At 55.8% G+C, this 54,934-nt stretch carries 46 protein-coding genes; 23 read left to right on the top strand and 23 right to left on the bottom strand.

What is annotated here, in order from left to right; translation table 11 throughout:
• From ACW8F6_RS17335 to ACW8F6_RS17325, 3 genes are all read right to left on the bottom strand, one after another.
• A partial coding sequence (locus ACW8F6_RS17335; RefSeq protein ID WP_491577146.1) for a glycoside hydrolase family 3 protein occupies positions 1–990 on the bottom strand: 990 nt, incomplete at its 3' end.
• A gap of 117 nt (positions 991–1,107) precedes the next feature.
• On the bottom strand, positions 1,108–3,672 hold the full coding sequence (locus tag ACW8F6_RS17330; protein WP_491577145.1) for a cellulase family glycosylhydrolase: 2,565 nt from the start codon (positions 3,670–3,672) through the stop codon (positions 1,108–1,110).
• Positions 3,673–3,757: 85 nt separating this feature from the next.
• A complete protein-coding gene (locus ACW8F6_RS17325) occupies positions 3,758–6,187 on the bottom strand; it encodes a TonB-dependent receptor (protein WP_491577144.1) in 2,430 nt (809 codons plus the stop codon).
• Positions 6,188–6,638: 451 nt separating this feature from the next.
• Here ACW8F6_RS17325 and ACW8F6_RS17320 point away from each other — a divergent pair, with 451 nt between their 5' ends.
• Positions 6,639–7,829, top strand: coding sequence for an AraC family transcriptional regulator (locus tag ACW8F6_RS17320; RefSeq protein WP_491577143.1), 1,191 nt, complete (start codon positions 6,639–6,641; stop codon positions 7,827–7,829).
• 183 nt (positions 7,830–8,012) lie between these two features.
• Here ACW8F6_RS17320 and ACW8F6_RS17315 read toward each other — a convergent pair whose 3' ends face one another.
• The 5 genes from ACW8F6_RS17315 to ACW8F6_RS17295 all read right to left on the bottom strand — a co-directional run bounded on the left by ACW8F6_RS17315 (position 8,013) and on the right by ACW8F6_RS17295 (position 17,369).
• Entirely contained in the window at positions 8,013–10,979 is a 2,967-nt protein-coding gene (locus ACW8F6_RS17315; protein WP_491577142.1) for a TonB-dependent receptor, read from the bottom strand.
• Positions 10,980–11,356: 377 nt separating this feature from the next.
• Positions 11,357–13,729 (bottom strand): glycoside hydrolase family 2 protein, encoded by a 2,373-nt coding sequence (locus tag ACW8F6_RS17310; protein WP_491577141.1) that lies wholly within the window; start codon positions 13,727–13,729, stop codon positions 11,357–11,359.
• Between the two features lie 259 nt (positions 13,730–13,988).
• Positions 13,989–15,299, bottom strand: coding sequence for an alginate lyase family protein (locus ACW8F6_RS17305; RefSeq protein ID WP_491577140.1), 1,311 nt, complete (start codon positions 15,297–15,299; stop codon positions 13,989–13,991).
• Entirely contained in the window at positions 15,299–16,072 is a 774-nt protein-coding gene (locus ACW8F6_RS17300) for a glucose 1-dehydrogenase (RefSeq protein WP_491577139.1), read from the bottom strand. The genes ACW8F6_RS17305 and ACW8F6_RS17300 overlap by 1 nt, the downstream gene beginning before the upstream one ends.
• A 13-nt stretch (positions 16,073–16,085) precedes the next feature.
• Entirely contained in the window at positions 16,086–17,369 is a 1,284-nt protein-coding gene (locus ACW8F6_RS17295; protein WP_491577138.1) for a glycoside hydrolase family 88/105 protein, read from the bottom strand.
• 152 nt (positions 17,370–17,521) lie between these two features.
• Between ACW8F6_RS17295 and ACW8F6_RS17290 the strand changes: the two genes are divergently transcribed.
• Positions 17,522–18,766, top strand: a complete 1,245-nt coding sequence (locus ACW8F6_RS17290; protein WP_491577137.1) for a DUF4861 family protein — start codon at positions 17,522–17,524, stop codon at positions 18,764–18,766.
• Positions 18,767–18,779: 13 nt separating this feature from the next.
• Positions 18,780–19,610, top strand: a complete 831-nt coding sequence (gene kduI / locus ACW8F6_RS17285) for a 5-dehydro-4-deoxy-D-glucuronate isomerase (RefSeq protein ID WP_491577136.1) — start codon at positions 18,780–18,782, stop codon at positions 19,608–19,610.
• Between the two features lie 232 nt (positions 19,611–19,842).
• Here the strand turns inward: kduI and ACW8F6_RS17280 are convergent, their stop codons facing one another.
• Entirely contained in the window at positions 19,843–21,870 is a 2,028-nt protein-coding gene (locus tag ACW8F6_RS17280; RefSeq protein ID WP_491577135.1) for a hypothetical protein, read from the bottom strand.
• A 341-nt stretch (positions 21,871–22,211) separates the two neighbouring features.
• On the opposite strand from ACW8F6_RS17280, the gene uxuA reads away from it, so the two are divergent.
• The 3 genes from uxuA to ACW8F6_RS17265 all read left to right on the top strand — a co-directional run bounded on the left by uxuA (position 22,212) and on the right by ACW8F6_RS17265 (position 26,380).
• Positions 22,212–23,399 (top strand): mannonate dehydratase, encoded by a 1,188-nt coding sequence (gene uxuA / locus ACW8F6_RS17275; protein ID WP_491577134.1) that lies wholly within the window; start codon positions 22,212–22,214, stop codon positions 23,397–23,399.
• A 95-nt stretch (positions 23,400–23,494) separates the two neighbouring features.
• Positions 23,495–24,889 (top strand): glucuronate isomerase, encoded by a 1,395-nt coding sequence (gene uxaC, locus ACW8F6_RS17270; RefSeq protein ID WP_491577133.1) that lies wholly within the window; start codon positions 23,495–23,497, stop codon positions 24,887–24,889.
• Positions 24,890–24,895: 6 nt separating this feature from the next.
• Complete coding sequence (locus ACW8F6_RS17265) at positions 24,896–26,380, top strand: mannitol dehydrogenase family protein (protein WP_491577132.1); 1,485 nt, start codon at positions 24,896–24,898, stop codon at positions 26,378–26,380.
• 158 nt (positions 26,381–26,538) lie between these two features.
• On the opposite strand, the gene ACW8F6_RS17260 is transcribed toward ACW8F6_RS17265, so the two are convergent.
• Positions 26,539–27,246: a FadR/GntR family transcriptional regulator gene (locus ACW8F6_RS17260; protein ID WP_491577131.1), complete on the bottom strand. Its 708-nt coding sequence runs from the start codon at positions 27,244–27,246 to the stop codon at positions 26,539–26,541.
• A 292-nt stretch (positions 27,247–27,538) separates the two neighbouring features.
• Here ACW8F6_RS17260 and ACW8F6_RS17255 point away from each other — a divergent pair, with 292 nt between their 5' ends.
• From ACW8F6_RS17255 to ACW8F6_RS17240, 4 genes are all read left to right on the top strand, one after another.
• Positions 27,539–28,456, top strand: coding sequence for a sugar kinase (locus ACW8F6_RS17255; protein WP_491577130.1), 918 nt, complete (start codon positions 27,539–27,541; stop codon positions 28,454–28,456).
• An 85-nt stretch (positions 28,457–28,541) separates the two neighbouring features.
• Positions 28,542–29,516, top strand: a complete 975-nt coding sequence (locus ACW8F6_RS17250; protein ID WP_491577129.1) for a TRAP transporter substrate-binding protein — start codon at positions 28,542–28,544, stop codon at positions 29,514–29,516.
• On the top strand, positions 29,509–30,000 hold the full coding sequence (locus tag ACW8F6_RS17245; protein WP_491577128.1) for a TRAP transporter small permease: 492 nt from the start codon (positions 29,509–29,511) through the stop codon (positions 29,998–30,000). The genes ACW8F6_RS17250 and ACW8F6_RS17245 overlap by 8 nt, the downstream gene beginning before the upstream one ends.
• A 1-nt stretch (position 30,001) precedes the next feature.
• The gene (locus ACW8F6_RS17240) at positions 30,002–31,300 is read left to right on the top strand and encodes a TRAP transporter large permease (RefSeq protein ID WP_491577127.1); all 1,299 of its coding nucleotides are present in this window, start codon (positions 30,002–30,004) and stop codon (positions 31,298–31,300) included.
• Between the two features lie 118 nt (positions 31,301–31,418).
• On the opposite strand, the gene ACW8F6_RS17235 is transcribed toward ACW8F6_RS17240, so the two are convergent.
• The 8 genes from ACW8F6_RS17235 to ACW8F6_RS17200 all read right to left on the bottom strand — a co-directional run bounded on the left by ACW8F6_RS17235 (position 31,419) and on the right by ACW8F6_RS17200 (position 37,865).
• The gene (locus ACW8F6_RS17235) at positions 31,419–31,751 is read right to left on the bottom strand and encodes an AzlD domain-containing protein (protein ID WP_491577126.1); all 333 of its coding nucleotides are present in this window, start codon (positions 31,749–31,751) and stop codon (positions 31,419–31,421) included.
• Entirely contained in the window at positions 31,738–32,451 is a 714-nt protein-coding gene (locus tag ACW8F6_RS17230; RefSeq protein WP_491577125.1) for an AzlC family ABC transporter permease, read from the bottom strand. The genes ACW8F6_RS17235 and ACW8F6_RS17230 overlap by 14 nt, the downstream gene beginning before the upstream one ends.
• Before the next feature lie 99 nt (positions 32,452–32,550).
• Entirely contained in the window at positions 32,551–33,066 is a 516-nt protein-coding gene (locus tag ACW8F6_RS17225; protein WP_491577124.1) for a DUF2878 domain-containing protein, read from the bottom strand.
• The gene (locus tag ACW8F6_RS17220) at positions 33,056–34,384 is read right to left on the bottom strand and encodes a class I SAM-dependent methyltransferase (protein WP_491577123.1); all 1,329 of its coding nucleotides are present in this window, start codon (positions 34,382–34,384) and stop codon (positions 33,056–33,058) included. Before ACW8F6_RS17220 ends, ACW8F6_RS17225 begins: the two co-directional genes overlap by 11 nt.
• A complete protein-coding gene (locus tag ACW8F6_RS17215) occupies positions 34,385–35,317 on the bottom strand; it encodes a DUF1365 domain-containing protein (protein WP_491577122.1) in 933 nt (310 codons plus the stop codon).
• On the bottom strand, positions 35,311–36,573 hold the full coding sequence (locus ACW8F6_RS17210) for an NAD(P)/FAD-dependent oxidoreductase (protein WP_491577121.1): 1,263 nt from the start codon (positions 36,571–36,573) through the stop codon (positions 35,311–35,313). The genes ACW8F6_RS17215 and ACW8F6_RS17210 overlap by 7 nt, the downstream gene beginning before the upstream one ends.
• 60 nt (positions 36,574–36,633) lie before the next feature.
• Entirely contained in the window at positions 36,634–37,401 is a 768-nt protein-coding gene (locus ACW8F6_RS17205; protein ID WP_491577120.1) for an SDR family NAD(P)-dependent oxidoreductase, read from the bottom strand.
• The gene (locus ACW8F6_RS17200; protein ID WP_491577119.1) at positions 37,398–37,865 is read right to left on the bottom strand and encodes a nuclear transport factor 2 family protein; all 468 of its coding nucleotides are present in this window, start codon (positions 37,863–37,865) and stop codon (positions 37,398–37,400) included. The genes ACW8F6_RS17205 and ACW8F6_RS17200 overlap by 4 nt, the downstream gene beginning before the upstream one ends.
• Before the next feature lie 372 nt (positions 37,866–38,237).
• On the opposite strand from ACW8F6_RS17200, the gene ACW8F6_RS17195 reads away from it, so the two are divergent.
• A complete protein-coding gene (locus tag ACW8F6_RS17195; RefSeq protein WP_491577118.1) occupies positions 38,238–38,816 on the top strand; it encodes a sigma-70 family RNA polymerase sigma factor in 579 nt (192 codons plus the stop codon).
• Between the two features lie 28 nt (positions 38,817–38,844).
• Positions 38,845–39,498 carry a ChrR family anti-sigma-E factor gene (locus ACW8F6_RS17190; protein WP_491577117.1) on the top strand — a complete coding sequence of 218 codons (654 nt, stop codon included), beginning with the start codon at positions 38,845–38,847 and terminating at the stop codon, positions 39,496–39,498.
• Here the strand turns inward: ACW8F6_RS17190 and ACW8F6_RS17185 are convergent.
• Positions 39,485–39,934 (bottom strand): PaaI family thioesterase, encoded by a 450-nt coding sequence (locus tag ACW8F6_RS17185; protein WP_491577116.1) that lies wholly within the window; start codon positions 39,932–39,934, stop codon positions 39,485–39,487. The two genes, ACW8F6_RS17190 and ACW8F6_RS17185, sit on opposite strands and share 14 nt — an antisense overlap.
• Before the next feature lie 276 nt (positions 39,935–40,210).
• On the opposite strand from ACW8F6_RS17185, the gene ACW8F6_RS17180 reads away from it, so the two are divergent.
• Together ACW8F6_RS17180 and ACW8F6_RS17175 are read left to right on the top strand one after the other, a co-directional pair.
• Positions 40,211–41,179: a YHYH protein gene (locus ACW8F6_RS17180; RefSeq protein ID WP_491577115.1), complete on the top strand. Its 969-nt coding sequence runs from the start codon at positions 40,211–40,213 to the stop codon at positions 41,177–41,179.
• 40 nt (positions 41,180–41,219) lie between these two features.
• The gene (locus ACW8F6_RS17175; RefSeq protein ID WP_491577114.1) at positions 41,220–41,783 is read left to right on the top strand and encodes a hypothetical protein; all 564 of its coding nucleotides are present in this window, start codon (positions 41,220–41,222) and stop codon (positions 41,781–41,783) included.
• 92 nt (positions 41,784–41,875) lie between these two features.
• Here the strand turns inward: ACW8F6_RS17175 and ACW8F6_RS17170 are convergent, their stop codons facing one another.
• Entirely contained in the window at positions 41,876–42,418 is a 543-nt protein-coding gene (locus ACW8F6_RS17170) for a hypothetical protein (RefSeq protein ID WP_491577113.1), read from the bottom strand.
• Positions 42,419–42,433: 15 nt separating this feature from the next.
• A complete protein-coding gene (locus ACW8F6_RS17165) occupies positions 42,434–43,465 on the bottom strand; it encodes a LacI family DNA-binding transcriptional regulator (RefSeq protein ID WP_491577112.1) in 1,032 nt (343 codons plus the stop codon).
• Between the two features lie 210 nt (positions 43,466–43,675).
• Here ACW8F6_RS17165 and prmA point away from each other — a divergent pair, with 210 nt between their 5' ends.
• The 6 genes from prmA (at position 43,676) to purD (ending at position 50,827) form a co-directional block, all read left to right on the top strand.
• Positions 43,676–44,554, top strand: coding sequence for a 50S ribosomal protein L11 methyltransferase (gene prmA, locus ACW8F6_RS17160; RefSeq protein ID WP_491577111.1), 879 nt, complete (start codon positions 43,676–43,678; stop codon positions 44,552–44,554).
• A 212-nt stretch (positions 44,555–44,766) separates the two neighbouring features.
• Positions 44,767–46,236 carry a zinc-ribbon and DUF3426 domain-containing protein gene (locus ACW8F6_RS17155; RefSeq protein WP_491577110.1) on the top strand — a complete coding sequence of 490 codons (1,470 nt, stop codon included), beginning with the start codon at positions 44,767–44,769 and terminating at the stop codon, positions 46,234–46,236.
• A 178-nt stretch (positions 46,237–46,414) separates the two neighbouring features.
• Positions 46,415–47,404: a tRNA dihydrouridine synthase DusB gene (gene dusB, locus ACW8F6_RS17150; RefSeq protein ID WP_491577109.1), complete on the top strand. Its 990-nt coding sequence runs from the start codon at positions 46,415–46,417 to the stop codon at positions 47,402–47,404.
• A 17-nt stretch (positions 47,405–47,421) separates the two neighbouring features.
• A complete protein-coding gene (gene fis / locus ACW8F6_RS17145) occupies positions 47,422–47,706 on the top strand; it encodes a DNA-binding transcriptional regulator Fis (RefSeq protein WP_042455827.1) in 285 nt (94 codons plus the stop codon).
• A 77-nt stretch (positions 47,707–47,783) separates the two neighbouring features.
• On the top strand, positions 47,784–49,367 hold the full coding sequence (gene purH / locus ACW8F6_RS17140; RefSeq protein ID WP_491577108.1) for a bifunctional phosphoribosylaminoimidazolecarboxamide formyltransferase/IMP cyclohydrolase: 1,584 nt from the start codon (positions 47,784–47,786) through the stop codon (positions 49,365–49,367).
• Between the two features lie 170 nt (positions 49,368–49,537).
• On the top strand, positions 49,538–50,827 hold the full coding sequence (gene purD, locus ACW8F6_RS17135; RefSeq protein WP_491577107.1) for a phosphoribosylamine--glycine ligase: 1,290 nt from the start codon (positions 49,538–49,540) through the stop codon (positions 50,825–50,827).
• Between the two features lie 92 nt (positions 50,828–50,919).
• On the opposite strand, the gene ACW8F6_RS17130 is transcribed toward purD, so the two are convergent.
• Positions 50,920–52,437: an AAA family ATPase gene (locus tag ACW8F6_RS17130; RefSeq protein WP_491577106.1), complete on the bottom strand. Its 1,518-nt coding sequence runs from the start codon at positions 52,435–52,437 to the stop codon at positions 50,920–50,922.
• A gap of 159 nt (positions 52,438–52,596) precedes the next feature.
• Here ACW8F6_RS17130 and coq7 point away from each other — a divergent pair, with 159 nt between their 5' ends.
• On the top strand, positions 52,597–53,235 hold the full coding sequence (coq7, locus tag ACW8F6_RS17125) for a 2-polyprenyl-3-methyl-6-methoxy-1,4-benzoquinone monooxygenase (RefSeq protein WP_491577105.1): 639 nt from the start codon (positions 52,597–52,599) through the stop codon (positions 53,233–53,235).
• Positions 53,232–53,708 (top strand): GAF domain-containing protein, encoded by a 477-nt coding sequence (locus ACW8F6_RS17120; RefSeq protein WP_491577104.1) that lies wholly within the window; start codon positions 53,232–53,234, stop codon positions 53,706–53,708. The genes coq7 and ACW8F6_RS17120 overlap by 4 nt, the downstream gene beginning before the upstream one ends.
• Positions 53,709–53,727: 19 nt before the next feature.
• Here ACW8F6_RS17120 and ACW8F6_RS17115 read toward each other — a convergent pair whose 3' ends face one another.
• Positions 53,728–54,150 carry an OsmC family protein gene (locus tag ACW8F6_RS17115; RefSeq protein WP_491577103.1) on the bottom strand — a complete coding sequence of 141 codons (423 nt, stop codon included), beginning with the start codon at positions 54,148–54,150 and terminating at the stop codon, positions 53,728–53,730.
• 299 nt (positions 54,151–54,449) lie between these two features.
• Between ACW8F6_RS17115 and ACW8F6_RS17110 the strand changes: the two genes are divergently transcribed.
• Positions 54,450–54,934: cyclic nucleotide-binding domain-containing protein (locus ACW8F6_RS17110; RefSeq protein ID WP_491577102.1), on the top strand; the 485-nt coding region annotated here is incomplete at its 3' end.

The raw sequence follows: 54,934 nt of genomic DNA, 5'->3' as shown, positions 1-54,934 counted from the left end.
GTCGGTGTGCATTTCAAAATCGATACCTGCGTTAAAGGCCAGCTCGGCGGCCTGTTGCGCGTCTGCAGCCACACCATGGGGCACCATTTCCATCACCGCATTCCAGTCGCTAACCACAAAACCCTTAAAGTTCCATTCGTCGCGTAGGATATCTTTCATTAAAAAGCGGCTGGCAGTGGCGGGTGTGCCGTTAAGGGTGCTGTAAGAGCTCATAATACTCATCAGCCCCTTGTCGATCGCAGCCTTAAAGGGCGGTAGATATACGTCGCGTAATAGCCCTTCGGGAATATATGCGCTGTTGTAATCGCGGCCGGCCTCCGCTGCACCGTAACCGGCAAAATGTTTACCCGTAGCGGCCAGGGCATCTGAACGCGAGGGATCGTCAGTTTGAAAACCTTGCACCATGGCGGAACCCAACACGCCGGCCAGGTAAGGATCTTCGCCAAGCGTTTCCGCAATACGCCCCCAGCGCGGATCGCGGCTGATGTCAATCATTGGGGCAAAAGTCCAGCGAATACCGTCACTACTGGCTTCGCGGGCAGCAATCCGAGCGCCCTGTTCGATCAGCTCCGGATTCCAACTAGCTGCCTGGCCCAGGGGAATAGGGAAAATCGTTTTATAACCGTGAATAACATCCTGGCCAATGATCAGGGGAATTTTGTGACTACTTTGTTCAACGGCAACGCGTTGCAGGGTTGCAAACGCCTTTGGTGAGAGCTTGTTGAAGCTGATATTCAAAAAACCGCCAATACGGCCCGCACGCACATCCTCGTAGGCTTTTTCGAGGTCAGCCTCCGTTTCATACATGCCCCAATCGCGCAACGAAAGTTGGCCAATTTTTTGTTCAAGTGTCAGACGTGCAAGCAATGATTCTACCCGTGCGTCTACCTCTTGATCGGTCAAGGGTTTAGCATTTGCGCCCATCAATACCAGTGACAGACTAGTAAAAGTGGCTGCGCTAATCAGCCATTTTTGTATTGAAAATCTCATAATCTACTCCAACGAGATAAACGTTTAACGCATGCCCAGGTTGCACCCAACAGCAACCCGCACTCCCATTGCGCGATGCAATGGGAGGGGTACATCTACGTATTGCGTATATAAAAACTAAGGCTGCTTGAATTCCAACCAATTGAGATTCCACTGATTGTCTATCGACAATAGCCGTAGTGTTGCGTCGCCTTCAGGCAGCGTGAGAGTGCGTGTGAGGGTTTGGTAAGTTTGCCAGCCACCTGTATTTGGTACCGTTACCGTATCGAGTGTTACACCGTCTAGCTGAATGGCAAAGCGAACGTTGCCAACCAAACTCGCCAGTCGTAGATCGAGCTGATAGTCGCCTGCCGCCGGCACGCGAATCTCGTATTCCACCCAACGATCGGTTTCAAAGCTACCCACATTAAAACCACCGCCAATATCACCAGAGCCCTCTGTATTTACACCTGGGTGAGCCGCAGTGTAATTTTCCGCTTCAATTTTGGAGGGCAAAGTGTAGAAAGTATCACCACTGGCGACAATATCGCTGGCATAACCTTCGTCGATATCGTTATAGGCTGCCACGTAGTAATAGTAAGTGGTTTCGGGTGTTAACGCTTCATCCACGTATTGGGTGTCTGTTACAGCATCGATCAACTCGAACCCGGAACGCGGAGCAGTTGAGCGGTATACGCGGTAGCCGTCCACATCGCCTTCGGCATCCGACCATGAGAGATTGTTTGCCGACTCACTGACGGTGATGATTAAATCGCTAGCTTTGCCTGGGATGTTGGTAAAAATTTCCGCCCCGGCTGCCGACTGCAGCGAGGTCATCACGGCGTCATTAACCACATAGTCCATGGCTGCAAATGCGCCGAAGAACGCCTCAATAGTTTCAATGCTGTCACTATTGATATCCACTTTTGGCAGCGCACGTCCATCCACATCTTGCCACCATTGAGGCTCCTCGGGCACCAGGTAAACTTCGGCCCACATGTCGTTGCCACCATTTCCGTTGTCGATAAATTTCCCCGACAAGGTGTAAGACTGCCCGCCCTCAACCTCTACCGGCTGATAAATCACCGTGTTGTGGCCGGCCGGTGCTGTTACTCGCAAACTAGGTGAACTATCGGTGCCGGCGAATTCGCCCGCGCTGTAGTTGTAGTCGTAGGTATGTGGATCACCCCACACTTGCACCTTGGTCCAGTTAGCATCGGTTCCAAACTCGCCGTTGGCGACAATGTTTTCGCCCGTGGCATCGTTTATCAGCTGAATGCTATCGTAAGTTACGTCAGTGCCATTAAAGGAGCCGGTTTTAATGGCCAGATATAGGGTCTTGGTGCCTTCACCCGCGTAAGGTGTGGTGCTGCGCGCCGGTACCGCGCAGGCGTTGGCAAAGCTACTTTCCCAATTGTTGCAGCTCCAGGTTTCCGCCTTTGCCAGCAGCTGATCGCCGTTATTGGTTTTCAGGCCCCACTGGCCGTTACCCAGGCCACCGGACTTGGACGTGGTTTTTAGAGACCAAGCCGTGGCGGCCCAATTGAGTTCGTTATACTTGTCGAAGCTCGCCCGGGTAATTTCGCCCCCCATCTCGCCCAAGCCTGTCCAGGGTTGCATTTCCCCCACTAATACCGGCGTGTAAACCGCGCGCGCCAAGCGCGCCCAATCACACACGCCACTCTTGCCATCTTCGCCACACGTTAGCCAATCGCGATGCACGCTGTAGCCAATGTTATCCCAGCCAAACAGGCCCGGGTAGAAGTGCAAATCAAAGGCCACATTTTCCATGCCCAGGTCGAGCGGATCACCGTAGGCGCTGATGCCGTCGGCATTGTGTCCGGGTAAAATGACAATGTGGTCCCGATCAATTTCACGAATAGCTTCGTAGAGCTCCACGGAAAAGTCGCGCAGCGTTTCCGAATCGGTACCCCAGGGTTCATTCAATAAACCGTAGCCGGCTACGGTTGCGTCCTCTTTATAGCGCGTGGCAATTTGCTGCCAGAGCCAGACGGTGCGGTCGCGGTTTTCAAAGCTATCCCACAGCGCGTTCTGGCCCTCACAGCCTGTGTGTTGCTCTGGCCCCTGACGGCCTGCCGCGCCATGTAGGTCCAGTACCACATACATTTCGCGAGCTCGCGCTTTGGCGATAGCGTCATCCAGGTAGTGCCAGGCGTCTGCCTTTAATGTTTTTGGATTAGCGTCATCCTCCAATAAATCGTAGGGGAAAGGTACGCGCACCAGATTAAAGCCGGCGTCGGCCATTAGGTCCCAATCCGCTTCAGTGATCCAGCTATCGCGGTGCAATTTGATAATGCGATCTTTTTCTTCGGCGCCAAAACGCTCGGCTAATTTGGCCTCTAGTGTGCATTGATCGGGAATGCCCGCACCCAGAGGGTCGTCGCTGGCATCAAACATCCACAATTCCATAGACAGCCAGTTACCGAGGTTGATACCCCGCAGCGAAACTTTTTGACCCTCGGCGTTTTGCCACTGTGTACCGTGGGCTTTCAGGAGGCTGTAAGATTCGGCTCCGGGGGCCGGCTCCTCGAAGGCCGGAGGCACCGGCACGATGGGATCGGGCGCCGAGCTGTTACCACAGCCATTGAGAGCCAAGGCAGCCACGGCGATGGTGGATAATCTGAGAGCACTTTGCGGGCTCGCAATAATGTCACTGAGTGTTTTAGCGATTATTTTTTGCATGATGTTCAACCTATTATTTGATCAAATGCGCAATACTGCGCAGGAAACAGGGGCCGGCGCTGACCGGCCACCACTGTTTCGCCCTCTAGAAACTGGCGCCAAATCGAATGCCGGCGGTGCGCGGTGCTGCGTAGCGCCCCGGAAATCCTGCGCGGGTATTGTTGTCGACGGAAGCACTGGACTTGGTCATTTCATCGGTGGCGTTATTCACAAACACGTCCACCTGCCAGTTGTCACCTGAGTCATAGGTCACACCCAAGTTGACCTTGGTATAGGCATCCTGCCCAGCTGGGTTACCATAGAAGACACCGGTTTGCTGCACATCGTTAATGACGTTGTTGATGGGCGCACTGTTTTCATTTTGATCGCGAAAGTACACGGTATCCACGTAGCGCACATTGATGCGCGGCGTCAACGTGCCCTTCGACAAAGCGAAATCCCAGCGGAAGTTCAGGTTAAAATTGAATTCAGGTGACTGAGGCAAACGGTTACCGGCTAAATCGTACAGGCCGGTGGGCTCACCGTTTTCGTCCAGTTGGGGCAGATTGTTGGTGCCGTAGCCAGGATTGTCTGCCAGGTAATCGGTGTACTTCGCATCGAGGTAACCACCGGAGATATCCAAGGTGCCTGCCTCTCCCACCAGCCAGGTGAGCTCGGCCTCTAGACCGGAAATTTCGGCGCCTGCCACGTTAGAGTTCACCACCTGATGCTCTTCTTCATCGTAACCGGAGCGAATTAGATCTTCGTACTCCATGAAAAAGGCCGCGGCATTCAGGCGCACTTTGTCAAAGTCCACTTTATAGCCAAGCTCATAGCTGGTGCTATGCTCGGGCGCCGTGCTTTGGCCCGCATCCTGAATAACGCCGGCTCGGTATCCGCTACCCACACTGGCATAAAGCATTTGCTCGTCCCACTCGTAACTTGCGCGCACGAGGTAAGTCAGCTGATCATCCTGGGCTTCCACATCGTTGCGCTTGTCGGCGACACAACTACCGCGTGTGCGCTCGAGCCCGGTGAGGTCGTCCAAGCCATCCGGACCCTCTTCACCTGTGCGGTTGTTCAGAAAGTCTTCGAAGGTCACCAGATTCGAACCGCCCAGCGTCGGACGGATGTAACCGTCACAGTCGTCGCCGTAGTTGCGTCCGCCGCGGTCGTATTTTAGATCGTCGGTGTAGCGCAGCCCGCCGGTGAGCGAAAGCTCATCGGTCAAGCGATAGGTCAGTTGGCCATACACAGCCTGCGATTCAGCACCACGGGCCGGCTGAATAAAGGTTGCACCGCGACGGTTTAACCAGGGGCCATCGCCATCAAAGTCAAAACGAATGGCGGTTTCTTCTTCGAAATAATACCAACCCAGGGTCCAATCCAGGCGCTCACCCCCCAAGCTCTGCAGTTTGAGCTCGTGGCTTTGCGAGCTGGAATTTTGGTACTCGGTTCGTGCTTCGCGGAACATCGACAGTACGCCGGCATCCTGATCCACAACCTGATGGCGATCGAGCTTACTCTGGCCGTAAATGTACTCGAGGTTGATGGCGTCGGTGATGTCATAGCTTACGGTTGATCGCAGCACATCGCTGGTCATGTCCAAGGACACGGGCGAATCGATAAACGCTTGAAAATTGCCTCGCTCAACTTCCACTGGGTTCAACAGAACGCCGCCGTTGCCGCGGTCGCTAAAGGTCTCGTAGGAAACCAGCCATTCGATACTATCGCTCACGCTCCACAGCCCCGTTGCACGGGCAGAACGCACATCGGTATTGTTGAGTTTTAGGCCCACATTGTTGGCCGTGCGCAAGGTGGTGGGGCCAGAGAATTCGCCTTCAAGGCCGCGCGGGTCTGCGTCGATGGCATCGACCCAACCGTCGTCTTGATCGGAATAGGCCGCCACGCGCACAGAGAAGCGCTCGGACAGCGGCAGGGTAATACCGCCAGAAACCTGCTGGCGGTTGTAGCTGCCAAGTGTCATTTGCACATCGCCCTCTAGCTCCTGGCCGGGACGACGGGTTTGCAACAGTACAGCACCACCGGTGTTGTTGCGGCCAAAGAGAGTGCCTTGTGGCCCGCGCAGCACCTGGACATTTTCCAGGTCGTACATGAGTGCTAAAGCGCCCTGTGCGCGTGCGGCAAATACGCCGTCGACGTACACACCCACACCTTGATCACCTGTTTCTGTGGGGTTGTTGGTGCCTACCCCGCGAATGTATATTTTGATATCCGATTGATCTTCTTGGCCGGAAACGAGCAAGTTGGGCACAAAGCCATTGAGGCCTGTGACATCCAGAATGTCATTTTCAATCAGCGATTGTTGCGTTAATGCCGAGACGGCAATGGGTGTATTCTGCAGCGATGCCTCGCGGCGTTCAGCGGTAACGACGATTTCTTCCAGCTCGCGCGCACTCGTCGACTGTGCAAAGTTGGGTGCACTAACACCCAGCGCCATCAAACCACCGACGGCAACCGCTAACGGACGCTGAGATAGCCGATTCGATCGGGGGTATTTGGAATATGTCTCCATGGGCTTTGTACCTGCTCTTTATTATTGAGTGATTCTTTCATTGCTTTTGCAGCGCGGGGCACAAACCGCCTTTTCATCGATTTATCAACCCCGCTCAGACGCCAAACCGGGCCGAACCCCATTGACGCAGGCCAACCATAAAGCGCTCGGGGAAAGGCGTCGTTCGGGCCGTTGAATTACCGGCGTTCGAGTCATTGATTACCCGTTCGGCTGGCTGCGCATTCGGACTACTGGCGTTCGTCTTATTACAAACCCGGTGTCTTACAAACCCAACCGGTAAGCGACCACTAACATCCAGCTCTTACCCATGGATGAAATATATTTCAGAAAACCGTATCATCTAACCTAGACACCCTGCAGTATCGGCGTATCACGCCCTGATACGGGCGCCTTCAGCCCCCGCAAGATGCCTAATATAAATAAAAAAATGTATTAAAGAGAACGCGCTGCAATGGATACCGTGCTGTTTAATTTCCATGATCTGGTGTTGATACTAACGGCGTTTGAATGCCTGCTAGCCGCCCTGCTGCTAGGGCTGAATGTTCGCAGCCTGTCTCTTAGCACCTATTTTTTTATGGGCTTTTTGCTTTGCCACACACTGATTCCGCTGCACGAACTTATTTTCTGGGGCAAGGAATTCCGCCTGTGGATGCTGGATATTTCGCCCAACCTGTTTTTCTTTGGCAGCTATAGCTACTTTTTAGACGGCCCCTTATTGCTGCTGTTTGTGCATAGCCTTCTTCATAAAGACTTTGCCCTAAAACCCCGCCATCTGCTGCATTTGATCCCCTTCTCGCTGTACTTCTTCCTTTTGATCATCAATTTTTACAGCCTCGACTACGCTAGCCGGCACCAGCTGATTGAATCTCAGCATATCGCCTACTCTTCGCCTTTCCTGTATTTTGAGGCGTTCAGCAAGTACATGCGCGTAGGCTACGCACTGGCGTGCCTGGGGCTGATTGTGAACTTTAACAGGCGCCTGCAAGACACCTTCGCCAATATCAACAATCACGACCTGGCATGGCTAAAGATCATGATAGTCTGCCTGTTGGCACTCTATAGCTGGGACGCACTACTGCTAAGTGTGAAGGTACACGGGCTGTTGAACAGCCATTTTAATATGGATTTGCTCAATGATATCGGTGTGGCGGCCTACCACTTGAATTTTGTGGTAATCAATGTCTTGGTAATTTTGAAATTTACCCGCTGGCAGTCCTTAGAGGCGGTTGATCAAACGCCCGAGTCTAGTGGTAGCAACGAGCAAGGTTTCGAGCCTGAACTGATTGACGCCATAGATACCGGTATGAAACAACCGCATATTTATGCACTACCCAATATCACACTCGATAAGCTCGCCAGCGCTTTGGGTATACCAGCGCGCAAACTCTCTGTCATTCTAAAGCAGCACTACAATCAAAATTTCTACGAATTCGTCAATACCCACCGCGTCTTGCAGGCCAAGAAGCTGCTAGCAGACCCCGCCTACAGGGAAAAAACCATAACCGACATCTACTACGAGGTAGGCTTTAACAGCAAATCGGTCTTCAATACATTTTTTAAGCGCATGGTAAATCTTACGCCCAGTCAATATCGCCAACAGGTCGCCGCCAAGAAGCAGGATACCCCAGGAATTTTCAGTTAGCTCAACAGCCGGTGTTTTGGTTCAGATATGCACTTGGGCGGCGCTAGCGCTCCTCGCCTAGCCTTGGATACCGAGGCCTGGCGGCCGTCTGGCTCTTTATCGCGCCAACATCCAAACAGCTAGCCCAGGCAAAAAAAAGGCCCCAGCATTAGCTGGGGCCCAGCGAAGGGAAACCAAAAATAATTAGAAGAAGTTGTACTTCGCCTGCATCACGAAAGTACGTCCATCATAGTGAGTCGCGCGCGGTTGAAATTCCGCATCCTGGTACTCTTCGTAGAGTGTTTCTGTGAGGTTGTAGCCTTTCAGAGACACACTGAATTTCTCGGTAATATTGTAATAGGCAGACAGATCAACACGGCCAGCCGCCTTTACGTTCTTATTACCCTCGCCGTTAAAGGTGCCAACGCTTTCCAGCTCGTAGTCGCTCCGGTAGTTATACGCTAGGCGAATGCCAAAGGGGCCTTGCTCATAGTAGCCAATGATGTTGTAGGTATCATCGGAAATACCGGGAATTTGCGCCTCAACCGGGGCATCCTGACTGGTTTTAGAGTAGTTAATGATACCGCCAAAACCATTCCACGGATAAGGTAAGAAGCTCAAATTTTGCTGTATGGATAATTCGTAGCCTTGTACCTTAATGCGCTCGTCAATATTTTGAATTTGACTCGCGCTTACCGTGTCGCCGGCCATGATGTAGTTGGGATCTATTGCATCATAGTCATCCACACCATCGGTAATGCAGTTGCCGCCAACTTCCGACAGCTTGCCCACATTGATGCCATAGTCAGCCATCAAATCTTGATCACAGGTACCCACCGAGGTAAAAAAGTTATCGATGTTTTTGTGGAATGCAGCAAAGGTAATGGCGCTGCCTTCGCGGTTATACCACTCGAGAGATATGTCGTAGGACTGGGCGGTGAATGGATCGACATCAGCACCTGGCAGGCCCACAGTGGCTTCACCCGGCACAGTTTTAACAGTAGCCGACGGCGTCGCTGCGCGCACGTTTGGACGCGCCATAGATTCGCTATAAGCTACACGCAACTTCACATCTTCAGTGATATCCATAGCCAGATTCATGCTAGGCAGCAGATAGCTGTAGCTGTTTTTAACGTGCTTGTCCTGTGGGTTATTGATATCCGTTGCGCCAAACGCAAAGAAAGGTGCCGAGGCATCTTGCTCGGAAGATACATAGCGAACGCCAATATTACCCATGACCGGACGATCGGCAATGACGAAATCGAGGTCCGACATCAGATAAGCCGCTGACGTATCCAGGGTGACATCGTATATCAAGCCCGCACTCTGCTGACCTCCACGCGCAATCAAGCCGGTAGCCGGCACAATAACTGGGAGCTCGCCTGTGACCGGATCTGGATTGACAGTGCCAATAGTCGCCGCCGCCTGCGCGTTAATGGCATCCACATCCAATGCATACCATCCTTCGCCTGCGCCAGCAAAGCCGGCCACGTTATTGCCAAAGAAACTACCTTGGCTACTGTAGGCAGGATTGCCGCGGGCGCTGTTGATCAATATACCATTGAGGTCGATTCCCGTAGGCGAACTGCGCAAGCGATCCGAGTGCTGTTCGTCTGTGGAGTAGCGGTAGCCAAACTTGATATTCGACAGAATGGGGACATCCAGTATGCGCTCGACATTGAATTCAAAGGCGTTGCTATCGCGATCTAGGGTCTCGTAGGTTCCGGTTACCAATGCCTGGATTTGATTGTTATCAAGACTGTTAACAACACCCGAACTACTGAGTGTATCTTTAACCTGCCACTCGGTATCCAAGTCCAGGTTGTCGAAGTTCTGAATGTCGACCAAGAAATCTTCTACCTTGCCTTCACCGGTATAGAGGCGGCCAGAGATACCACTGCTACCGGCTTTATGAATTGGCGTATAAAACAGTTCGCTCCAATTGTTTTCTGCACTGGAAATTGAGATTAAACCGTCGATAGTCCATTCATCACTTTGCCATTGAGCATCAAAGATCGCCGCTTGCGACTGCTCGTAGGTGTCCCAAATACGGGAGGTATAACGGTAGTCCACGTCGTCAAACAGAATATCTGATACGGTATAGATAGGATTGCCATCATTATCGACGGCACCGGTGGCCCGAGGCGAGGAGTTGGGTGTAATTTTTGTACCGCCACTGCGCGTACGCATATCGATTTCTTGCTGGCCGTTCTGATCCATGTCGCGCTCGGTGTAAAACAAACTCAGTCCCAGCCGCAACGCATCATTGGCTTGATACTCTAGACCGCCGCTAAAGGAGGTGCGCTGACCTTCGTTAATTTCCGAACCTTGACGCAATTCTCCCGGCATTTTTACCACAGCGTTGGCAGGCAAATTATTGGCGGCTTTCCAACTGGCGAAGTCTTCACCGTTGGCGCCGACAAAATTGCTATTACTGGGAACATTGTCATAGCGGTTGATTTTGATAGTGTCGCGGCGGAAGGATTGCTCGGAGGTAGCAATTACACCCGTAAACGCCAGAGTGTCCTCAATCAAGTGCTTGGAACCGGAGAGCACCAACTCGGTGTCTACGGTGTCGGCTAGCTGCTCGCTGCGACCGGCCACTGCCAGGCTCAATTTCCCGTCGGGCTTATCTAAGGCGCGCGCGAGTTTTAAATCCACGGTACCGGCAATACCGCCCTCCTGCATGGCTGCCGTTTGCGTCTTAATGACGTCTGTGCCATTAAAAATAGCGGGGTCATAGGCACCAAATGGGTTTGGCGCACCAAAAGCCTTGTCGCTACGCGAGGGGCTGGCAAAGGTTTGTCCGTTAGCTGTCGTCAATACGAAGCCCGAGGGCATGCCGCGCAGGTTAATGCTCGATTCGCGGCGCTCGCCTTCGCGGTTGAGCTGAACCCCGACAACGGCCTGCAGGGCTTCGCCCATATCCAGGGCGGGTAGTGAGCCAATGTCATCCGCCGAAATGCCGTCGACAATCGTGGACGAATTGCGTTTTACATCCAGCGCATTGTCCAGGTTGCGCTGAAATTGTGCGGTAACAACCACCTCTTCCAGCGTCGCATTGGCGTCGTCGTCTTGGGCAATAGCCGGTGTGGCCGCCAGCGCAATGACTGCGCTCAGCAGTGTCTTCTTAAAGACCGGGTGGCCGGTTGTTCTCCGATGAATTGTCATGCTCAGGTCCCCTTGGGATTATTTGTTATCTGTTTTCTGCTGACCCTAGTTGTGTCAGGTCTCGCCAGTGACCACTGATGAGACAATCCCATATTTCTATATAAATGACTTACTGTCAAGTGGCCTTACCAATTATTGGGCGATTAAAGTCGGCTTGCTAAACCAGCCCTGCGGCCTCCGCAAGGCCTATCAAAAGCCAAGGCCAAAAAATGTTCTTTACAATCAAATTGTTACATATCATAGAAAAAGGCAGGCAGCCAACGCGACTGCCTGCCCCTAGATGGATAGCCAACAAGGCCGGTTAATCACGCGCCCGACACACTTATCACTTGATCAAGTGGCCGTACCAGCCCATAGCCGCCGTTGCCGCTAACTGTTTAGCGTGCGGCCCCATCCCGAGCGGGAATAGTGAGATAAACACCCTTAACATTTTGCGTTCTAAATTCCACAACACTCGGCCGGCTGCCGGCGCGCACGCGTATTTGAGCTACGCCATTGGCCATCTCAACGATCGCAGAGCCGTCGTAGGTCCCCTGATCCTGCACCAGCTCAGCATCGCCGCCCAGGGTAGAGAAATAAGCCCGCTCGCTGAAGGTTATAGCCCGTCGGCCTCGAGCATCCTCCGCTTGCGCCGTGACGAGATACACATCTGCGGTCTGGGCCGTCGACGACAGCACCACGCGCTCAAACTTACCCGGCTCGCCCTGATGATAGGTTAAGCTGAAGGAGTCCTTGGCAAGTTCGCGCCCATCGCGATCAAAACCCGTTGCCGCCAGGTGATTGACGCCCTCCTTGAAGGGCACTTGCCACACTAAGCCGTGCGCGGGATAGTGCCCGTGCCGACGCAATTTTTTACCCAGGCTGCGACCGTCGAGCGACAACTCTGCGCTGTGGGTATTGCAAAACACTTTAACCGGCCGGCCTTCAGCAGGACCAAAGCGTACTGGCCACGTATGAGATTCGATGTAGCAAAACGGCGTATCGGACCAGTAACTCGCAAATACATAGTAGGCGTCTTTCGGTTGACCGCGCCGATCAACCAAACCTTTCTGGTTGATATAGGGCAAGGGGTTTTCCGGGCGCAGGGGCGTGCCAAAATCTTTAAAGGCCCACTGCGCATTGCCGCCAAATCCAGGCAATTTTTCGCTCACCGAAAGGTGCCAATCAAACAGATTGACCATATAGTTTTCATTCCAGTCACTGTCCTTGGCGATACTGGTTGCCACCGCCTGATTCATGGCCTCCTCCACAGATACTTGCTCGTTGGGCAATCCTGTTTCGTTCATTGGCGTCTCTGTGTGGCGCCCTCGGTGACTTGAGCCGCCGTACTCCATATGCAGAAAATGCGGGTACTTGTCCATGGCCTGGGTAAGTGCCTGTTGGTACTGGCCGTAAGCGCCGCCGTACCAGCCAGCCCATATGGACGGCGAGAAAACGTCCACGACTTCGGCTCCCGGGTAGTACTTTCGAAGCGCTGTATAGCGGTGGGCGTCCAAAGATTTAGCGCGCTGATGCAGCCGTTTAAGAAAGGGCAAAATTTCTGCGTCGTCTCCTCCGTTGGGGAAATCCGACTCCCAATAAATTTCGTTGCCAAGCGACCAAAACATAATGCTGGGATGGTTATAATTTTGCAGTATTTGCGCCTCAAGCAGCCGCTCGGTATTGCGCTCCCATTGCGCACCACCTTTACCACCGCGACACCAAGGTAATTCATCCCACAGTATCAACCCGAGTTCGTCCGCCGCCCGATACACCTCTGGATCTTGAGGGTAGTGGGCCAGTCGCACAAAATTCACGCCCAGAGCTTTCATTTGCGCCATGTCTGCGCGGTGCTGTGCGTTGGTCATTGCCGCGCCGACGCCAGCGTGCTCTTCGTGGCGGTGTGTACCCCGTAACAACAAACGCTTGCCATTTAAAAAGAAGCCCTCACCGTCGCGCATTTCGAACCAGCGGTAGCCCACCGGTTCTACTCGCTGCTGAAGTGTCTCACCCGCCATCGATGCCAAGGTCACCGTTAAGCGATACAGGTGCGGGTGCGAAGGCGACCACAACTTGGGCTCGGCTACTGCCGGCAAACTAAGCACCAGATCGTCCATGTTTTCAGCTGAGATTGCTTTGGACATTTCGGCGACCGCTATACCCTGAGGGTCAGTGAGTTCTAACCTAACTTGCTGTGCGTCGGCCGCGCCTATGCCCGCCAGCTGAATACGAACCTCGGTATCGGCGGACACCGCCGTAACATTGGGAGTGGAAACAAGCACCCGTGCCATATAGCGCGCGGGCAGTCTGTGCAGCCACACATCGCGGGTAATGCCCCCGTGAATAAAAAAATCGGCTTTTTGCGACGGGATCACATCCGGGTTGTAGCGGTTGCTCACTCGCACTAGCAGCCGATTGGGTTTACCCACCAACAAATGCGAGCTAAGCGATTGCGTAAAACCCACGTAGCCGCCGATGTGCTCGCCAATCTCGTGGCCATTTAAGTACAGCGTGGTCTCGGTATTTGCGCCTTCAAATTGCAGCTGGTAATGGCCGGCTTCGTTAACTACAAATATTTTTTCATACCAGCCACCCGCGCGGCGATAACCTGGCTCGGCATCCACCGTATCGGTTGCGTTCCAGGTGTGCGGCAGGTTAATGGGTTGCCACTCGGGTAGGTCGGCATTCGGCAATTGCCATTGATCGCTCTCAAGATAGCGCCAGCTTTCGTTAAAGGCGGTCGACTCTCCCACAGACAAATTAACCGACAACCTAGATCCTGCTGTAACCTGGCCATTGGCACCGTCGTTGCCACAGCCGAGGAGTAACAGAAGACTCGCTGTTAGCAGCCATCGGCCCAAGGCCACGCTGTTCGAGCTCAACTGATCGCTTAATCTCCGGAAATTCACTGTAAACTCCTGTGCGGGCAGGCTAAAGATAGGCCCGCCTGTAATAGATTATTTGTTGCTGTCCAGGCCCCCGTAAGGGAACCCTGTACCGGCCAGGCCGAAATGCTGTGCTGGCACTGAGTTAGTAGTAACAGCGGCCCTCTGCCTTAGGCCACCCGCGAAGTGCGGTTGCTTCCGGTGCAACACGCGCCAGACAGCTAAAGGCCAACTGCTCACCCTGGGCGGCATTCAGTTCTGCCACAGGCAGACCTTCACGCACAGCCGTCAACACCAGCGCGCTTAAACGCGTCACATCAATCTCTGGCTCCGCCGCACCGCCCCAGTTGGGCAGCGCTGCGCGTGCAAGGATATAATTCAACGCTAAGGCCAGCTTTGAGCTATCCACCTCCGACTGCCACAAATCCACCGATAGATGCCGCGCCAAATCGGCGATGATAAAAAAGCCCCTTAAATTGTACACAGAGTAGCTAAATGGACGCGTTCTGTTCAGTTCGTGTGGCTGGCTGCCATCGGCGTTCACTTGCAGGTTTAGCCGGTGCTGGCTGCGTGCCAAAGTTTGCGCCGCCAGCTCGGGGCGATCGAGATGCAGGGCCAGAGCCAGTACTTGCGCATCGTAAAAGGTACCGTGGTTATTGTGAGCTTCTCGCTCGGTAGTACCCAATGCGCTGGTCATTAACCAATGCAATAACTCATGCAGCCAGCCATCGATCTGCGCACGAGTGTTTAAGTCCATCGCGCTGGTCTGGCTAATTAAGCGCAAGGCATCAATCACCTGCGGCAGCAAGACAAAATCGATGATGCCAAAGCTGCGGCCGTCGGCTACGCCTGGCACCGATTGTGCGTAGTTTAAGTGCGGGTTCATGCGCGTTGCCGGATCGACCATCCAAGTACGAAAGTAATCGGTAGCCTTGCGCGCATAGCGATCATCTCCGGTGTAAAAGCTGGCCAGTGCCAATAGCTCAACATCTTCGGCAAATCGATTCCAAGCGGCCTTAGAAGAATCGCTGCTGTCCACCCAGGGATTGCGGCGGCCGTCGCGCTTGATCCAGGGCAAGCCGTCCTCGGTGGCCGGGTTAGGCCACCAATACGGCGCAAGACTTATGTAGTCGTGGGGGCTCTGCTTCTTCACGCCGCGATCGCTGGTCACGACACTGGGCGGCGTGCGCGATAAGCGTTGCTGCGCCTGTGTAATAAGTTGATCGACGGCCAGACGATAGGGCTCCTGCTGCACACCCCAGGCCTGCTTGGCCCGCAGCAAATCACTTTGATGCACACGCAAAGGTGCATTGCTCGCCAAGGCAACCGGGTGTTGCTGGGCCGCTAATTTTGAGGTGCTATGTGCTTGGCTATCGGCAGTCGCAGTAGTGGCGTTGAAAGACGCACTGCCCAACAACGCACACGCAACCAGCGCCCATATCTTTTGCGTCTGCATCAGCGGGCCATCCAACCGCCATCGACCAGCATGACGTGGCCATTCATGTAATTCGACGCCTGCGATGCTAAAAATACCACAGCACCTGCCAAATCTTCTGGCTGGCCCCACCGCCCCGCGGGAATACGCGCGCTGATACTGGCATTTCGTTGTGGATCATTGCGAAGATTTTCGGTGTTGTCGGTGGCAAAATAACCCGGTGCGATGGCATTAATTTGTACATTATTTTGCGCCCATTCATTGGCCAGTGCCTTAGTGAGCTGCGCCACTGCGCCTTTGCTGGCCGCATAGGCGGGCACTGTAATTCCGCCTGAGAAACTAAGCAGCGATGCGATATTAATTATCTTGCCGCCACCCTGCGCTAGCATCATGCTGCCCGCCGCCCGGCACATGCGAAAAACGCCGTTAATATTGGTCTCCATGACGGCATCCCAATCTTCATCCGAAAATTCTACCGCCGGTGCCCGGCGAATAGTGCCGGCATTGTTGACCAAAATATCAAGCCTGCCTGCGCGCTCGCGCACCTGTTGAAACAGGGCCTCGATGGCGGCAGGCTGCGACTGATCACATCCCAACCCTTGTACAGCAAGCTCCTCTGCTTGCATTAGTGCGATAGTGTTTTCCACGCTCGCCAGCGTCGAGCCCACAGCAAAAACCTGCGCACCCGCACGCCCAAGTGCGATAGCCATGGCGCGCCCCAAACCGCGGCTAGCGCCAGTAACCAATGCCACTTTTCCAGCCAGCCCGAATTGATTGTGCAAAAAGTCGTTCATCTTAGTTTTCCTTTTAATCTACCAAGGCAATGACTTCTGAGGCCGCCAGCAATAGCGCGCCGGTACCGTAAAGCTGAGTGTCATCTGCCGTGGCAGACCCAGGCGCAAAGGCTACCTGTTGTACCCAACCGAGCTTGCCGTCGGGGTGCACACTTTGTACCAGGGATTGCCAGCCTTTTTGCACGGCAGCGCGATACTTAGCTTCGGGTAGCAGGCCGGCATTGACACCCCACGCCAGGCCATACACCAGTAGGCCGGTGCCGGAGGATTCTGGCGGCGACTGTTCTTCATTCGCTAGCAGCGAAGAGGGCCAGGAGCCATCCGCTTGCTGCAAGGCGACCAGTCGCTCAGACATAGCGCGAAACAGCTGTTCGTACTTTTCGCGGGCAGCAAAATCTTGCGGCAATTCCTTTAGCACTCGGGCAATACCTGCCAACACCCAACCATTGCCGCGTCCCCAGTAAATCAACCGGCCCTGTTCATCCTTGCGATCAAAGTAGCGGCTGTCGCGCAAGTACAACTTTTCATCGGTGCGGTAGAGGTATTCGGTGGCCTGCCAAAATTCCCGATCCATAAATGCCAAATAGCGCGCGTCGCCGGTAACTCTGGCCAATTGCGCCCATACGGGCGGCGCCATAAAGATGGCATCGGCCCAACACCAGCGATCCGTGCAAGCGGGATCGATAAAATCCCGGTGCGCCAGCTTGTGGGAAACTTTGTTGTCGTCATCAAAGTACAAGCTTGTGGTTAATGGCGCGGCGAGCACTCGATCAAACGTTTGCTGCACGTGGGCGATGCGCGCAACGATTGGTTGGCGCTCATACAAGCTTAGATACACAGCCCCCATGGCGTGATCGTCAGCGTGGTAAACACGCGGGCCCAAAAGCCACTGATTCACAGCCGAGGCGTTGACTACTGCCTGTTCGTAGTTACGCTGCTGGCTCGCGTCCGCCCAGGCCAACAGGCCGATTTGCCAAGTGGCATACATCCAGCCCTGCGGGATGCCACTCGGGCGCCCTTCGGTGCGCATTTGATTACTACGCAGGTCGTATTGCCCCAGCTGCCAATCCGCCACCTGATTCGCGACTTGGCTAATAGCGCTTGCCGATAACGCCGCAGAAAAGGTTTGAGGCTTCGTGCCTGGCGCGACATACGCCACCGGCTGGGGCCAGTGAGCGTCTACCTGTACAGCTTGTTCGGCTTGCGCTGACGGCAGCTGTGCGGAATTTGATGGCGCACCGCATCCGACGACGGCTGTGAGCAGGCAGCCGAGCGCCACCGTTTTATGCATTGTCATGTCTGTACCTTTCTAGGTGTTCATTAGTGTGTGTGCGAAATCGAGCCGGGCTTCGCGCAAGCTTCGACCTTCGCCGGCCCCAAACTGGTAATGTGGTAATACCAATTTTTGTAGTGTATATTGGCCTGACCACCATGTCTACAGGCAACACTATGCAGCGAATTTGTCCAACTCCGTGCGCGCGCCTTCTGTTTACGCTGGCGATGGCGGTCACGTCGTACACGGCTACGGCCACCCCCGTGAGCTTAGCCATCGAGGCCCATAACGCCCGCAATGCCCCTGCCCCTCAAGCACTGGTATGCGTCGAGCCCCAGCTATTGCCCCCTCAGGCCGCTCAGCAGATGCCCTTTATCACCGACGGCGACAGCCACTACAGTGCAGTGCGACTTAATTGCGGGGAGAATTTGGCCGCACAGGGCATCGCCTTCCTCGCCAATTTCGCGCCCCACGCACGCAAGCAGTTTACGCTGAGCTGGCCCGACGGCACCGCGCCCGTCACCGGCGCGCAAGCGCACACCTTGGCCGAGCTCGCTGTGCGTGTTGGCGGCCAGGCCGATGTCGAGGGCGTCCTTAGTGGGGGGCAGTACGTCCCTGTGCAAACATTGAAACTGCCAATAACCCACACCGTTGGCGATAAATTATTTAAGTATGAAGGCATCGGCTGGGAATCCTCTGCTATTGCCTATCGACTTTACTTTGATAAACGCTCGGCGATCGATATTTTTGGCAAACAAACTCACGCCTTGGTATTACCCGGCATTGGTCAGGACGGTACCGACTACCATGCACTAAGCGACTGGGGAATGGATGTACTGAAGGTGGGGCCATCTCTTGGCATCGGCAGCCCAGCGAGCTGGACCGATTCGGAAAAACTGGTGGGCGTTCACCAGTTTGCCAGCGCCAATGCCACTATTTTTAACACCGCAGCGGGCTCCGGCGCGCAAGTAGATTACAGCCAGTGGCAAGCTGCCAGCCACACCGCCAATTTACAGGTTCAATACTGGATACAACCCGAGTCACCGTTAACGCGGGTAACCGCCAACGCCTCGGCACCATTGGCGCATTGGGCTACCGGCATGGTGCGTCACGACGTCGACATCTTGTCCTCTACACCTAGCAACGGCTGGGGCTTTTTAGCGAGTTGGGGCAATCAAAGTTTAGCGGGCGACATGCTGGGTATGGCGGTTTTTTTCCGCGCCAACAGCCTCCACATGTTGACCGACGACCCGCAAAACCACCTCGCCGTTTTGCGTGGCGGCACCCAAACACAATACTATTTTGCCGCGAGCTGGCGCGATGCAGGAGTGCGTGATCGCACCGACTTTAAAGCCTGGTTAGAGGCGATACAAGACCAACTGAACACCCCCATTACCATTCAAATTTTGTCCAAAAAATAGCACGGAAATGACTATGAATTTTTTACACACAGCGGACTCAGTGCGCTACCAGCGCATGACTAACGCCGAACTACGCGAGGCATTTGTCATCGATGCCCTGTTTGCCACTGGCGAGCTACAGCTCACCTATACCGACGTCGACCGCGCGGTTGTCGGCTCGGCCGTGCCCACCGACAGCGCACTGCAATTGCCAACCCATAAAGAGCTGGCCAGTGCGTATTTCTGCGAGCGCCGTGAACTGGGCGTAATCAACATTGGCGGCGCCGGCAAGGTGTCGGTTGACGGCACTGAATACGCCATGGAAAAACTCGACAGCCTGTATATAGCACGCGGTTCAAAAGCCGTGGCCTTTAGCAGTCTCGACGCCACAAATCCTGCACAGTTTTACATGGTCAGCTACCCTGCCCATCGCCAAACCGCAAGCTGCCATATTCCGCAAAGCAAAGCCAAGCAAGTAGCCCTGGGCGATGTGAACAGCAGCAATAAGCGGGTCATTTACCAATCTATTTGCCCCGGCATCGTCGACAGCTGCCAATTGGTTATGGGGATAACCCAGCTCAGTGACGGCAGTGTCTGGAATACCAAGCCGCCGCACACCCACCGCCGCCGCACGGAGGTCTATATGTACTTCGACCTTCCCGATGCGGAGCGCGTATTCCACTTTATGGGGGCACCGCAAGAAACCCGCGCACTGGCGCTGGCGCCGCGCACGGCCATTGCCTCTCCCAGCTGGTCTATCCACTCGGGTGCGGGCAGCAGCAGCTACAGCTTTATTTGGGCCATGGGTGGTGAGAACCAGGTATTCGATGATATGGATCATTTGACAATGGCAGATATCGGATAATCTGGCCTTACCACTTGACCATCCAGGCGGATTGGTTACAATGCACCCTCTGCGTATGCTAATTGCTTTTGGAGTATTTGCACTTACATTGAAGTAGACAGTTTATCTCTCGCCCTCACGCCCCGCACACCGGGGCTTTTTTTGCGCGGTCTTTTGCTTCACCGGCCAAAGCGACGGGTCAATTGCGCCAGCGAAGCTGCCGCACTGTCGACACAGTGCGGCAACGCCACAGTTAGTAGGCCCGCACTTTCACAAACTGACAGCCGTTGTCGCTATTGAACGACAGGGTGGTACCAGAGAATCCACTGTGGGCTTTGTAATTGCTGGTGATACTCACAGCGCCAGTGCCTGCCACCGAGCGTACCTCACCACGGAAATCACAGCTATTGTTGGCATCGCTGTCCCACACCTGAAGCGTTTCGCCGGCAAGATCCCGATCAAATCGCACACAACTACCCGCCTGCAAAACCACTTCGGTGCGGGCATCCCAAGGTATATCGATGTAACTGGAACAATTACCGGGTGTGGGTGTGGGTGTCGGTGTCGGTGTCGGCGTCGGTGTCGGTGTCGGCGTGGGTGTTGGCGTCGGCACGCCGCCGGTCAACACGCCCGACAAGGGCATTTGTGCGGCAACGCCCTCGGCATGTGTTTGGGTCCAGGTTTCCACCGCGGTACCTGAAATATTGAGATGCACAAATTGATTGCCATCCCAGGCAAAAGCGTAGGAGACGCCGGGAGCATCAAATAACCCCCAGGGTTGAACCGGTGCACCTTCGCTAAGCGCTTTAGACAATTGGTTATCCACAAACACATTGTTGGGCCCTGTGGGGCCGGACCAGTTGCTCGCGTGATCGCCACTGCCATACCAAATGGGTTGCCAAGTCCCCGTCCCCGGCTGACCGTTATCCCAACTTCGGTGTTCGAAGGGCACTGACACCTGGTTGTTGCGAATCACATTGTTGCGCTCCCAGCCACCGTGCAAATTAATATCGCAATCCAGGCTGTTTTGCTCGACTAGGTTTCCTGTGGCAGACCACTGCAATGTCAGGTGCCGCAACCGATGGAGGCTATTCCCCTGGATCAGACTGTCGTAAAGCTTTGAGCCGCGAAAATAGCCGTTGCCACCCGCACCCTTATTCCACGAACCCGAAAGCAGGTTGTTTTTAAAAGTCATATGTCGGGCAAACTCGGTCACCAACGGATGTGAACCCACCATTTCCATGGTGACATTTTCTACCCAGCCGTTCGCCGTCCATTTAAACACTATTCCGTGAATGGCGTCTTTGGGGCACAAGTTCAGGTATTTATGGCCCACACCATTGGGATTTTGCGGCGAAAAATCACCGCTATTGTAGCCGGCGCAGGCCGTTCCTTCGGTGGACATGGTCAGGTAAAAATCCCTAAAGCCAACGCCTTCCACCGCCGTCACCGGCATCACGCGACTCTTATAGCCGCTGCTATTGGTAGGCTGGAGATCAAATTCCAGGGGCGCACTCAAGACAACCTGATTCGCCGAGGCATTAACACCTGCCACGGTGAAAATCTGAGTGCGCATGTGGCCGGTAGTAATATGCCCCTTGCTGCGCTTGCTAATGGGAACCTGGCCCTGATTCAAAAAGTCATTGTCATTTGCGGCCCCCACATAAATTAAATCACCCACGGAAAAATTACCTGCCTTGCCGTTTTCCAGTGTCAGCACTGTATCGCCTTGGCTGGCCGGCTGTACAATCTCCATGCTGTGTTTCCAGTGGAAATTAATGCTGCCTTCGTAGGCCTGCTCATTGGGATGTTTTTGACGCGTTTCCACCCTGAAAGCGCCATAACCTGGCCAGTATTTTTTATCAAAATCTGGCGCGCCGTCACTGGCCTCACCGTAGGGTTGCCAACTGCGCACCACGAGTTTAGTGCCCGTCGCCGGGTTGCTACCGGCGCCGAGAATCACGACGCCAGATTTATCCACATGAATTTCATCGTCTATGTGCAGCTCTCCCGCCGGCAATTGAATCGCAACAAGGTGCGAGGGCGAGTTGCCGGCACTGATTTGAGTGTCGATGATGGATTGAATGGCCTGAGCATCGTCCTGGCCATCGTTGGGTATTACGCCAAAGTTTGCCGCATCGATGGTTTGCGCATAGGTTTGCGGCAGGCTTTGCCCGCCGAGATAGCCTGGCGCTGCCAGCGCATTAGCCGTGCTAATTACCGTCGCCAGAGCGGTCATCATTGCTATCCTGCCGTAGCAGGGAGTGTTGTCATTTTTCATTATTATGATCCTGATAGGTTATTGGTTTGCACACTGTGGGGCACAGCTAGTACAGGCCCCACAAAGGCACTCATCCAGCCCTACAGCTAGCTGAACCAGCACTTCGACGCTAGACGACAGCAACTGGCCTTACAACCTTGCCATCTACCTTTTTATAGAAAAAGCAATAATTAACCCAACCAGCGCCGTCAGAGCGCCGAATTTTTAACCTGATTTGCGAAAAATTTCCGTTTCAGCCGGACTCAGGCTTGCTATTAGCTGGATGTTTGGGTTTAATTGGACAGGTGGTCTTACCAATTGACCGACAAACATTTTCCACAGTTACCTAGAGGCAGTACGTAATGCAAGAGACATGGCGCTGGTTTGGTCCTGAAGATGGCATTTCGCTTCGGCACATAGCCCAAGCCGGTGCCACCGGTATCGTCAGCGCGCTGCACGAGATACCGGCGGGCGAAGTGTGGCCACAGGCGGCCATCGCCGCGCGCAAAGCTGAAATTGAGGCCGCAGGCCTTGAGTGGTCTGTAATAGAAAGTATCCCAGTGCACAATGACATTAAATCGCGCAGTGGTGATTTTGAGCGCATGATTGACAATTATTGCCAATCCATTCGCAATGCCGGCGCCGCCGGTGTGACCACCGTGTGCTACAACTTTATGCCGGTTGTTGACTGGACTCGCACCAGTTTAAATTACACTTTGCCCAATCAAAGCCAGGCCTTGCGCTTCGAAATGACCGACTTCGCCGCCTACGACGTCTTCGTATTGCAGCGCAGCGGCGCCGAACGCAATTACAACGAAGCCGTGTTAAGCCGCGCTAAAGCCCGCATAGACAATATGAGCGCCGATGAGATCGCGCTGCTTGAGCGCAACATTATTGCCGGCCTGCCCGGCGGTGAGGGCTCCCACGACCGCGCAAGCCTTAAAGCAACACTGGATCAATTTATCAGCTTGGGCAATGACGGCTTCAGGGACAATCTGTTTGCCTTTCTCGAGATGATAATCCCGGTGGCAGAAGCTGCCGGCGTTAAAATGTGTATCCACCCAGACGATCCACCGTTTTCACTGTTTGGCTTACCCCGTGTGGTATCCACCGCCGCCGATGTGCGCGCATTGCTCAGTGCAGTGCCCAGCCCCGCCAATGGCATTACCCTGTGTGCTGGCTCATACGGCGCCCGCTGCGACAATGATTTAGTCGCCATGGCGCAAGAATTTGGGCCGCGCATTTACTTTGTGCACCTGCGCAATGTTATCCGCGAGGCGGATGGTTCCTTTTACGAGTCGGACCACTTGGCAGGCGACAACGATATGGTGGGCCTGATCAGCGCGCTGCTGCACGAAGAACAGCGCCGCGACGCAATCGGCGAGCCCGATGCACGCATCCCCATGCGCCCAGACCACGGCCACTTGATGGCCGACGAAATCGGCATGCCCGGTGTGCGCCCCGGGTATTCTTACCTGGGCCGACTAAAAGGCCTGGCAGAGTTGCGCGGGGTGATTCATACACTCGACTACACGTTAAGGCGCTCATAGCGAGTGTGCTTTAATGGCACCACGCCATTCGCAGAGCAAGACTACAGCAGCCGGCCCCGATCGACCGCTGCCATTACACTAGAAAAATTTGAGGAGTGCCTGTGACGCTTTTGCACCCAGACCGCCTGTTTCCTGTGGACCAAACAAGCCGAGCTATTGCGCGCGAGCTGTATGCACAGATAAAAGACCTGCCGATCATCAGCCCCCACGGCCACACTGATCCAGCGTGGTTTGCAAACAACACGTGTTTTTCAAACCCCACAGAACTGCTGATTCAACCCGATCACTATGTGTTTCGGATGCTGTATAGCCAAGGCATTGAGCTCGCGCGTCTAGGTATTGGGGCCGAGGCAGATCCCGAACACGCCTGGCAACTCTTTGCACAACACTACCACCTCTTTCGCGGTACGCCGTCGCGCCTGTGGCTAGACCATGTGTTCCAAGAGGTATTTGGCATTACCGAACCGCTCACACCCCAGACGGCGGCCGATTACTACCGCACCCTTAATCAGCAATTGCACACCGAGGCATTTCGGCCCCGAGCTTTGTTTGAGCGCTTTAACATTGAGGTAATTGCCACCACAGAGGGAACGCTCGACCCGCTGGCGCACCACCGCGCAATCCGGGAAAGCCAGTGGACCGGCCGGGTCATTACCACCTTCCGACCCGACGACCTGCTCGATCCCGAGCAACCCAACTGGCGCGACAACCTACAAGCCTTGGCGAATCTAACCGGAGAAGACACAGAGCGGTTCAGCGGCTTTCTGGGCGCACTGCGCGCGCGTCGACAGCATTTTATTGCCCACGGCGCCACTGCAACCGATCACGGACACCCCACTGCCACCACCGCCGATCTTTCGCTCGCCGAGTGCGAATCGCTTTTTCAGCGGGCGCGCGCCCAAAGTATCACGGCCGCAGAAGCCGATCTCTTCCGCGGCCAGATGCTGACCGAAATGGCTGCAATGAGTGTGGAAGACGGTTTGGTTATGCAGCTTCACCCCGGCTGCTATCGCAATCACAACGGGCCGCTGTTCCATCGCTATGGGCGCGACAAGGGTGCCGATATCCCGCTGCAAACCGAGTATGTGCAGGCGTTGCGTCCACTGCTAAACAAATTCGGCAACAACCCCAATTTCTCAATGATTATTTTCACGCTGGACGAGACCAGCTATAGCCGCGAGCTGGCGCCATTGGCGGGCCACTACCCGGCACTTAAAGTCGGCCCGGCCTGGTGGTTTCACGACAGTCCAGAGGGCATGCGCCGCTACCGCGAACAAATTACAGAAACCGCCGGCTTCTACAATACCGTGGGTTTTAACGACGACACCCGGGCCTTCCTATCCATTCCCGCCCGCCACGATGTGGCCCGCCGTATGGATTGCAATTTTTTGGCGCAGTTGGTGGCAGAGCACAGAATCAGCCTGAAGGATGCCGCTGAACTCGCGCACGATCTGAGCTATACACTCGCCAAAAAAGCCTACAAGTTATAAACACCTATGAGCACGCTTTCCTATAAAACACTCGATACACTCAACGACACAGTAAGTGCACCCGCCTACGCACCCACAACCCGCAAGGCCGGTATTGTGCACTTGGGCATCGGCAATTTTCACCGCGCCCACCAGGCGGTCTATGTGGACGACATTCTTGCCAAAACCGACGGCCATTGGCGCATTATCGCCGTAAGTCTACGCAATCCCGGTATGCGCGATAAAATGGCACCGCAGCAATTTTTATACACACTCAAAGAACAGGATCAGCACGGCGCGTCTCACCGTGTCATTGGCGCCATTGAACAGGTACTCGTAGCGCCGGAAAATCCAGAGGCGGTGCTAAGGGCGCTGGCTAGTGAGACAATTAGCACGGTCACCTTAACGGTTACCGAAAAGGGCTACTGCCTGAAACCCGGCACCCGTTCGCTCGACCTCAACCACCCCGACATTCAACACGACATTACCCACCCAGGCGCTCCGCGTACCGTCATTGGCTACTTGTTGGGCGCCTGTAAACGCCGCATGCATCAGCAGGGGCCTGGATTAAATGTTCTCAGTTGCGACAACTTGCCAGACAATGCGCACCTGCTTCGCGATGCACTTTTGACCGCCGCGCGCTTGGTGGATTCCGCTTTGGCCCAGTGGATTGACGAACAGGTTGGATTTTGCAATACCATGGTGGATCGGATTGTACCCGCCACCACCGGAGCCCACCGCAACGCCATTGAAGGATCGGTGGGCTATGCAGACGCCGGCGCCCTTTTGTCGGAGCGCTTTCGCCAATGGATCATCGAAGACAACTTTAAAGCCCCCACACCCAACTGGGCCCTGGCCGGCGCATTGGTGGTCGACGATGTCGCGCCCTATGAGCATATGAAGTTGCGCCTGCTGAACGGCAGTCATTCAGCCCTTGCCTATCTCGGACACCTAGCGGGCCATACCTATATTCACGAAGCCGTCGAGGACACAGCCATTCGCCGGCTGGTGCAGGCGTTAATGCGCGACGCCATGTTGCCCACCTTGGCAGCCCTGCCAGGCGTTGACCTCAGCCGCTATTGTGCGGATTTGCTCGACCGGTTTGGCAATGCGGAGGTGCCCTACACCTGCGCCCAAGTCGCCTCAGACGGCATCCAAAAGTTGCCGCAGCGCGCTTTGGCACCCGCCGCACAATTGCTCGCACAGGGCCAGGACGCGACGCCCATCGCCATTCTAGTGGGCGCCTGGCTGGCCTATCTTGCGAAAAGTATCCACCCGCACAATGGCTATGACGTGAATGACCCAGCCAGCCACAAGCTGTTAGAGATGATGCGAAAACAAGCGCAACAACGCGACTTTCCTACTCCCGAACAGTGCCATGCCCTGCTCACACACGCCGGTATTTTTCCCATCGCACTGCTCAGCCACGCCTCCTTTGTCCAGGCAATCTTTCGCAGTTACGCCGCGCTGCATACTGGCAATACTGTCGACGCCTTAGCCGAGTTACTCTGAAGCAGTCGCTAGCGAGCGCCTGACCGTCAATGCCGGAGTTGGTGCGGCATTGACAGTAGCAAGGGAGCCGGCAAGCGAGATAAAAACTGAGCACACCCCGATTAAATGCGACCTGTACGGGCAATTAATAGGGGTGTATGTACAGACGACAACCGAGGCTATTCGCCGTCTTTGCCAAAATAGGTCGCCGCTGCGGTGGTGGCGTTGTCGATGTGATTGCGCATTGCCGCGCGAGCCTTTTCCGGATTCCGCTGCTCCAAGGCCAAAATAATTTTCTTGTGGTCTTCAATGGACGGGTGCACCCCACCACTGCGCAGCCGCTCCATAAAGGCAGTGCTCAATTCCGATTGATTACGCAGTTGCCACAGCCAATCGACAATACTGATAACTGCGCTGTTTTGTGTTGCCTCTGCGATAATGCGGTGAAATTTCCAGTCGGCCTGCTCCGAGGCATCCGGCCGCTTTTCTTCCTCTTCCATTTCCGCCAGCGCCACTTTTAAGCTAGCCACCTGCTCGGGGGTAATCCGCGCTGCGGCCAAGGCGCAGGCCTCAGATTCCACAATGAATCGGATTTCCAAAATTTCAAAGGGCCCAACACCCTTGTCGCCCAATTCGAGTTGAGGCTGCTGTGCTTGTTTTTTCGTGGCGTAAATGCCTGAACCGGTGCGAATTTCGATCACACCCGAAATTTCCAGCGCAATCATGGCCTCGCGAATGGTGGGGCGGCTAACGCCCAGCTTATCTGCAAGCACTCGCTCAGAGGGCAAGCGTTCGCCCGGTTTAATTGAACCGTCGGCGATGAGTCCCGACAATTGTTCCGCCACTTTAAGGTACAAGCGCTCTGCTTTTACGGTTTGCAATTCCACTGCGTTAGTGCTCCGATCATATGGGTAATAGTTCGGTGGCTCGCCGGGCCTCTTCGGCACCCACCGAGAGTATTCACTGGGAACAAGGCAGGCTTAACGCCCATGGCGGGCAATAAAAATCTATCTGACCATCTGTCCCCCTGCAGCAACCATACTAGCCAATCAGTGCCAAATAGAGAAGCATTGCCTTGATTTAAGCCCTCTGTTCGCTTTAGTATGGTCAAGTGGCATGACCAATTATTATTTGCTCTGGCCGCTGAATTGCTCTCAATAACCGGATAGACACATCACTATGCCGAAAATAGCCACTGTGGGCGAATGCATGATCGAGCTTGCGCCCAATGGACCCGATAACTTTACCCTTAGCTATGCGGGCGACACCCTGAACACGGCTGTTTACCTCGCCCGATTTGGCGCGCAGGTAGACTTTCTAACGGTCCTCGGCAAAGACCGTTTCAGCAACGCAATGATTGCCCAGTGGCAGCGCGAAGGCATTGGAACCCACCGGGTGATCCAGCTCGCCGACCGCACCCCGGGCCTGTACCTGATTGAGACTGACACGGAGGGTGAGCGAAGCTTCTATTACTGGCGCAACCAGGCGCCGGCTCGCGAGCTCTTTGAGGTGGCGCCACAGCTGCTCGGGGCTCTGTGCGAATACGATATCGTGTACCTGAGCGGCATTACGCTGTCGCTCTATTCCGAAACCGTGCGCGAACATCTATTTGTGGCCCTGGCCCATTACCGCAGCCAAGGCGGACGCGTTGCGTTCGATATTAATTATCGCCCGCGCAACTGGGCGAGCAGCGCCCAGGCCCAGGGCGTTATGCGCGCCATGATGGCGCACACAGACATCGCCCTGCCCAGTTACGACGACGAGATTTTACTCTGGGGCCCGCACAGCGCCGACGCTTGCATTGAACGCTATCGCGCGCACGGATGTCAGGAAGTGATCGTCAAACAGGGGGAGGCCGGTAGCCGTGTGTATACACCCGAGCTTCACCGCACCATTCCCGTGCCCGAGCGCGTCACCCCACGCGACACCACGGCCGCCGGCGATTCCTTTAATGGCGGCTACCTCGCTGCGCGTCTATTAAATGAATCGCCAGAGGACGCCGTCCTTCAAGGTTCCTGCTGCGCTGCACTCGTAATTCAGCACCCAGGCGCAATTGTGCCCCTCTCCCTCTTCAAAGGAGCACTTGCCCATGGTTAACGCAATGACATTTGTTTACGCAACTTTTTATCGCTTGCGCAACAGAGCCCGGCGCGCGCTTTGCCCGCCGGCTGTGGCTGCAATCATGGCGACGTCTCTCCTGGGCTGCAGCCAAACAGCCGAACAGATAACGCTGAACGTGGCACACAGCCTGGATATTAAACACCCTGTCCATTTGGCCCTTGAGCAGATGAACGAGCAACTGCACGCGCTGTCCGAGGGTCAAATGCGCTTACAAATCTACCCCTCGGGCCAACTGGGTAGCGAGCGCGAGGTGATTGAGCTGTTGCAAATCGGCAGCCTGGCGATGACTAAAGTCTCAGCCAGCTCACTTGAAGCCTTTGTGCCCCAAATGAAATTGTTTAGCCTGCCCTATTTGTTTGAAGACTCAGCACATTTTTGGCGCACGCTCGAATCGCCGCTGGGCCAAGAACTTCTGGCTGCGGGAACACCTTATCGTATTCGAGGTCTGGGCTACTACGATGCCGGCAGCCGCAGCTTTTACGCCACGCACGCACCCGTCTACAGCCCCGCCGATCTCGCCGGCCTTAAGATTCGCGTGATGAACAGCCAAAGTGCCGTAAATATGGTGCGCGCCATGGGCGGCTCTGCAACGCCTGTGTCCTGGGGTGAGCTCTACACTGCGTTGCAGCAGGGCGTGGTAGATGGCGCAGAAAATAACCCTCCCAGTTTTTATCTGTCCAAGCATTACGAAGTATCCAAATATTACACGCTCGATGAACACACCACGATTCCAGATGTCATCGTCATCGGTACCCACGCATGGAATCAGCTAAACCCGCAACAACAGCGTTGGTTGCAGCAGGCCATGCGGGCCTCCACAGATTACCAGCGCCAACTCTGGTCGCAGGCCACCGAAGACGCCCTAGTGGCCGTGGCCCAAGCCGGCGTTAAAATTATTCACCCCCATAAAACCCCATTTCAGCGCAGCGTGGCGGCCTACCTCGCAAAGCAAACTGAGCTGGCGCCGCTCATTGCTCGTATCAAGGCACTAGCTGAAGCACCGACGAGTCACACAGAGGAGCCGCTCAATGACTAAATTATCCGCCCTTTGTCGGCCTATCGACAATTTTCTATCGCATTTTTTAAGCACACTACTGGCGATTCTAGTGCTGACGGTGAGTTGGCAGGTACTCACCCGCTACGCCTTCAATGTGCCCAGTTCAGTGACCGAAGAAATGGCGCGGTTCCTCTTAATTTGGATTGGACTATTGGGTTCTGTGCACGCCTATCGGCAAAAAATGCATTTAGGCATCGACCTGCTTACTCAAAAAATCAGACCATGTGCACAGCGTCGCCTCCACTTCCTTGTGCATGCCTGCTGCGCCCTGTTTGCGCTGGCAATTTTTGTCGTTGGTGGCGGGAATCTGATGTTGCTCACTTGGGACCTGGGACAAACCTCGCCCTCCTTGGGTCTGCCCATGGCTGCGGTGTATGCAGTACTTCCAACCAGTGGCGTGCTGATGTGCCTGTTCAGTGCCGAGGCCATGCAACAGCCAACCACAATAGCGGGAGCGCACTAACATGGCCCTAACGACACTGGTACTTATCCTGTGCTTTTTCATTCTTCTGGCAATAAACGTCCCTATCGCCATTGCCATTGGGCTGGCGACACTTGCTTCGCTATTGGTGACCATCGACCCGCTGCCAGCGGTGACGACTATTGCGCAACGCCTTAGCGCCGGCATCGATAGCTTTGCGCTGCTCGCCATACCGTTCTTTATACTTTCGGGATACTTGATGGGTCAGGGCGGCATTGCGCGCCGACTCATCGACTTTGCGCTGGCCATCGTGGGGCGATTGCCTGGCGGCTTAGCCTTTGTCAATATTATTGCCTGCGCATTGTTTGGTTCTATTTCGGGCTCTGCCGTCGCCGCCACCTCGGCCATAGGTGGGTTTATGATTCCAGCCATGAATCGCGAGGGCTACCCCAAAGCCTTTAACACCGCCGTAACTGTCACCGCGTCGACCACGGGTATGCTTATCCCGCCGAGCAATATATTGATTGTATATTCGCTCGCCAGCGGCGGCGTCTCCATTGCGGCGCTGTTTATTGCCGGCTATTTACCCGGCCTATTGGTGGCCAGCCTGTTGATGGCTGCGGCCTTTATATACGTTAAGCGCAGCGGTATTCGACCCAAAGCTAGCCTTGTTCTGGTATCCCTGCGCCGTGGGCTCATAGGTGCACTGCCCAGCTTGCTGCTAATTTTTTTGGTGATTGGCGGCATCATTCTCGGTTGGTTTACACCCACAGAGGCCGGCGCCATTGCCGTACTCTATGCGCTGGCGCTCGCCGTCGGCGTCTACCGAGAAATATCTTTAAAGCAACTGCCAGAGATTTTGGCCAAATCGGTGATAACAACATCCATCGTGATGCTGCTGATCGGGGCGTCGGCCGCCATGTCGTGGTTATTGTCCTTTGCGACCATTCCGCAATTTATCAGCGCGGGCCTACTGGCACTCACAGAAAATGAAGCGATTATTCTACTGATCATTAACGGATTGTTATTAGTTATTGGCACCTTCATGGATATGACACCGGCGGTGTTGATCTTTACCCCTATCTTGCTGCCCGTTGCCGAAACATTGGGTATGTCACCCCTGCATTTTGGCATCATGATGATTTTGAATTTATCGATCGGTCTGTGTACGCCACCAGTGGGCAGTGTGTTATTCGTGGGCTGCAGCATTGGCAAAGTCAGTATTGCTGACATTATTAAACCCATAATCCCATTGTATCTCGCCATGCTGGCGGCGCTGGCTCTGGTGACCCTGGTTCCGCAAATCAGCGAGTGGCTGCCAAGCCTACTGGGCCTGATTTAACGCCAAATAAATATTTTTTGCACCTTGCCGGCGCTGAGCCACGGCTGCACTCGTATCACTTTGCGAATTCAGCCGCGGCTCAGTTAGCCGGCCTTTTTACGCAACTACCGGCGCGCGGTTAAGCCAGTAGGTATTGCACCGAATACAAACCCAGCATGCCCGCGGCAACCGCACCTATGACCGAATTGACACGAATACCCACGGCAAAGGCGAGTAGCGCCGCTATTAGCCGCGCAGGGTCCGGCTCGCCACCGGTTGCCTGGGGCCAGATAACCATAGGCGTGATCAGTGCGGGCAATACCGCCACCGCCACGTAGCGTAAATGACGCTGAATCCACTCGGGTATTTCCCGGTTACCCACAATGCCTAAAAACGAGAACCGAATGAGATAGGTTCCAAGCCCGAGGCAAATAATCACGATCCATAGGGTTGTCGTATCAATGTTTTGCACGGCGTGCCTCCAGCCAATATTCGGATTGTGCACCGGCAGCCATTGCGATAAAGCCCGTCACAATCAACCAGAGGTTGTAAGGCATCCACGACAGCAATAGCGCGCACACCACCGACACCAGTGCGGCGATCATGTGCGGCAGACTGCGCAACATGGGCGCAACCAGCGCGATAAAACAAATAGGAATGGCAAAGTCTAGCGAATAGGATTTGGGTATTGCCTGCCCCACCAGTGCACCCATGGCAGAGCATCCATACCAGAAGGGACAAATTACTGCAGCGCAGCCAAAGTAATAGGCCAGCTTCTCGGCAAGTGAATAGTTGCGCTCTGTCTGGTATTTTTTAATGGCTACCGCAAAGGATTGATCTACCATGAAATAGGCCGCCAATGCCCGCACGCCCAATGGCGCCTTCCCTAAATGGGGAACCAACGCGGCTGAGTACATTGCCATGCGCAAATTCACGGCGAGTGCTGCGACTATGACAACGAGCGTAGGGGCCTGCTCAGTGAGCAATGCGAGCGCGGTAAACTGGGAGGCGCCCGCAATCACCAAAATTGTCATTGACAATACTTCGATCAAATTCAGACCCGCCTCGCTGGCCACCACGCCAAACAATAGTCCAAAGGGCGCGATAATCAGCACAAAGGGGCTGCAATCCCACATACCCTGCCAAAATGCTCGCCTTGTCAAATGGGCCATTTACGCTCCTCACCTATAGCTGTCGTCGTAGGACGAATGGCTCGCGCTATCGCACAACATTAAAGTGCGCAACCCTGGAATTGGATTTGCCGCACTACTCTAGCGGGCGCGGGCGTCTAGCAACAATGTGATGCGATAGCAGACCGGCAGATAAATCAGCCAAAACCCACTTAGGGCCAGCATCGCGAGAGCGGTATTGGGAAAGAAAATTGGCGTAAATATCGCGCCACCCCAATAGGAAAAAGGCGCAATTAATGCGCCCAATAGGGCAGCCCAGAAGGCATGGTGCTGTAGCCAAGCAAGGCTGTGATACAGGGTAGACATAAATAATGGCCACATGGCCGCTAACCACAGGGGGTAGCCGCCGCTTGCCCGCAGTATCCCCACTTCAAACCAAACCCAATCCGCGGCGATGCCCAACGCGCTGCCAACAAAGATTAACATTGCTTCGCGGCCAGGTGTCTGGGCGATGAATGTAAAGTGCAGCACCAGATAGACGCCTACTATCAGTACCGCTGCGGGACTATGGGTAACAATCAATGCCCACCAAAGACACTGAAAGCTCAGGGCATTGACAATGGTGCGTGCGCGCGAGCCAAGCCATTTATCTCGCACGTTGGGCGACAAGCAATGGCAATGCTGGAAGTTGTCGCGCAAGCGGTTTGGCCATTAAGATTTGACCGGTACTAATGACTCGCTCGCGAAAGCCGCCTTCGCAATAGCTCAGATAAAAATCCCACATGCGCACAAACACTTCGTCAAAGCCGCAACTGCGCACGTCGGCAATGGCCGCCCAGAATCGGGCACGCCAGCGCGCCAGGGTTTCAGCATAGTGAAATCCTATGTCCTCCAATCCAATAAACTGCATGTCGGTATGGTTGCGCACACAGTCGGCAATGACACTAACAGAAGGCAAGGCGCCACCGGGAAATATGTGACGCTGAATAAAGTCTACATTCCGGGTGGCAAAGTCAAAGCGCTGATCGGCAATGGTAATGGCCTGAATAAGCATCAACCCCTGTGGCTTCAACAGCCTGGAGCAAGCGGAAAAATAGGTCGGGTAGTATTTGTGCCCCACCGCTTCAATCATTTCAATAGAGACAAGCTTGTCGTATTGGCCAGTGAGATCGCGGTAGTCCTCTAACAGGAGTGTAATTCGGTCTTGCAGACCTTCGCGCGCCACCCAAGCGCAGGCGTAGTCGTACTGCTCTTTGGAAATCGTTGTTGTGGTCACACGGCAACCGTAGTGCTTGGCCGCGTAAATTGCCATCCCTCCCCACCCGGTGCCGATCTCCAGCAGGTGGTCGTCTGGGGTGAGCTGCAGCCTCTGGCAAATACGCGCTAGTTTTGCCAAGGCCGCCTGTTCGAGACTGCTTTCTTGCGATTCAAAAATTGCGGCGGAGTACATCATTGTAGGATCGAGAAACAGTTCAAAAAAATCGTTCCCCAAATCGTAGTGCGCGGCAATATTTTTGCGCGATCCCGTGCGAGAATTTTCCCGCAACCAATGAAAACCTTTAAGAGCAAGACTTTTCAGGTTGGTCCAGCCGGCATCTAGGCCATTAGTGGTCTGCAGGTTGGCGCTCATCACCCGCACGACGCAAACCAAGTCAGGGCTACTCCAGTGACCGTGCATATAAGACTCACCCGCACCGACTGTGCCAGACGTGAGCAACGCCAGGTAAAAATCGGGATTATGTACATGCACCACGCCATGCAGCGGCGCCAGTGGATCGCCAAAGCAATGTCTCCGACCGCGTTCTTCAATCACCAGATGCCCATGGGCCAGTGAATCCAGCGCTTTAAGCACCAGGCGCCGGCTCAAACGCTGCAGTGGGCCGAGAGACATCTGCCGAGCCTGGCCGCGCACTTGCGTTGCCGCGCCCGAAACGGATTCTGCCTGCGCGTGGGTCGCTTTGTTTACTGAAGCCATCTAGCTCTCCTGCGAATTATGAGATACATACTTGGGTTGAATCACGCAAGCATCGGTTTGGTCTGTGTGCGCACTGGTATCTTTGACAATAGCTGTCCGCGCGCCCTGACCAGCCTTGGCGCTATCGGTTGATTGATAGCGGTAGAAATGCGCCCCCTTTATCCACAGGCGCAGCGCTTGCCAATAAATGGCCAGCAGCACCTTAAGTGTCATCCAGGGAAAACGCAGCGCCAACCCATTTAACACACTGCGGCTGGCGGGCTCGCGCTGCAACACCAGACTCGCCTCAAAAACCTTTCGGGTGCTAGGTAATTCCTCCGGCTGCAAGTCGCCTTGCGCGTGATTCTGCAAGACAATACGCACATCGTTGCCGGGCAGATGTGTGCGCCATCGATAAAATTGCTGTAATTGCATAAATGGAGACACGTGTAATTCCTTGCCGAAAGACACCCACTGATCGGCCGCGCCGCGCCGGTAGTCGAGTACATAAACATGGCGCTTATCCCAGGGCGTATTGGTCACTTCTGCAAGCACTGCCTGCAGCGCGACGCCGCTGGCATCAAACACGTAAAAAACGGTAATGGGATTCATGCGCACCCCAAAGCACCGCGGGTTAGTCAGCATACGCACGGGGCCGGCGGGGCGAAAACCCAAGGCGGACTCCACTTTGTCCAACACCGCCTGCTTAAGCGACACAGCCGGCGAGCCGAAGTAATCTTTGCGGCGAATCCAAAACAGCGCGGGCCAAGTACAGGACCAAAAGCACGAGCGGCCACACAGTAAATCCAGCTCGTCCAGATCCAAATAGGCCATGAAAACTTGATAGGAAAACCGGTGCGCTTTAGGTGCCCAGCGCGCATGCATTAGCCGGCCGCTATAGATGCCGCTGGCCAGCGCCTGTGTCGCCCGTTGAGCACCGATATTTTCTACCATGGGCAACCCAAACCTTCGGCAACGCGAATACCACTCACTACGCCATCTTCGTGAAAACCGTTTGCCCAGTAGGCACCGCAGAACCAGGTGCGATTCACACCGTTGATCTCTTGCCAGCGCTGTTGCGCCCGCGCGCCTTGAACCGTAAATACCGGATGGTGGTAGCGATAAACGCCTAATATTTTCTCCGGATCGATAGCCTGGGTGTGATTGAGCGTCACGCAAAAGGTGTGACGGGAAACCAATCCCTGCAAAATATTCATGTTGTAGGTGAGCACCGGGCGCTCGTGCGGCGCCCCGAGTTTAGGGGCGATCAGGCGAGTGTTCCAACTGGCCCAGGCCGCACGCCTAGACGGCAATTGCGCACTGTCTGTATGCAGCACCACGTCGTTGGCCTGATAGGGAATAGCGCCCAGTATCGAGCGCTCATCGTCTGTGGCATCGGCGAGGAGATTTAACGCCTGATCCGAGTGGGTACCTATGACGACCTGATCAAACCGATGGGTTTCCCCGTCCTCACAGACGATGTGAACACCTTCGGAGCGACGCGCGATGTGTGCAATGGTCACACTGGTACGAATCCGATGTTTAAAGCCCTTTGTTAGCGGTTCGAGGTAGGCGCTGGAACCGCCCACTAAGGTATGCCACTGCGGCCTGTTGGTAACACTCAGCAAGCCGTGGTTGTGAAAAAATCGGATAAAAAATGCGGCGGAAAATTCCAATATCACCTGATCGCCCGATGACCATATCGCCGCGCCCATGGGAACCAGATAATGGTGAATAAATTTTTCACCGTAGCCATGGCTTTGCAAATATTCGCCCAGGCTGACATGGGCCGCTATGCGGTTATTTTGCCAATCGGCAAGCGCCTCTCGGTTGAAGCGCATAATGTCGCGCAGCATGCCCCAGAAGCGGGGCTTCAGTAGATTGCCGCGCTGAGCAAATAAGGTGTATATATTGGTTCCACTGTACTCCATGCCCGATGCGTCATCGGTCACGCTGTAGCTCATTTCCGTGGGACGCGACTGCACCCCCAGCTCGTTCATCAAGCGAATAAAGCTTGGATAAGTCCAATCGTTAAAAACGATAAAACCGGTATCGATAGCGTGATTTTCCTCGTCGAGACACACAGTTTTTGTGGCCGTGTGGCCGCCAATGCGATCATCGGACTCAAAGACCCATACCTCGTGTTGACGGGCCAACAGGTAGGCGGCCGTTAGGCTGGAAATACCGGAGCCAATTATGGCAATTTTCACACACGCTCCTTAGTGCCCGCCCAGACGCGGCAATAATGCCCACCTGGCGATGGCAGTTAGTTAATACAAAGTCCTGGGTTTTCGTTGTAGGCCGGGCGCAATGAATCTGTCCCACACCGGTCGCAGGCACTGCAAAACACGCAATGGCCAAGCGAGCCTGCGGGGAAACCGGTGCACGCGTTTGCGTTTAGCAACCGCCCACAGAATTTCATCCGCCGCCCGCTGTACGGTCACAATGCCGGGCATTGGAAAATCATTTTTATCCGTCAACGGCGTTGCCACAAACCCCGGTTGCACTCGGGTGACATCTATACCCAATGGCACCAGATCGATGCGCAAGGTATCCATTAGATAATCAACTGCCGCCTTGCTGGCGCCGTAGGCCTCGGCCCTGGGAAAAGGTAGTAGGCTCGACAGACTCGACACCGCAATCACTTGGCCATTGCGCGCACGCTGAAGCAATGGCAGGGCCACACTTAAGCTGTTCACCACCCCTTGTACATTGGTTGCAAATACCCGCTCAAACAGCACGGGTTCCAGCTTGGGCAAATCCACGTATTCGCAGGTACCAGCGTTCAAAATCGCAATATCTATAAAGTCGGTGATGGCCGCCATATCTTCGGCCACCTGTTCGAGCGCTCCCGTGGCACTGACATCAAAGGGCAATACGGACAGCTGACCTGGACGTGCGCCCTGCAGCGCTTCCAAAGATTCGCGCCGGCGGGCGCTAACGATGACGTGGTTGCCCCACTGTAAAAGTTGCTCAGCTATCGCTTTACCGATACCCCTAGAGGCGCCCGTTACCCAAATGCATTTGCCGGTAATCACGCAGCATTCGCCTCTAGTGGTTGCTTGCGCGCCGGCGTCACCGCCAGACGCTTGCGCAGGTACCGCACCACACGACCCAGTAGCGGTAAATGTTCGTACATCAGCGCGCCCATGTCGTAATGGTCATCGTGGCGTACGATTTTGCCGTCCTGCACCCACAGCCAGCTGACGCCCGGCACGCCAATGGGCTCACCGCCGCGCAGGCGCGGGTGTTCAAAGACCATGCACCAACGAATGCACAGCTGATCTCCACTGTTGACGACAGACTCAAATCTGAATTCACAGCGGGTGAGGTTTTGGCACATATCAATAAAATAGGCGCGAATGGCATCAAGCCCTACCACCCTGTGCACGGGGTCGTTAAATTCCGCATGGGGGGCATAAATTTCCGGCAGCAGTGCCACACTTTTCTCGGAAAAACAGCGGTAACAGGCCTTAAAATTATTGATTAGCGGCTCCAACACCTACCTCCTTAAATATCGCGTTTGCGTCGCGGTGCCCGCGGCCCCTTCTGACTTACCTCTACGCGCGACCCACAAACTCGGATCATTCTGCACGCTGCACTCAAATAGTTCGCACGACGGCGCACCGCGCCGGTCTGAATTAAGGTATAGACTAAGCAAACTGAGCAGCTCTGCCGGAGGGACGCGCAAGTGATCCAAGGGCGCGCAATGCGCGTAACAGGGGCAAGCGGGTCGCAATGACGGCACCTCCACCGCGCTCCGGCGCTTCAGTAGCTTCTCAGGAATAGCCAGACTATGATGGCCATTAACCCCAGAACCACACGGCCCACCGAGGCCTGTCGAGAGATTCGCTCAGCGCGTCGGAGATCGCCTGTGAATGAAGCCCCCCAGCGGGATGACCAGTGGAGTCTAGCGCTCCTGCAAATCGCCGAGCGGCGCTGCCGCGCGAGCTTCGCCCAGTTTTTCCAGCATTTTTCGCCACTGTTGAAAGGCTTTTTGATGAAGGGCTCGCGCTTGAATGGCGCCCAGGCCGAAGAGTTGGTGCAAGAAGTCATGATTAAGGTGTGGAATCGCGCCAGCCAGTTTGACAACAGCAAGTCTTCGGCCACCACCTGGCTGTACACCATCGCCCGAAACAGTCGAATTGATTGGCTGCGCCGGCAGGCCAATGCGGAAACCGAAGAATTGATCGCCGACGACCTCTACGAAGACGAAAGCGCCGAAACACCCTTTGTACAACTACAGCAAGCGCGCGACCAGCAAACGGTAGCGGCGGCCCTTGCCACACTGCCGGACGAGCAATCGCTGGTGCTCAAAAAAGTGTACATGGAGTCCAAATCGCATTCAGAAGTGTCTAACGAGCTGGGACTGCCACTGGGTACGGTCAAGTCGCGTGTGCGCTTGGCCCTTAAAAAATTACAGGACGTGGTTGGCCGCGAAGCCACCCCGTGATGCAGGCATGCGAATGCAAGGTAAGTCTATGATCAAGTATCACCCCGACGATAATCTGCTCCTCGAATTCAGCGCCGGCACCCTGGCCTTTGCGCAAAGTATTGCGGTGTCGTCGCATTTACATTTTTGTCGCCATTGCCAGCAGCGGGTCGACCGACTAACGCAGGTGGGCGGCACCTTGATGCAAGATGCAGAGGCCATCGCCGTCAGCGACGACCTGCTCGACAAGGTTATGGAGCAGCTCGACGCAGCGCCCGATGCACTCACACCCCGTGCACGCACCGCCCACAACGGCCGAATGCCCCGCGTTATCGATAAGCTCATGGCACAACAGGGGAGCGTCAAGTGGGAATTTTTGACGCCTTCGTTAGACATGGCCCGTCTGCGCACTGGGCAAAACGAATTTGAAGTGGCGCTGCACCGCATCAAAGCGGGCGGCAGCGTCGCCGAACACGATCACCGCGGTACCGAAATTACCCTGGTACTCGACGGCAGTTTTTCGGATGAAAACGGCATTTACAACGAGGGCGATTTTCTGGTGCGCGAAGCAGGCCAGGTGCACCGGCCTCTGGCCAGTCGCGATGCGCCCTGCATCTGCCTATCGGTAGTGGCTGCGCCCGTGCGCATGACCGGTGCCTTGACGCGCCTGCTCAACCCCTTCCTAAGCTTTAAGCCTCAGTAGTTGGCGCCATTACCGTGCAACTGGCACGGGCTTGCGCCAATTGCTTGCTGCCTGCATAAACTACCGCATCCACAAACAGTAGTCTGCGCGTTTGTTCGGTCAACACAGCCTCTACCTCAAAGTGGGATAAATCCGGTGTAATCGGCCGAATGTAACTGGTGTTCATCTGCGTCGTAACCGAGGGCGGTGCCACTAAAAACGTCAACGGTCCCACCGTGTTATCAATGGCACCCACAATTAGCCCCCCCTGCATGTAGCCCATGGGATTGGCAAACTCTGGCCGCACGGGAAAGCGCACGCGCAAGCGCTTGGCGGCGGCATCAAAGGTCAAAAATTCGCCGCCCATGGTCGTAAAACACGCGGGGGGAAACGTCAGCCCCGCACCGGGAAAGCGCGCCTTAAGCAATTGGTTGATGGCCTCCGCCGTCTGTTCCATTTTGTAGATCTCTCCAGTCAGAGGAAAAAGGAAAGCGCCATACTAACCCCGGCAGCGGCTCCTGCCAGTGACACTATCGCTCAAAGTCAGCGGTCTTTCCCGCCCCTTATCGCGCGCTAAACCAGTAGCGCCAAACCACCACTGTCCCGGCGCTGTGTGGGTGCGGGGCGATTCACGGTGCAGTCCATATTGTTTGCACATTTGCCGCTTACCATGGTGTGCAAGCTTGGCGACAGGTCGCCAGCGACCCTAGAACACGCCGTGGAGCACTGAATCATGCAACGACACCTTCAAGCGCATGCACTGAACACCAGCCTGGGCCTACTGCTGGCCGCAGTACTCATCGCCTGCGGCAGCGGCAGTCGCGACAGTGCAGATATATCGAACGACACTGGCAACGACACCCAAACAACTGGCGGCCTCACCGCCGGCGTACTGTGCGACTACAGCGATACAACGCTCAATACCCAGACCTCGCTAAACTACACCAGTACAGCCATCTGGACCTGTACCGCGAGCACCCGCGAACTGGTTGCCAACGGCATACCCGATCACCCAGTGGGCGACTTTCCCAACCCCGCCAATCCCAATACCATCAGCGAACAATCGGTGACTGCCAGCTACACCCTGTCGCCGGCAAGTGGCACTAGCGCCACCCAATTGGGCGGTCCCAGAGGGGCGGCAGGCTATGTACTCAACGGAGTAAAAATTGACGCCAACACAGCCGGCTCCTGCAACGATAGCGGCACCTATTGCAGTCTGATAGATCACAGCGGCAACTGGTCCATTGAAGCCCTTGGTCAAACCCAATTCGACTTTGGCACCGACGCCAACAACGCCCACGTCCAACCCGACGGCGCCTACCATTATCACGGCATACCAGAAGGATTTGTGGCCAAACGCGGTGGTAACAGCAGCACCATGACACTCATTGGCTGGGCCGCAGACGGCTTTCCAATTTACGCGCGCTATGGTTATAGCGTGGCAGACGATGCCCAATCCGAAGTTAAAATTATGACCGGCAGCTACCAACTGAAAACAACCATCAGCGCCAATCGCCCGTCCACCGACACCTATCCGCTGGGTACCTTTCTGCAAGATTGGGAATACGTTGCGGGGTCCGGCGACCTAGATGAGTGCAATGGTCGAGTGGGCGTCACGCCAGAGTTTCCAGCGGGCATTTACCACTACTACGCCACCGACAGCTATCCCTATTTCCAACGCTGTGTCAAAGGCGCGCTCTGAACCACGCTGACACCAACCTCCACTGATCGAGCGAAACACTATGTCGTTGTCACATCACACACGCGGCACCCGCACCTACCGCTTCGCACTGCTGCTGTTTTTGCTAACCGCAGCCGGCCCAATGCACGCACACCTAATGGTGGCACAACAGGGCACCTTAAATTTTACCCGAGACGGTATCTATGTGGTGCTGTCGTTGCCCGCCGATGCTTTTACCGACCTAGATGCCAACGGCGACGGTAGCATTAGCCACGACGAAACCGACCAGTTTAGGCCGGCCATAGCGCGCGCCGTCGACGAGCACATTAGCCTGCGCGCCGGAAATCGCGCAATAACCTTACAAGATTTGATTGTCTCGCCAGTGCAGGAGCACCGGGGCGACCCAGCGACTGTGCAACAGATTGTGGTAATGGGAGTTTTCAAACTCGAGGACGCAAACACACCTGTGGTTTTTTATAATGGCCTCTATGGCAAAACTGCAGCAACGCAACGCCTACAGCTAACCGCCAAACACGCACTGCTCAAGCGGCAGATTCACTTTGTGGTCACGCCTTCGGCGCCCACCAAAACCCTGCTCTTTGACACACCACAAGCGCGCCAGTAATTGTCCGCGCCGACTGGGCGTGCAGCGGAGCAATTGGCGGGCCAGGTCGCCACAGTGTCCATGCGCCTGCGCCTACGGGGTGCTCGGCTGAACTAGCGAGTCCGTCGCACCAGCTCCAATTGCGACGGCGAGTCCTCGCCGCCCTTGCGATAGGCCTCGCGCCGAATCATGCGCTCTGCACTCAAGAGCTCAAAGGCCAAATACACTTGGTGGCTGGCCTGTTCGCTCGCCAGATTAGTAACATCTTGTAGCGCGAAGGAAAGCGGCTGCGCGCCTGCGTGTTGTTGCTGCCTTAGCCGAGGTTGATTACCCTGTGGACAGTAATGGGTTGCCAGTATCGCATCGCCATCGAGATGGTAAACGGTGCTTGAGTGCAGCGCGCCTTTATAGTGCCAATTTTCTACCAGCACACTGCCCTTGGCCGTCAACTCAAAGGCGATGTAAAAGTCCCCATTGCCGCCTTCTTTTTGCCACTCGCCCACCAAAGATTTGAGTTTCTCAAAATCTGCGTAGGGCGACCGGTCACTCGCCTGCAATGCCCCTGCTGATAGTAAACACAGCAAAATGCCACCCATAAATTTTATGGCGTGTAACAACCCTCTGCCCTTCCTTTTCTCCGCTAGCTTTAATTGCATGTTTCGCTGCTGGCGCTAGCTCGTCGCGCCACAGGATTCTCGCACAATGAGTTTTGGCGGCATGAGCGTGGGCGTCACCGCCTCGCCGGCCACAATGCGCAACAAATTATCCACCAGCATTGTGCCAGCCAAATTCGTATCTTGCCGAATAGTAGACAGCGACGGGGTGATGTAGGCGGCCGATTGGATATCGTCAAACCCCATGACCGACACGTCGGCGCCCACCTGCTTGCCTGCCTTTTGCAGCGCGCGCAGGGCGCCAATGGCAATGAGATCGCTGGCGGCGAAAACCGCATCAAAGGCAACGCCGGCGCGAATGAGATTTTGCACCGCTTCAAAACCCAGTGTTTCAATGGTTTCTGCGGCCACCAATAATTCCGGCGCATGCTCAATTCCGGCACCATTTAACGCTCGGCAAAAGCCCTGATAACGGGCGCGAAATTCTGGACTGTTGGCCGAGGTATCGCCCAAAAATGCAATGCGCCGGCGGCCCAGATTCACCAAGTGTTGTCCCGCTAGAAAGCCGCCCTCTTCGTTGTCGCAGCCGATCGAGCAGCCGGGCTGATCGGGATGCACCGCGCCCCAGCAAATAAAGTGGGCACCGGCATCCAACAAATGACGCAAGCGCTCCACATAGCTGTCGTAGGCGCCGTAGCCAAGCAAAATCAAGCCGTCGGCGCGGTGTGAATCTTCGAAATCCCGATGCCAGTCTTCGCTCTGCTGTTGAAACGTCACCAATAAATCGTAGCCCTTGGCGGCGGTGGCCCGAGTTATCGACCCCAGCATAGACAGAAAGAACGGATTGATGTGCGACTCATCGGTAGTGGGATCCTCCCGAATCAGCAGCGCCAACGTGCGGCTGGATTTCGCTCGCAGATTGCTGGCTGCTTTGTCGACCTTGTAATTCAATTCGCGCGCAATGGCTTTGATTTTTTCCCGCGTTTCTAAACTTACCAATGGGCTGTCGCGCAGCGCGCGCGACACGGTGGACTGTGATACGCCGGCACGATAGGCGATATCCAGTGAGGTTGGCCTGCTATCTTTCATCGCTAGTGATTGCTCGTAGGTTTCATTATGTTTGTAACACCCTAGGCCAAGGCGCGCGCGGCAACCCTGGCCAATGTGTCTGACCGTCTGCGCGGCCTCCATGCAGGTTATAGAAAGCCACGCCTTCTGCCAAGCGTCAGGCTATAATGCTCCGCTTTCGAATAATCGCGGGGATAGCGCAAACCTATCTCCTAGCTCAAGAGATTCCCAATGCCCTGGCTCCAACTCATTATCCACACCGACCGCACCCAAGCCGAAGCCATAGACGAAGCGCTGCTAGAGGTGGGGGCCGTCTCCGTCACACTGCAGGACGACGCCGATCAACCCATATTGGAGCCCAACCTGGGCGAGACGCCCCTGTGGGACGCCACGCGAATTACCGGCCTGTTCGACGCCGATATCGACACCCAGGCCGTTTTATTGGCACTGCTGGCGCAACTGCCCAATCCACCGCAGCAATTGCGCTGGGAGCAGCTGGAAGATAAAGACTGGGAGCGCGAGTGGATGGAAAACTTTCAGCCCATTTGCTGCGGCGAGCGCCTGTGGGTTTGCCCCAGTTGGAAAGAACCGCCCCAGGCGAGTGCCGTCAACCTCATGCTGGACCCAGGCCTGGCCTTTGGCACCGGCACCCACCCCACCACGTTTTTATGCTTGCAGTGGTTGGACGCGCAAACGCTGACCGGCCAACAGCTGGTAGATTTTGGCTGCGGCTCCGGCATTTTGGGCATCGCGGCACTGCTGCTGGGCGCGCGCCAGGTAGTGGGCGTGGATATCGATCCACAGGCCCTGCTGGCCACTCGCGACAACGCCGGACGCAATGGCCTGCCCTCCGACGCCATGCCCGTCTACCTGCCCGACGATGCACCCCATGGCCAGGCGGACCTAGTGCTCGCCAACATTTTGGCCGGGCCACTGGTATCGCTGGCCGAGACCTTGAGCGGCCGAGTCAAAGATGGCGGCAGCCTGTGCCTGTCTGGCATTTTGGCCAGCCAGGCGGAAACAGTCATGGCGGCTTACCCGCAGTTTGACTTTGATCCAATTGCGCAAAAAGAGGAGTGGGTCAGACTTACGGGCCGCAAAGTTCGCTAGAATCGCGCCCGCCAACACCTGTAGAGCGCCACCGGCGCACCGATAAACGGCCGCCACCCTGCGGGGCGGCTGCCGTGGCGCGATTTACCTTATCCACCACACAGACTAAACTCTGCACGCGCGCGCACTTTTGCCCCGTGCAATAGTTGGGGCGGCACCCTATCCGTGCCGCCCAACCAGATAACGCTCAAGCCGTAAGGATTACGCCGCTTATGACCCAATTCGTGACCCGCTGCCCCAAGTGCAGCACGTCATTTCGCATCACTCAGGCGCAAATGGACCGCGCCAAGGGTGCCGTGCGCTGTGGATCTTGCCTGCAGATCTTCCGCGCCGCCGACAATCTGGTAAAAACCCCCGCTAAAGCGGCGCCAACCGCAGCCAAACCCGCCGCTCAACCAGCCCCCAAAACCGTACAACCCAAGCCCCTGGCTACCGCCGCCAAAGCCGCTGCACCGGCCAAACCGGCCGCGGCGACCCCCGCCAAGGCTGCGCCCTCGGCACCGGTAGAAAAAAAACCAGCGGCGGCTGCCAAGCCCAGCGGCTTACAATTTAGCCAGCAGGCCATCGACGACGAGGCGGAGTGGGACGACGACCAGCTGATTCACGACGACCTCTTTGACGAGGACGAGCCCGACCGCACCGGCGAGCTGTCCGAGAGCTTTTTCGACATTTTCGAGCCCCGCAAGTCCAGCAATCAGCCGCAAAAGTCCCTGTTTGATCGCGAAATCAAACCGGCGGAACCGGATGATGACGAAGACAAAGAGCGGCCCGATGAATCCTGGGCGCTTAGCATTCTGGAAGAAGCCGAAGACGAAAGCCGCGAAGCCCAGAAAAAAGCAGCCAAGCAAGAGGCCCCGGAAACATACTCGCGGGCCACCACCGGCACTTTCACCGCGCTCTCGGATGCCGACCTGGAAGCGGCACTGGACGACAATTTCAACATCACCGGCCAGCAGGCGGCACTGGATGAGGCCACCTTTGACAGTGCGCCCTACGACCACGATTACGACGAGCCCACCGATAAAAAGGCCCCCGTTTTTCAATTGGCCGAAGACGAGGACGACACTCGTCGCGAGCCCCTGTTTACCGAAATGGAAGAGGTGGACGACGAACCCCACCTGCGCGCCTACGACCCGGAGCGCCGCGCCGCGCTGCGCGCTATCGAGCCCGAGCCGCTCGAATTTGGCTTCCACGTTGAGGCTTCGCCCTGGCCCAAGCGCCTGTTGTGGAGCGGCCTGTCGCTCCTGGGGCTAGTCCTCTTTATAGGCCAGTTGTTTGCCTACAATATCGAACAGTGGGGCCGCCAAGAGGCTACCCGCCCCTACTACCAAACCTTTTGTCCGCTGCTGGGCTGCACGCCACCGCCCATGTCGGACCCGCGTCAGGTACAGGCTTCCAACCTGGTGGTGCGCTCGCACCCACGCTTGGCAGACGCCCTGTTGATCGACGCCGTCCTGCTGAATAAAGCCCGCTTTAATCAGCCCTTCCCGCTGCTGGAAATTCAATTCTCAGACCTGCAGGGCAATCTGGTAGCGGCCCGCAAATTCAGACCTAAAGAGTACTTGGGCGGCGAGCTGGCAGGTCAAACCATTATGCCCAGCAATCAGCCCGTTCACATTGCACTGGAAATTCTGGACCCGGGCCAGGAGGCCGTGAACTACACCGCACGCATTGTCCAGTAAGCCCTGATCCCGCGCCGGCCAAGCATATTTGGCCGGCAAAAACCAGATTAAAATTTCACCATTTTGTGTATTTTCTGCTTTTAACCACGCCCCGCCTGCGGGTATCATAGCTGCCCTTTTCGCGCAGGCCATTTGGCTTGTGCTGTCGTCTAAATCATTGCCAGACCAGGGTGTTTACGTGTTTAACATCGGCCATCACATCATCGATAGCCAGGCGGTGCTCGCACCCATGGCCGGGGTGACCGATCTGCCATTTCGGAAGCTGTGTTTGCGCTTCGGCGCGGGCTTGGCGGCCTCTGAAATGGTCACGAGTGACATCCGCCTTTGGCACAGCCGCAAATCCAGTCTGCGCCTGGCACACGACGACGAGGCGACACCCAGGGTGGTGCAAATTGCCGGTGGCGACCCGGAGATGCTCGTGCAGGCGGCCCAGCTCAATGTGGCCAATGGCGCCGAAATCATCGACATCAACATGGGCTGCCCCGCCAAAAAGGTCTGTAAAAAAGCCGCAGGTTCAGCCCTGCTGGCCAATGAGCGACTGGTTGCCGATATATTAACGGCCGTGGTCGCTGCAGTACCTGTGCCGGTCACGTTGAAAATACGCACCGGCAGTGATCCAGATCACCGCAACGGCGTCGCCATCGCCCGCATGGCCGAGCAGGCGGGCATAGCGGCATTGGCCGTGCACGGTCGTACCCGCGCCTGCGCTTTTCGCGGCCAGGCGGAATACGACACCATTGCGGCCATTGCGCAATCGGTGGCTATACCGGTATTGGCCAACGGCGATATCAGCACAGCCGAGCAGGCCCGCCAAGTGCTCGATTACACCGGCGCCCAGGCAGTCATGATTGGTCGGGCAGCGCAGGGGCGTCCCTGGATATTCCGGGAGATAAATCACTACCTGCGCACCGGCGAGCCATTGGCCGAGCCCAGTGCCAGTGAGGTACAGCACTTGTTGTGCGAACACCTGCAGGCATTGGAAAACTTTTACGGCCCCGTCATGGGGCCGCGTATCGCCCGCAAGCACGTGGGCTGGTATTTAAAAACGCATCCCGGTTCGGAGGCGTTCAGAAAAACGTTTAACAAACTTGAGTGTGCAAAACAGCAACATGCCAGCATCCAACATTATTTTGAGATGCTGAGATTGAATGAGGATAAAGCAGCATGAATACACTGGAACCTTTTATGGCAGAGGCACCCGCCAAAGAAACTGTAGTAGACAATTTCTCGGGGATCAGTGCTAACCAATCGCTGCGCGATTGTGTAGACCAAGCCATGGAAAATTACTTCCGCAATTTAGATGGCCAGCCCGTTACCAACGTGTACGACATGGTCATGGCTGAAGTCGAAGCGCCGATGTTGGAAGTGGTGTTGAAATACACCCGCCACAATCAGACCAAAGCGGCGCAGGTGCTGGGCCTTAACCGTGGCACGCTGCGCAAGAAATTAAAGCAGTACGGCCTGCTGTAACGCACACATAGTTTTAATTTAAAGGGGTGGTTTCACCCCTTTCGTTTTTCAGCCCCACAAACGTTAGGACACCCTCTATGAGCTCTGACTTGGTTCAGATACAACGCGCGCTCATCAGCGTTTCAGATAAAACTGGTATTGTGGAATTCGCTCAGGCGCTACACGCCCAGGGCGTGGAAATTCTCTCCACCGGCGGCACGTTTAAACTTCTCAAAGACAGCGGCATCCCAGCCATTGAAGTTTCCGATTACACCGGTTTCCCCGAAATGATGGACGGTCGCGTTAAAACCCTGCACCCGAAAGTGCACGGCGGTATATTGTGCCGACGCGGCACCGACGAAGCTGTCATGGCCGAGCACGGTATCAACGCCATTGATATGGTGGTGGTCAATCTCTACCCCTTCGAGCAAACCGTGGCCAAAGCCGACTGCTCGCTGGCCGACGCCGTTGAAAATATCGACATTGGCGGCCCCACCATGGTGCGCGCAGCCGCGAAAAATCACGCCCATGTAAACATCGTGGTCAACGCCGCAGACTACAATCACATCATTGCAGAAATGCAGGCAAACAACGGCGCAACTCGGCTGAAAACCCGCTTCGATCTGGCCATTAAAGCCTACGAGCACACCGCCGCTTACGATGGCGCCATTGCCAATTACTTTGGTCGCTTGGTGGACGGTGGCAGCGAACACTTTCCGCGCACCTTCAACACCCAATTTAATAAAGTTCAAGAGTTACGCTACGGCGAAAACAGCCACCAGAAGAGCGCCTTCTATGTGGAAAAAGCCCCCGCCGCCGGCACTATTGCCACCGCCAAACAATTGCAGGGCAAAGAACTCTCTTACAACAACATCGCCGACACCGATGCGGCGCTAGAAACTGTCAAATTGTTTGACGCCCCCACTTGTGTCATCGTCAAACACGCCAACCCCTGCGGCGTGGCCAGCGCCGACAACCTGCTGGCCGCATACGAGCGCGCCTTTGCCACCGACCCCGAATCGGCCTTCGGCGGCATCATCGCCTTTAACCGCGAACTGGACGCAACGACAGCCAGCGCCATTGTAGAAAAGCAATTTGTCGAAGTAATCATTGCCCCCAGCGTCGCCGCCGACGCCGTAGAGGTCGTGAAGGCCAAGAAAAATGTGCGCCTGCTCGCCTGTGGCGCCTGGGCCAATAACGGCCATGCGGGCATCGCCGCACTGGATTTCAAGCGCGTTGCCGGCGGTCTGCTGGTACAGGATCGCGACAGCGACAGCATCACCGCCGCCGATTTGAAAGTGGTCACCAAAAAAGTGCCCACCGAAGCTGAAATGCGCGACTTGCTGTTCACCTGGCGCGTGGCCATGATGGTGAAATCCAACGCCATCGTATACGGTAAAGACAACGCCACCGTGGGCGTGGGCGCCGGTCAAATGAGCCGCGTGAATTCTGCGCGCATTGCCGGCATAAAGGCGGAACATGCAGGCTTGGCGGTACCTGGTTCGGTCATGGCATCGGACGCCTTCTTCCCCTTCCGCGACGGTATCGACAACGCCGCGGCTGCCGGCATTGCCGCGGTGATTCAGCCTGGCGGTTCCATGCGCGATGAGGAAGTCATTGCCGCGGCCGATGAGCACGGTCTGGCCATGGTGTTTACCGGCACTCGGCACTTCCGCCACTAATTTGTTTAAAAGCGTGTCTTTTTCACGCTGGCTGCGTCGGTGCTGTGCTCAGTTGGTTGCGTACAATTTGTACGCGCCCGCCTTGCGCGCAGTACCTTCTTGCCAGCGCAAAAAAATCCAAGGCTTTTACTCCAAATTAGCAAACCGCTCTAAGAAACGAGACAAACCTTATGAATATTTTAGTGATTGGTTCCGGTGGCCGTGAGCATGCGCTGGCCTGGAAGGCGGCGCAAAATCCTGCCGTGCAAAAAGTATTTGTGGCGCCCGGCAACGCCGGCACGGAAACAGAATCCAAAGTGGAAAATATCGCCATTGGCGCCATGGAATTTGAAAAACTGGCCACCTTTGCCAAAGCCAACGACGTGCAACTAACCATTGTTGGCCCAGAGGCGCCGCTCGTGGACGGCGTGGTCGATTATTTTACCGGCCAGGGCCTACGCTGCTTTGGCCCCTCAAAAGGCGCTGCCCAACTGGAAGGCTCAAAAGCATTTACCAAAGACTTTTTAGCACGCCACGCCATTCCCACCGCCGACTACCAGAACTTTACCGAAGTGGAGCCAGCGCTAGTCTACCTGCGCCAAAAAGGCGCGCCCATTGTGGTCAAAGCCGATGGTCTGGCGGCGGGCAAGGGCGTCATTGTGGCGGAAACCTTGGCGCAAGCGGAGGCCGCCGTGCGCGATATGCTATCGGGCAACGCCTTTGGCGACGCCGGCTGCCGCGTGGTGATTGAAGAGTTTCTCACCGGCGAAGAAGCCAGTTTCATCGTATTGGTAGACGGTAAACACGTGTTGCCGATGGCCACCAGCCAAGACCATAAACGCGTGGGCGACGGTGACACCGGTCCCAATACCGGCGGTATGGGCGCCTACTCGCCGGCACCGGTAGTGACCCAGGCCGTGCATCAAAAAATCATGGATCAGGTCATCATGCCCACCGTGCGCGGCATGGCCGCCGAGGGCAACGACTACACGGGCTTCCTCTACGCCGGCTTAATGATCGATGCCGAGGGCAACCCGAAAGTCATTGAGTACAACTGCCGCTTTGGCGATCCAGAAACGCAACCGATCATGCTGCGCCTGCAATCGGATTTGGTGGGTCTGTGCAACGCGGCACTGGAAGGCAAACTGGATCAAACCTACGCCCAGTGGGACCCGCGCGCCGCCGTTGGCATCGTGCTAGCCGCTGGAGGCTATCCCGGCAGTTACCGCAAGGGCGATACCATTCACGGTCTGCCCCAAAAGGACACCGCCGGCGAAAAAGTATTTCACGCCGGCACCCAGTTGGTGGACGGGCAAGTGGTCACCAACGGCGGCCGCGTGCTGTGCGCTACGGCGCTCGGCAACAGCGTAAGCGACGCCCAGCAACGCGCCTATGCACTGGCCAAACAGGTTCGCTGGGATGGCAGTTTCTGCCGCACCGATATCGCCTATCGCGCCATCGCCCGCGAGCAGCAGAGCTGACTAAACAGGTCTGACGAATCGCGCAAAAAATAACGCCCCGCGAGTGCAACTCGCGGGGCGTTTTTAATACTTGGCTTAAATGTTTGTGTAACTCAGTCTGCTTGCACGCACCGCTCCTGCGCCCAGGCGCGCAACTGCGCCACCTGCTCGGCCATCACCACCGACAGTGGGTTAGTGTTGGCCAGTTCGTGTAAAATTTCCTGTACGCCGCAGGCCTCGCCCTTGGCGCGCGCGGAATAGATAGCCGAGACGATGGCCTGCTCGATTTCGGCACCGGAAAAGCCCTCGGCGGCAGCCGCCAAAATGGGCAGTTGAATAGCCAGCCGCTCCAGGCCTCGGCGCTTTAAGTGAATGGCAAATATCTGTTCGCGCACCTCGCTCTTGGGCAAATCCACGAAAAATATTTCATCCAGACGGCCCTTGCGCATCAGCTCGGGGGGCAGTGCGGAAATATCGTTGGCGGTGGCCACCACAAAAACCGGCGTTTTGCGCTCGGCCTGCCAAGTGAGTAGTGTCGCCAGCAAGCGCTTGCTGGTGCCGCTGTCGCTGCCGTCGGTGGACAGGCCCTTTTCCACTTCGTCCATCCACAGCACACAAGGCGCCATGCGATCGGCTAGCGCCAGCGCCTCGCGCAAATTGCGCTCGGATTCGCCGTGGTACTTGTTATAAAGCGCGCCAAAATCCAGGCGCAAGAGTGGCACGCTCCACAGACCGGCCACCGCCTTGGCGGCCAAACTTTTGCCGCTGCCCTGTACACCCAACAACATCAAACCCTTGGGCTTATCGGCCAGCGCGCCATCGACGAACGCCGAATGGCGGTTATTCAGCCAGGCTTTTAAGCGCGCCAGTCCGCCCACATCGGCAAAACTGGCAGTGTCAAACTCAAAGGACACTACGCCGTCGAGATTTAACAATTCAAATTTAGCTTTGTTAATCGCCGGCAGGTCGGAATCGGTTATCGCACCGTCGTCCACAATGGCTGAGCGCACCAGGGTGCGCACGTCGGCAAAACTAAGCCCTTTTAAATTGCTCACCATGCGCGCCAGGGTTTCACTGTCTGCACGCACTCGCTGCCCTTTGGCCGACCAGGCCTTGGCCTCTTCGCGAATGATGGTCATGATCTCTTCGTCCGACGGCATCGACAGGCTAAAGCGCGCCGCCATGCGCGACAATTCTGGCGGTAATTTGATGGCGTGGCTGACCAGTACCAACGTGTGCCGATTCTGGGCGTGGCCAATGGCGATGTCTTTCAACATTCGCACAATCTTTGGATTGCCTTCCAGGTAGGGGTGAAAATCGCACAGGATCACTACGGCGGGTTTTTCCACAGTTTTGAGGTGCAACAACACCGCGTCGGGTTCTTGGTGCGGCAGGGGCTCACCGGCCATCGGACTGAGCGACAATTCGCCGCCAAAACCTAGGCGCACCAATCCATCAGTGATAGTCCAACGATACACCGGGCGGCTGCGCAATCGGCCCCGCTCGCTGCTGCTGGCCTCCGATACGGCGCGCTGCACCGTTTCCAACGCGCGCAGTTCGTCAAAGGTTTCCAACAGCAACAGGGGCGTTTTGGACCCCAATAATAACGCCAGATCTCGAATATCGGTCACTACCCTCTCCTTGTGCTGCACGCGCGAGGCCAACGGCAATTGGGTTCGACCCGCGCGTGCTGAATAACTACAGACAGTGCAATAGTACCCTGTCGATGGCAGAAAAAAATCCTGAAACCCCGTAAACTAGCCCCTCATTTCAACTACATCATCAGGGCTATGATTCGACACAGTTTAATTGACCGCTGCCTGATAGAAGCCGATAAGGCGCTGCGCACGCTCGCCGGAGGCACCGCTCAGGCCCGACGCCCGTCACCCGCACGCGCACTGCCCGAGCCACCGCTGGCGCCGGCCGAAGAGCGCCACGCCGCCGGCCTGATGCGCGTTAACCACACGGGCGAAGTCTGCGCCCAAGCCTTGTATCAAGGCCAGGCATTAACCGCCAAATTACCGGAAGTGCGCCAGGAAATGGCCCAGGCCGCCGAAGAGGAAGTGGACCATCTAGCCTGGTGCGAGGAGCGCCTGCGGGAGCTCAACAGCCGCCCGAGCCTGCTTAACCCGCTGTGGTATGGCCTGTCGTTCGCGCTGGGCGCGGGCGCCGGCTTAGTGAGCGACAAGGTCAGCCTGGGCTTCGTGGCCGCCACCGAAGATCAGGTATGCAAACATTTAGATAGCCACCTGGCGTCGCTACCGGCAGAGGACCAGAAAAGCCGGGCGGTGGTTGCGCAGATGCGAGCCGACGAGGCCAAGCACGCCCAGGCTGCACTGGATGCTGGCGGGCTGGCCTTTCCCCCCCTCGTAAAAGGGTTGATGAGCGCATCAGCCACTCTCATGACTAAAAGCAGTTATCGCCTATGACCGAAACCGAAAAAGACGCCATTTACGCGCAACTACTTGCCAATTGCACCGCCTTAACCGCCGGTGAAACCGACGAAATCGCCTTGATGGCCACGCTGGTGTGTGAAATTCATCTGGCGCTGCCCTACAGTCACTGGACGGGCTTTTACCGTGTGACGGAACCCGGCATGCTGAAAGTGGGGCCCTATCAAGGCGGCCACGGTTGTCTGCAAATTGCCTTTGATCGGGGCGTTTGCGGTAAAGCGGCCACCGACAAAACCATTCAGCGCGTGGCCGACGTCAACAGCCTGCCGTATCACATCGCCTGCTCGAGCAGTACGCTATCGGAAATTGTACTGCCCGTGCTGGATGCCTCGGGCAATGTACGCGCGGTACTGGATCTAGACTCCAACGATCCGGCCGCCTTTAGCCCGGCCGACGAGCGCGGCTTGCAAGCGGTGCTGCAGCTTTTGGCGCCCGCCTTCGCCGCCTAGGTCCGATGCGGCGGTTGCCTTATTCGACCTCGACCACGTCATAGGAGTGGCTCAGCGCCACACCTGCGGCTTCTAGCATTACCGAGGCCGAGCAGTATTTGGTGGCCGACAGCTCGACAGCGCGCTTTACCTGAACCTCTTTGAGACCCTTGCCAGTCACGACAAAGCGCAGGTGTATGCGGGTAAAGGGCGAGGGTACGGCGTCGGCGCGCTCGGCTTCCAGCTCGACGCGACAATCGGTCACCGACTGGCGCGCCTTTTTCAATATACTGATTACGTCAAAGGAGGCGCAGCCGCCCAACCCCAATAAAATCATCTCCATGGGGCGCACCCCCATATTGCGGCCACCATGGTCTGCGGCACCATCCATCACCACGGGATGCCCACTGCCGGACTCTCCCAGGAACATCACGCCATCGACCCACTTCACTGTTGCCTGCATGTTCACCTCTTTGTCGCAAAAACCCGTGAAAGGCGCGCAGATTAGCACAAAATACTGTGTAGACCTTATCCCCGTCAGAAAATGGCGGCAACGCTGGACTCGCCGCCACAAACACGCCAGTATCCAACCAACGACTGGGTGCAAACGCCTACCAGTTCACACTATGGGAGGCTTTTACGACCGACAAAGAACCATCGGTCACTTGCTCGCTGGTACATAAACCCGATAAACGCCATAATCGGTGCCGGCCCACGAGGCCACACATAAAGCTTTTGGCAACAAGCGCAAGGGGTTACATTTTGGTCGCAGTATCTCTGACACCACACATAAAAAACGTGGACAAATTTCTGGAACATTGTCACCGGCGCCGCTACCCGGCGAAGACCACCATTATCTATGCCGGCGATAAAAGCGATTCGCTCTATTACATCGTCAAAGGCTCAGTTACCGTCCTAATCGAGGACGACGACGGCCACGAAATGATTGTGGCCTACCTTAACGACGGCGACTTTTTCGGCGAGATGGGTTTGTTTGAGAGTGACGACGAATCCCGCAGCGCCTGGGTACGCGCCAAAACCGAATGCGAAGTGGCCGAAATCAGCTACAGCAAGTTCCAGGAACTCAGCGAATCACACCCCGAGTTTTTATTTGCGCTGGGTACGCAAATGGCGAAGCGCCTACGCAACACCACCCGTAAAGTGGGCGATTTGGCGTTTTTAGATGTGACCGGTCGCGTGGCACGCACCCTGCTGGATCTCTGTAAAGAACCCGATGCCATGACCCA

It is taken from the genome of Simiduia sp., assembly GCF_058345725.1.
Note: the sequence above shows the minus strand (reverse complement) of the source record. Positions and strands in the feature narration are given on the sequence as shown.

Coding starts and splice junctions, on each gene's coding strand:
- ACW8F6_RS17155 (WP_491577110.1), top strand. CDS start 44,767: ATGACCCAATTCGTGACCCGCTGCCCCAAGTGCAGCACGTCATTTCGC.
- ACW8F6_RS17330 (WP_491577145.1), bottom strand. CDS start 3,672: ATGCAAAAAATAATCGCTAAAACACTCAGTGACATTATTGCGAGCCCG.
- uxuA (WP_491577134.1), top strand. CDS start 22,212: ATGCAAGAGACATGGCGCTGGTTTGGTCCTGAAGATGGCATTTCGCTT.
- ACW8F6_RS17220 (WP_491577123.1), bottom strand. CDS start 34,384: ATGGCTTCAGTAAACAAAGCGACCCACGCGCAGGCAGAATCCGTTTCG.
- purD (WP_491577107.1), top strand. CDS start 49,538: ATGAATATTTTAGTGATTGGTTCCGGTGGCCGTGAGCATGCGCTGGCC.
- ACW8F6_RS17315 (WP_491577142.1), bottom strand. CDS start 10,979: ATGACAATTCATCGGAGAACAACCGGCCACCCGGTCTTTAAGAAGACA.
- ACW8F6_RS17180 (WP_491577115.1), top strand. CDS start 40,211: ATGCAACGACACCTTCAAGCGCATGCACTGAACACCAGCCTGGGCCTA.
- ACW8F6_RS17115 (WP_491577103.1), bottom strand. CDS start 54,150: ATGCAGGCAACAGTGAAGTGGGTCGATGGCGTGATGTTCCTGGGAGAG.
- ACW8F6_RS17250 (WP_491577129.1), top strand. CDS start 28,542: ATGGCGACGTCTCTCCTGGGCTGCAGCCAAACAGCCGAACAGATAACG.
- ACW8F6_RS17265 (WP_491577132.1), top strand. CDS start 24,896: ATGAGCACGCTTTCCTATAAAACACTCGATACACTCAACGACACAGTA.
- kduI (WP_491577136.1), top strand. CDS start 18,780: ATGAATTTTTTACACACAGCGGACTCAGTGCGCTACCAGCGCATGACT.
- ACW8F6_RS17290 (WP_491577137.1), top strand. CDS start 17,522: ATGCAGCGAATTTGTCCAACTCCGTGCGCGCGCCTTCTGTTTACGCTG.
- ACW8F6_RS17170 (WP_491577113.1), bottom strand. CDS start 42,418: ATGCAATTAAAGCTAGCGGAGAAAAGGAAGGGCAGAGGGTTGTTACAC.
- ACW8F6_RS17320 (WP_491577143.1), top strand. CDS start 6,639: ATGGATACCGTGCTGTTTAATTTCCATGATCTGGTGTTGATACTAACG.
- ACW8F6_RS17165 (WP_491577112.1), bottom strand. CDS start 43,465: ATGAAAGATAGCAGGCCAACCTCACTGGATATCGCCTATCGTGCCGGC.
- ACW8F6_RS17245 (WP_491577128.1), top strand. CDS start 29,509: ATGACTAAATTATCCGCCCTTTGTCGGCCTATCGACAATTTTCTATCG.
- ACW8F6_RS17255 (WP_491577130.1), top strand. CDS start 27,539: ATGCCGAAAATAGCCACTGTGGGCGAATGCATGATCGAGCTTGCGCCC.
- ACW8F6_RS17185 (WP_491577116.1), bottom strand. CDS start 39,934: ATGGAACAGACGGCGGAGGCCATCAACCAATTGCTTAAGGCGCGCTTT.
- fis (WP_042455827.1), top strand. CDS start 47,422: ATGGCAGAGGCACCCGCCAAAGAAACTGTAGTAGACAATTTCTCGGGG.
- ACW8F6_RS17175 (WP_491577114.1), top strand. CDS start 41,220: ATGTCGTTGTCACATCACACACGCGGCACCCGCACCTACCGCTTCGCA.
- coq7 (WP_491577105.1), top strand. CDS start 52,597: ATGATTCGACACAGTTTAATTGACCGCTGCCTGATAGAAGCCGATAAG.
- ACW8F6_RS17215 (WP_491577122.1), bottom strand. CDS start 35,317: ATGGTAGAAAATATCGGTGCTCAACGGGCGACACAGGCGCTGGCCAGC.
- ACW8F6_RS17120 (WP_491577104.1), top strand. CDS start 53,232: ATGACCGAAACCGAAAAAGACGCCATTTACGCGCAACTACTTGCCAAT.
- ACW8F6_RS17190 (WP_491577117.1), top strand. CDS start 38,845: ATGATCAAGTATCACCCCGACGATAATCTGCTCCTCGAATTCAGCGCC.
- ACW8F6_RS17280 (WP_491577135.1), bottom strand. CDS start 21,870: ATGAAAAATGACAACACTCCCTGCTACGGCAGGATAGCAATGATGACC.
- ACW8F6_RS17240 (WP_491577127.1), top strand. CDS start 30,002: ATGGCCCTAACGACACTGGTACTTATCCTGTGCTTTTTCATTCTTCTG.
- ACW8F6_RS17305 (WP_491577140.1), bottom strand. CDS start 15,299: ATGCAGACGCAAAAGATATGGGCGCTGGTTGCGTGTGCGTTGTTGGGC.
- prmA (WP_491577111.1), top strand. CDS start 43,676: ATGCCCTGGCTCCAACTCATTATCCACACCGACCGCACCCAAGCCGAA.
- ACW8F6_RS17295 (WP_491577138.1), bottom strand. CDS start 17,369: ATGACAATGCATAAAACGGTGGCGCTCGGCTGCCTGCTCACAGCCGTC.
- purH (WP_491577108.1), top strand. CDS start 47,784: ATGAGCTCTGACTTGGTTCAGATACAACGCGCGCTCATCAGCGTTTCA.
- ACW8F6_RS17325 (WP_491577144.1), bottom strand. CDS start 6,187: ATGGAGACATATTCCAAATACCCCCGATCGAATCGGCTATCTCAGCGT.
- ACW8F6_RS17300 (WP_491577139.1), bottom strand. CDS start 16,072: ATGAACGACTTTTTGCACAATCAATTCGGGCTGGCTGGAAAAGTGGCA.
- ACW8F6_RS17230 (WP_491577125.1), bottom strand. CDS start 32,451: ATGGCCCATTTGACAAGGCGAGCATTTTGGCAGGGTATGTGGGATTGC.